This window comes from Bacillus cereus group sp. BfR-BA-01430 (assembly GCF_022663115.1).
GTDB lineage: Bacteria > Bacillota > Bacilli > Bacillales > Bacillaceae_G > Bacillus_A > Bacillus_A cereus_BD.
Map to the genome: position 1 here is coordinate 1 of NZ_JAKUEW010000023.1, position 41269 is coordinate 41269.

Here is a 41269-nt window from a genome sequence, read left to right on the forward strand (position 1 = left end):
TTGTAGAAATTAGTGAAGCGACAGCGTTACCAGAGACAGCAGCAACAAGTGGATCAATGGCAAGTAATGGCTGCTCAACGTGCGGTTCAAGTTCATGTTGTTCATCATAAGAAGATAAATGTAAAGCATAGATACAGTACAGAAATTTTGATGGGTCTTAGAGAGGGCAGTGTTATAAAAAGTTCTTAGCTTCAAGCTGTCCTCTTTATTATTGAAATATGTAATTTAAGTTAGGTATTATTAAATGTTTTTGTTTATAAATTTACTATCAAATTGTTGGAATTTGTGTCATTCACTAAATAAACTTACGAGTTGTATTGTTTTTAGGGCAAAGGAGGTCTCTGTAGTTGATAGAAAAAACATTATTGTTAGGTGAACCTCTTACAATAATTGGATTTGAAATATTAGATATGATACAAAAAGCAAATAGACAGACAAGCTCTGTTTTGGAAGCATTTAATGAACTGAATGAACATGAATATGAAAATAAAACTTTAGTAATGAATGATGTCAATTTAAATTTGGTGTTTATCCATAATAATAACCTTTTTGTAAAAGTTTATAATAAAAAGGAAGTAAAAGTCTTTAAGAATTTAATGTTTAATGACTTAAATGAAGATAAACAATATATTATGTTCATAGATAATATGAACAATGATTATCTAGCATTAATTAAGAAAATATCGAGAAGTTTACAGTTGAAATTTAAACAGAATAATATTAAAGTTAATAGAATTCAATCGCTAGAAGATCAGATTATAGGTGATTCTCTAAAAACTAGTTTAGTAATAGAGGGAGAATTTGGTTATGGGAGAACTAGATAAGAGAAGCATAAACTAAGAATAAAAGGGCATAATATGCTATTTTTATTCTTAGTTTTTTTATTTGTATGTATATAAAATGAATATAAAACGATTTTGATAAAAAAAACAACGATTATGAATCAGAATAGAAAGTATTAAAACGATTCTGATGAAAAAAATCAATTTTATGATTTGATTTACAGAAAATTCAATTCTTAATGTATTATAGGGATCAAGAGGTGATTACAAATGGAAAATGAATTACATAAAACGATTTCAATAACTGAAAAAGTATCACATAGAGTTCTGCATATATTAATAAAAAATGAAGATATTAGTAGAGTTGAATATCTAAAATGCAAGTTAGCGATTGAAGTTTTCTTTCTTAATGTTTCTAAAATCTCACTGATTTATCTCATAGCATTATGTTTAAAAATTTTAGTTCCTGTTATTATTTTTCATATTTCTTTTATGCTAATTAGAACATATGCATATGGTGCTCATGCTAAGACTAGCTTTCAATGCACATTATTAAGTTGTTTTCAATTAGTTGGAATTCCATACTTAATAGTAGAGGGAGGGCAAATGACAAAATTAACATTAATCACCTTAGTAATTTTAAATTTTTTAATTCTGTATAAATATGGTCCTACAGGTACAAAAAAGAATCCGATTACAAACATGGATAAAATCAGAAATTTGAAAATGAAAGCATTAAAGATGAATTTGTTCATACTAGTTGTTGTAGTATTATCATCATCTTTATTAATTGCTAATTTAATTGCGATAGGAAGCTTTACGGCATGTGTCATGTTATTGCCAACGACATATAAATTATTAACTGGAGATTACGTATAATTATATAAAATGGAGGGGTAGTATGTTAAGGGACTATCTAATTAAATTATGTTTAAAATTTGGAGGTTTAAATATTAATCAATGTTGTATAGGGATTGGATATGAACCAAAATTACCAAAAGAGTTAATAGATTAAAAAAATGTAGTGAAATGGCGGGAGGAATATTTAGAATGAAAAGAATGTTATTTAGAATATGTTTAAAGTTTGGAGGTTTAAATATTAATCAATGTTGTATAGGGATTGGGTATGAACCAGAATTACCAAAAGAATTTTTATAGAGTTAAAGAAATTTAAATGTTATAATATGGTTATTCTACAATTTAAGGGGAATAGCTATGGTAACAATGCTAGTTGTGTTTTTACAATATACTTGTGTGATTATGAATTCGAAGATAATTACAGAAATATATTGTATGTCTATGAAAGAATTATTTTTTACTATTACTTGTGGTTTGTTAGTTGGAATATCTTATCTAGTTTTAAATATATATGCGTCAATTTTAATGGTCATTTCCGTATTTTTAATTCAATACTATTTTAAAAGAAATATAGTTGAAACTGCTATAGTTGCTTCATATGCAATAATAATTTTTATTCTAAGTGATCATTTAGCTACGACAATAGAAAGTTTTTACACCATTATTAATTTTGATATTAGTCAATATACAATTCTTATACATATAGCTATGACATATGTGATTGCGATACTAATATGTAAATTAGTGCTATATATTAAAAAATACTTTAAACAGAAAAATCCGAATGATTCAAAGATAGGGATTTTTGTTGGAATAATGGGAGTACTGACTGTATTTGCTTATTATACTTGTATATATTTAGGTAATCATTTAGGTAATAGTATAGAACTAATTAAATTAAACTTTGTATTCTTTATTTTGTATTTATTGATATCGCTGACTATTTTTTACGTATATTCTGAATCGTTGAAGAAAACATATGATGCGCAACAAAAAGTAATGGAATATGAAAATATGCAACATTATACGAATGAAATAGAAAAGCAATATACAGAGATGCGAAAATTCAGGCATGATTATCAAAATATTTTATCTTCTTTAGATGGTTTCATTGATGAAGATGATTACGATGGACTTAAAACTTATTATATAGAAAAGATAAGAACCGCTTCAGAACATATAAATAGTAATAATTTTAAATTGGAAAATTTAAGAAGGATTAAAGTGAAAGAAATAAAAAGTGTTCTTTCAGCAAAACTAATTAAGGCTCAAGAATTAAATATTGATGCAACATTCGAAGCAAATGAGGATATTGATCATATACCGGTAGATTCAGTAATTCTAGTTAGAGCAATAGGTATATTAATGGATAATGCAATTGATGAACTTAAATATTTAGGTTATGGAAATTTATGGGTTGGCATGGTAAAGGACAAAAGTTCATTAATGGTGATTATACAAAATACTTGTAGAGAAGATGTTCCGAGAGTTCACAAGCTTAAAGAACAAGGTTTTTCAACTAAAGGGGAAAATAGAGGACTTGGGTTAAGTAATTTAACAGAGTTGATTCAAAAGTGTCCAAATGTAGTTTCAGAGACAATTATTAAGAATAGGAATTTTGTACAAAAGTTAGTTATTACCTTGGAGGGATAAAAATATGTTATCAGTGTTTATATGTGAAGATGATATAGCACAACGTGAAAGAATTGAAACGTATATAAAAAATTATATTATAATAGAAGATTTAGATATGGAATTAGTACTTTCGACTCAAGATCCATTTGAGATACTTGAGTACTTAAAGAGTCATCCTAAAACAACTGGTTTGTACTTTTTAGATGTTGATTTACAAGCTAAAATTTCAGGATTGGAATTAGCTGCTGAAATTAGAGATTTAGATGATCTTGGCAAGATCGTCTTTGTAACAACACACGGTGAGCTATCTTTTTTAACATTCACTTATAAAATTGAAGCTATGGATTATATTATTAAAGATAGGCCAGAAGAGATACAGAGAAAAGTCCAGGATTGCGTAAAAATAGCTCATAAAAGATATTTGAGTGATAAAAATCCTAAAAAAGAAATTTTTAAGGTGAAAATTGGTGATAAAGTTCGATCTATTTATTACTCAGATATTATGTTTTTTGAATCTTCTGCTGTTCCACACAAAATAATTCTACATTTAGAAAATTCTCAGTTAGAGTTTTATGGCTCAATGAAAGAAGTTGAAAAAATAAGTGATTGTTTTTATAGATGTCACAAGTCTTATGTAATAAATAAGAATAATATTCAGTTAGTTGATAAAAAAAAGAGAGAGGTAAAAATGGTAAATGAAGAAACTTGTCTAGTCTCAGTGAGGGCATTGAAGGGATTAGATTGAAGTGGAGAATATGAGTTAGGATGAGAAAAAGAAATCTTTGAAACTTTCAAGGCTCAAGTCACTCACGAATGTTAGTTGGAGTATTGGATCAAATATTAATCAAAGCGGCAAAAAAATTTTGTGTGAGCAATGTCATGAGTAGAAAGGAATTGGAAGTAGTATTGGGGATAATCGATAATAATTAAAATTATAACATTCACTATATTTTATATAAAAATATAGTGAATGTTATTTTTTATATAATAATAAAAATAATTAAAATTATGGTAAAATAATACTATTGCATAAAGAGGGGGAAACATTGTATGAAAAAAGAGTGGCTTGCTAACATAGATTTAACGAAAAAAATTGATTCAAAATCGAAGTACAATAAGAAACTTGAAAAATATCAAAGGCATTTATTGGCATTACAGCAGATTTTAAAAGAAGAAAAAGTAGCTGTTATTATGGTTATGGAAGGCTGGGATGCGGCTGGTAAGGGCGGAGCAATTAAGCGAGTGACCGAACATCTTGATCCGCGTGGATTTCAAGTGAAACCTATTGCTGCACCTGCTCCTCATGAAAAACGATATCATTATTTGCAACGATTTTGGCGGAAAATTCCTCAGTATGGACAAATTGCAATTTTTGATCGTTCTTGGTACGGTCGTGTTTTAGTTGAGCGTGTGGAAGGGTTTGCCACACAGGAAGAGTGGGCAAGAGCATATGATGAAATCAATGACTTTGAGAAGTTATTAACGGATGATCATTACATTGTTGGAAAGTTCTTTTATCATATTAGTAAAGATGAACAGTTAAAGCGATTTAAGGAGAGAGAGAACAATCCTCTTAAAAGATGGAAAATTACAGATGAAGATTGGCGTAATCGTGAAAAGTGGGAGGAGTATGTGGAAGCAACGGAAGAAATGTTTGAAAAAACAAATCAACCAAATGCGGAGTGGCATATTATCGCTAGTAACAATAAATTATATGCACGTGTGAAAACATTAAAAGTAATGATTTCATTAATTGAGGATTATTTTTTAGAACATGGTATAGAACTGCCTTCTTATTACTATGAAATAAAAGAGGAAAAGCAAGAGGAATTTGAAGTTGTGAAAGATATAAGTGTGAAATAGGACGGAAGAATTTTGTCATGATAAAAGATGCGCGTGAAACACAAAAATGTTTTTTACGCCAATATAGAGATAATTCTTGTGGAAACGATAGAATTATGCTAAAATTTATGTAAATTTAAATGAACGGAGGGGTCTCCTTTGATTTTTATCAGATTACGTCTCAATACTTTGTGCCGATAATTGAATAGCGCTCAAAGGCTCTGTCTGTGTACGGAGTGAACGGGATTGGTCTGCCTATTTTAAAGGAACCCTTTATGAAACGCATATGTGAAAAAGAGGGAGGGACGAATACGCCCTCTTTTTGTTTTACCTTTATAAATAGAATGATTGGGTATATGTATACATATTGGATACGTATATCATTTGGGGATTTTTGCGCATGGAATTTAGAAGAAGCACGATGTTCTTCTATTTGTCGTGTATCCTTGTCCGTTTATGAAAACGCAGGCAGTGGCCTGTGTTTTTTAGTTTGCGTAATCGAAATGGAGGAACATGTATGGAAGAATTTGTACAAAGAGCAATATTAGTTGGTGTAAATTTAGGGAACGAAAGCGATTTTCAATATTCAATGGAGGAATTAGCAAACCTCGCAGAAGCATGTGATGTGGAAGTTGTCGGGCAAGTTACACAAAATTTACAACGTGTAAATCCTTCCCATTATATTGGAACAGGAAAGATTGAAGAAGTAGCAGCCTATGTGAAGGAAATGGATGCGAATATTGTTATTTTCAATGATGAGCTATCCCCTTCGCAAATTCGAAATTTAGAAGAAGATTTAGACTGTAAAGTTATCGATCGTACGATTTTAATTTTAGATATTTTTGCACAGCGTGCGAAAACGAAAGAAGCACAGTTACAAGTAGAGGTAGCCCATCTTCAATATATGATGCCCCGTTTAATCGGCCTTCGCGAATCGCTAGGAAGACAAAGCGGCGGTGTTGGTACGAAAAATAAAGGTGTCGGTGAGAAAAAGTTGGAATTAGATCGCCGAAAAATTGAGGAGCAAATTTCAGCGTTAAATAAAGAATTAGAAGCACTTGTTGCACAGCGTAAAACGCAGCGAAAACAACGAAAGAAAAATGAAATTCCCGTTGTAGCGTTAGTAGGATATACAAACGCAGGGAAATCTACGATGATGAATGCAATGCTTGAAATCTTTAATGGAACTGTAGAGAAGCAAGTATTTGAAAAGGATATGTTATTTGCGACATTAGAAACATCTGTCCGAAATATTGAGCTTCCGGATAATAAATCATTTTTGTTAACAGATACAGTTGGATTTGTAAGTAAGTTACCACACCATCTTGTAAAGGCATTTCGTTCAACGTTAGAAGAAGTAGCAGAAGCAGACTTACTCATTCATGTTGTCGATTATTCGAATCCAAATTATGAGCAATTAATTGAAATTACGAATCACACATTAAAACAAATTGGAGTTGAAAACATCCCGACAATTTATGCATATAATAAATCAGACATGATGGATGTGGAAATTCCAAAAACGAAGGAAGATCGTGTTTATTTATCTGCGAAGAAACAAATTGGCATGGAAGAATTAGTCGAAATGATTCGTTCACACATTTATACAGAATATACAAAGTGCGAAATGTTAATCCCGTATGATCAAGGACAAATTGTTTCTTATTTCAATGAGTATGCACATGTTATATGTACGAGTTATGAAAATGAAGGTACGAAACTTTCGCTGGAATGCAAGATTAGTGATTTTGAGAAATATAAGCGTTTTGTCATTTGAAATAAAACATATTGAATATATTTCAAATATTCACTTATACTAAAAGTAGTGTGAATAAAATGGAAAGAACGGAAGGGTGACCCAATTACATGAAGTACTAATCCTATTTACGAAAGCAAACAATTGAAGGCTATTTTTAAAAGACCATTACGCGGTTATTTGTGATGCCTTCAATTTGCGTTTTTCAGAATAGGATGGACTTCTATAGTTGGACCAAAGAGAATATGGTTTTCTCTTTTTGTGTACACCTATATATGATTTATGCCTCCTATTCTGAATGGATATAGGGGGCATTTTTTGTCTCCTAAATGAGATAAGAGGAGATGGTAGTATGTTTTTATTAGAAGTCAATCATATAAAGTACTATATACAAGATCGCTTGTTACTTGATATAGATCAGTTGCAAATTCATCAAAATGCTCGAATTGGGTTAGTTGGTAGAAATGGAAGCGGAAAAACGACGTTATTTCAAATATTAGCTAGAGAAATTGCTCCGGAAGAAGGGAGTGTTGTTCAGCGTGCGAGGTGCGAACTTTTACCGCAGCTGAAACAAACAGATACAACAAAAAGCGGTGGTGAAGTGACGCAAGAATATATTCAGAAAGCTCTTCTGAAAGATCCGGAGCTTTTACTTGCCGATGAACCAACGACAAATCTTGATACAGAGCATATCGAATGGCTAGAGAAGAAGCTTGGAAATTGGCAAGGGGCATTTATTATCATTTCACATGATCGTGCGTTTTTAGATGCTCTTTGCACAACGATATGGGAATTGGATGAAGGGAAAATAAAAGAATATACAGGTAACTATAGCGAATATGTAAAACAAAAAGAAATAGAGCGCCAACAAGAACAATTAGCATATGAAAAATATGAAAAAAAGAAAAAGCAGTTGGAAGAAGCAGTAAAGCTGAAAGAGAAAAAGGCGGAACGAGCAACAAAGACTCCAAAGAAAGAAGGAAAGTTAGAACCGAAAGTTACAAAGCCGTACTTTGCAAAAAAACAAAAGAAGTTACAAAAAACAGCAGCCGCTATGAAAACAAGGTTAGAAAAACTTGAAAAGGTAGAAAAAGTAAAAGAGCTTCCACCGCTTAAGATGGATTTACCGAATGCGGAAACGTTTAAAAATCGGATTATTTTGCAAGTGAATGATGGAATAGGTAAAGTTGGGAAACGTGTGCTATGGAAAACAGCAAGCTTTCATATTCGAGGTGGTGATAAATTAGCAATTATCGGTGCAAATGGGAGCGGGAAAACAACACTTGTAAAACGAATTATAAATCAAGAGTATGGGATTAGACTTTCTCCTGCTGTAAAAGTTGGCTATTTTAGTCAAAATTTAAACATATTAGATCCGAAAAAATCGATTATCGAAAATGTTCAGTCTTCTTCCGAACAGAATGAAACGCTGATTCGAACAGTTCTTGCAAGAATGCATTTCTTTAGAGAGGATGTTTATAAGCTTGTAGAGGTTTTAAGTGGTGGAGAACGAGTAAAAGTGGCATTAACAAAGCTATTTTTAAGTGATATAAATACTTTAATTTTGGATGAACCGACAAATTTTCTTGATATGACAGCTGTTGAGGCATTGGAATCTCTTCTAAAAGAATACGAAGGGAGTGTAATCTTTGTTTCACATGATCGCCGCTTTATTGCAAATATCGCGACACGAATTTTAGCCATTCATAATCAAGAGATCGAACTGTTTGAAGGAACTTATCAACAATATAAACGAACTCAAGTACAACAAGCTCAAGACCGTAAAAAAGATACACGTCTTTTATTGGAAACGAAATTATCAGAAGTGCTAAGTCGGTTAAGCATTGAACCGTCCGAAGAATTAGAAAGGGAATTTGAAAAACTGTTACAAGAAAAACGAAAGTTGGATGCGGCTGAATAAGTGAAACATATATTCAAACATAAAAGTACATCATGATTCAGGAGTGATGTACTTTTTATAAGTAAAAGGATAGAGGAAAAGTTATATATGCCAGAATCTCTTTTTACTCTGTCATATACGTCTATTTATAAGAATATATACGTGCAAATGGACGAACGACAACACATTTTACGCTTGGACGTTCCAAGTAAATAAGCCCTGCTTGGAAGATTGGAGCAATTGCTGCATCATCTTCAACTAGAATTTTCTCAGCATCTTGGAACGCTTTCCAACGTGCTGGTAAATCAGTTGCTAAAGAAGAAATAGCTTTTTCCATTAATTCGTCATATTATTTGTTTGAATAGTTCATTTTGTTGAAAGGGCCATCTGTTACGAACATATTTAAAAATGTTGTCGGGTCAGGGTAATCTGGTCCCAAAGTAGAAAGTGAAATTTCAAAGTCTCCATATCCTTCACGTTTTAAAAATGTTTTTACTGGAAGTGGATTTAGTGTGATTTTTAAACTAGGTAGATTTTCTCTAATTCGCCTTTTAAGTATTCACTTATTTTTTTATCGTTTGATTCATTAGTTGATATGATGGAAAGAGAAACATTTTGCAGGTTTGTTTCTTTTTTTGCCGTCGCCCTTTGTTTTTTATTCATTGCTTTCATCCTTATTTTTATCTTTGATTTAGTATAAAAGAAGATAAAGAAAATTTCTATAATTAAAACCAATAAAGTTTATGTGAAAAATGTATTTTGTGGAAAGTTGTATTGTTGGAAAAAGAGCTAAAACCAGTATAAAATAGAAATGTTTTAAAAGTCAGAAGTGATGATACCTGCATGAAAAATATATTTTGTAAGGAGGGAGAAATTCAAATATGCAGGCAATTTCAAAAGAAAATACAGTGACGACGCCAACGATATATCGCATTTTATTTGCAATTAGTTTCGGTCACTTTTTGAATGATTCTATGCAAGCTGTTGTGCCGGCATTGTTTCCTATTTTAGAAAAAACGATGAATTTATCTTATATGCAAGTAGGGTGGATTGCGTTTGCGCTAAATATGACGTCATCTATTATGCAACCGGTGTTTGGGATGTATTCGGATAAGAAACCATCACCATTTTTACTACCGCTTGGTATGTTTGCAAGCATGCTTGGGATGATTGGACTTGCATTTGCACCAAACTTTATTATTGTTATTATTTCTGTTTTATTTATCGGATTAGGTTCAGCAGTCTTTCATCCAGAAGGAGCCCGCGTTGCGTATATGGCATCTGGTGCGAAGCGTGGGTTAGCACAAGCGATTTATCAAGTAGGAGGAAATACTGGGAATTCACTTGCCCCCATTTTTACAGCGTTAATTTTCGTTCCTCTTGGTCAAAAAGGTTCGCTTGGGTTTACGGCTTTTGCAGCAGTAGGGATTCTATTATTAATGTATGTGTCAAAGTGGTATAAAAATGAGTTGGTGAACGGTGCTGTAAAAAGAAAGAAACGGGCTGCACTTGAGGCTGAAAATGCAATTGTAAGTACGCATATTAAATTTGTTATCGTTCTCCTTGTCTTTTTAACATTTGTTCGTTCGTGGTATGGAGCTGGTATTGGTAACTTCTATCAATTTTATTTGATTGAGCATTATGGTTTATCGATAAAGAATGCGCAATATTTTGTATTTGCCTTTATGATTGCCGGTGTACTTGGAACATTTTTTGGAGGACCACTCGCAGATCGATTTGGTAAGAAAAATATTATCGTATTTTCCATGCTAGGTTCTGCGCCGCTTGCACTTTTATTACCGCATGTTTCTCTTTTATGGGTTGTGCCATTATTTTTATGTATTGGTTTCATTAGTTCCAGTAGCTTTAGTGTAATTGTTGTATATGCACAAGAACTTGTGCCAGGGAAAGTAGGGATGGTATCAGGACTAATTGTCGGTCTTGCATTTGGACTTGGAGCGCTAGGTGCTGTCGTTCTTGGGAAATTAGCTGATATATATAGTCTACAGTTCATTATGGTATTGTGTAGTTGTTTACCATTAATGGGACTTACTTCCTGGTTACTGCCGAGTGATAAAAAATCTGTATAGAATAGGGGATGCGCTATGAAACTATGCAAAAATGTTACAGAATTAATAGGGGATACACCTGTCGTACGATTATCTAAATTTGTTCCGAAAGATGCGGCGGATGTATATGTAAAGTTAGAGATGTTTAATCCATCTCGCAGTGTGAAAGATCGTGCAGCTTATCATTTAATTCATGTTGCAGAGGAGCAAGGTTTTATTCAGCCGGGAGATACGATTATTGAACCGACAAGTGGGAATACGGGAATTGGTTTAGCGATGAATGCAGCGGCGAAAGGATATAAAGTGATTTTAATTATGCCGGATAATATGTCAAAAGAACGAATTAATCTGTTAAAAGCATATGGTGCAGAAGTTGTTTTGACACCGGCAGAACAAAGAATGCCAGGTGCAATTGCAAAAGCGATAGAACTACAAAAACAAATACCGAATAGCTTTATCCCACAGCAATTTGAAAATCCAGCAAACCCAAATATTCATCGCTATACAACAGCACTTGAAATTTATGAACAAATGGATGGGAAGTTAGATGCTTTTGTAGCGACTGCTGGAACAGGTGGAACAATGACAGGGACTGGGGAAACGTTGAAAGAGAAACTAGCTAATTTATATATTGCAGTAGTTGAACCGAAAGGATCGCCTGTTTTATCTGGTGGTGTACCAGGTCCTCATAAACTAGTTGGAACAAGTCCGGGATTTATTCCAAAAAACTTAAATACAGAAATATATAACGAAATTATTCAAATTGCAGATGAAGAAGCGCTAAGTACGATGAGAAATTTAGCAAAACAAGAAGGATTATTAGTAGGGCCATCTTCAGGGGCTTCCGTGTATGCTGCAATTATGATTGCGAAGCGATTAGGTGTGGGTAAGAAGGTATTGTGTATTGCACCTGATACAGGTGAACGGTATTTAAGTATGGGATTGTTTGAATAACATATTGTGAGAGCACGCAAAGTAGAAAAATAAGAGATGTAACAATTTATACAGTTACATCTCTTATTTTTATTTTATAAATTTTCCTAGTAGCGGTAATCGTTGAATACGATTACCGAGAATGCGCGAAGCAAGTCCGCTTGTTAATACAAATAAAAGATAGACGAATCCGCCGGCTACGCCGCATATGATTACGATAAGTAATGATTCAATGTAAGGTTGTCCAGGTATGAACCATCCGATCATCGCTTTTAATGCTATGACAATAGCGGACATTGCACTAGAATAAATAAGAATAAGACATACTGTTTTTACAGTCTCTTTTATATCAATCTTTGTAAATTTAACGATACAGTATAACATAATGGCATCTGAAACGAGATACCCGAGAATGGTTCCAAGTACAGCGCCATGGCCGCCTAATACATATAGAAGAGGAGTGTTGATAATCAGTTTTACAAGAATGCCTACTGAGAAAGCAATCATTGTTTTTCGTTGATAATCAATTCCTTGTAAAATAGCTGCTGAAACGGTAAAAATCGCGCTTAGTACAGCTGATGGTGCATAGGAAATTAAGTATTGTGAACCGCCTACTGCGATATCGTGGCTCACGTAAACCATGCGGAATGCATCATAAGCAATACTAGCTAGGCCGAATGCCGCTGGAATGGTGAAAAATAATAATACTTGGAATATCTTTGTAATTTGTTCTTGTAATTCTTCTCGTTTTCCACTTGTAAATGATTTTGTTATAGCTGGAATAATTGTTAATGAAAATCCAGTTGCAAGGGAAGCTGGAATCATAATTAATTTTTGAGCATAGTTCGTTATATAAGCGAAAACAGCATTTGCTGTTTTTAATGGTTCGCCAAGGGCTCTTAAAGCGTCAGCAACTGTATATTGATCGACTAATGTATAAAGTGGAATAGCGATGCCGACAAATACGATGGGAATTGCATAACGAAGTAATTCCATATAGATATTTTTTAATGGAAGAGTAGATGCCCTTGATTTAAGCTCACCTTTAGGTGGTTTTAGGTGATTGTATTTTTTCCAATACATGATTAAAATCGAAACGCTAGCAATCGCTCCGACCGCAGCGCCGAATGTAGCGACTGCTACAGAAGAAGCGACAGAGCCACCTAGTAACTTTGTAACAACGAAACTACCAGCTAAAATGAAAACAACACGTGCAATTTGTTCTACAACTTGTGATACGGCGCTTGGTTTCATATGCTGGAAGCCTTGAAAATAACCGCGTGTAACACTCATTGCTGGTACAATAATAAGCGCAAAGCTGAGCGCCCGCATTGTAAGTGTTACGTCAGCAATAAACTTTGGATCGGGCGCTTTTGAACGGATGATAAATTGTGATATGTAAGGCGCACCGATAAATAAAATGAAAAAACCAGCAAATCCCATCAATAGCATCAATTTTACACTGGAGTTATAGAGTTTTTTACTTGTACTATAATCACCTAGTGCATTATATTTTGCAACAAATTTTGATACGGCAATTGGAATGCCGGCTGTTGAAAAACTAAGTAAGATACCGTACCAAGAATATGCATATCCATATAAAGCAACCCCTTGTGTACCAACTAATAATTGAAAGGGGAAGAAATAGATAAATCCTAAAATACGTGAAATCATTGTGGCCCCGCTTAATAAAGCAGTTCCTTTTAACACTTTTGAAGTAGACAAAACATTTTCCTCCCACTTTTGCTCTCATGCAACCATCTATATTACTATAAACCCGTCACAGTATTTAATAAAGTATAAATCTCACTGTTGGAATATGATTCATAGAAAATTCATATTTTGAATTTTCACAACAAAAAGTAGATAGATTATACATAAAAATTCAGAAAAAATTAGTTGACACTATTTTGAATATATGATAAAAATGATATTAATCAATTCGGAAACATCATATTTGGGCAATGAAAGGTTATAGTAGTGAAAATCTTCCTATTTCAGAGAGCTGATGGTTGGTGTGAATCAGTATATAGATTATTCATGAAGTTCGTCCTGGAGCATCTTTCATAAATCTCACATTGTGAGGAAATGAAAGACGGTAGTGAATACCGTTATTAAATAAAGTGGTGAAGAGTTTTTTCACAACTAGGGTGGTACCGCGATATATATCGTCCCTACGTATTTACGTAGGGGCGTTTTTTATTTAAGGTCTACTGTCGTTGTGTCTTCATAACTAGGGTGGTACCGCGATATTTTAATCGTCCCTACGCAAATGCGTAGGGATGTTTTTTATTTAAAGAGGAGGAGATTCTACTAGAAATAGCTAATGTTAGAACGCAATGAATAAAGAGAAACAGAGAGGAGATTACAATATGAATTCACAGCAATGGACATCGAAATTAGGTTTCGTATTAGCTGCTGCAGGTTCAGCAATTGGCCTTGGGGCAATTTGGAAGTTCCCTTATATGGCCGGAATTGGAGGCGGCGGAGCATTTTTTCTTATTTTTATCGGTTTTACATTATTAATTGGTTTACCACTCTTATTAGCTGAATTTGTAATTGGGAGGAGTACACAAAAAGAAGCCGTTGATGCATATAGACAAATTGCTCCTAAAACATTATGGCCATGGTTAGGTAAATTAGGTGTTGTAACATGTTTCATATTACTTTCATTCTATAGTGTAGTAGGTGGTTGGATTTTATTATATTTATGGAATGCAGTTACAGGAAGGTTATGGGAAGGAAATGGCGCATATGAAGCAACATTTGGTGAAATCATTTCCAATCCTTATTTAGCAGTTGGATCACAGTTATTATTTATTCTTATGACCATTTTCATTGTAAGCAAAGGTGTACAAAACGGTGTGGAAAAAGTAAATAAATATTTTATGCCTGCGCTCTTTGTTTTATTCTTTATATTAATTATTCGTGCTCTTACATTAGAGGGAGCTGGAGAAGGAGTTCGTTTCTTCCTGCAACCAGATTTCTCAAATGTGACATCGGAAGTTATTTTATATGCAATGGGCCAATCGTTCTTTTCATTATCTGTTGGCGTAGCAGTAATGGTAACGTATAGTTCATACTTACCGAAGGAAGAAAGTCTACCGCGTTCGGCATTTTCAATTGTAGGATTAACACTTATTATTACATTGCTTGCAGGACTTGCTATTTTCCCAGTTGTATTCGCATTTGGAATGGAACCGTCACAAGGACCAGGATTATTATTTATCGTATTACCTGCTATTTTCAGTAAAATGGCGTTCGGAAAAGTATTCTTCGTTATTTTCTTATTACTATTCTTCTTTGCAACAGTTACGTCAGCCATTTCTATGTTAGAAATTAGCGTTGCATCTTTAACAGCAAAAGGAAATGGAAGACGCGAAAAGTTTGCAATCATTGTAGGATTATTGATTTTTGTAGTAGGTATTCCATCGGCATTATCATACGGTGTATTAAGTGATGTTAAAGTTTTTGGAAAGACAGTTTTCGATTTAGCAGACTTTGCAGTAAGTAATGTACTCATGCCGCTTGGTGTATTGTTAGTTTCTATATTCGTTCCATTAAAAATGAAGAAAGATGTATTAATGAGAGAGCTTGGTGTAAGTAAACATAAAGGATATACATTATTCATAATATGGTTATTCTTACTTCGTTATATTGCACCAATTGCTATTATTATTGTATTTTTAAATGTAATTGGAGTGATTTAAAAAAGGTCCTAGCGGAATATTCTGCTAGGGCTTTTTCGTCATCAAATCATTTTGTTTGTAATTTGTTTATTGTGATTGCTATGTTAACAGGCTAAACAATTGGTATGTTCGTGAGTTCATAAGCTTATAAGTTCCAAATCATAAGAGGCAAATATATAAAGATGCAAGAAGGAAAAAAATATCATATAATGAGACCATAAATGGTATATTGGAGGTGTTTTTATGGTGATTATGATACAATTGCCGGACACTGCAGCGTCTCATGCAAAGCCAAGTATGGAAATGGCGATACTTTGCGTGAGGTAGACAATGTATATACAATCGCCAAATTGAGCTCGTATATTTTTGTATTTGGCTTTGCCCTTATTGAAATGAATCATACGAAATAAGGGGCGAGCAAACATGGGATACGTAAAAGCGACAGCTGTTTTACCAGAAAGTTTAATTGCAGAAATTCAAAAATATGTACAGGGTGAAACAATTTACATTCCAAAACAAGAAACTGAACATTATAAATGGGGGACACGATCTGGGGGAAGAAAACAAATCGATATGCGAAATCGAAAGATAAAAGAAGCTTTTGAAAACGGAATTTCTATCTATCAATTAGCAGAAGAATATTTTCTTTCTGTAGAAACAATAAAAAAAATTGTGTATTCCAAATCATAGTAAAAAGCACTGATTATTCTTTTGAAATAATCAGTGCTTTTTTATGTATAGTTTGTTTATGAATTATTTTTGGTATTTTATAAAAGAAAGGTATTATATACAATAAAAACAGATTGATAATTTGTATGGAGTGATAATGATGGAAGCATTTATTAGAAGTGATCAATATAATTTTATAAAATCACAAACTCATATTCTTGTGCATGGACACGCAACAGCAAACGATAGAGGGGTCATTACGGCTTTGAAATCCCTTGCAATTGAAAAAGTATTACACGCCTTTGAAAATTTAAATAGTGAACAGAAAGAATTAGTTGAAACAATTTTGACAGTTGAAAATAGAGAAGATGCGGAAGCATTTTTGCTTAAATTGAATCCGTATGTTATACCATTTCAAGAAGTTACCCCACAAGCATTAAAAAAATTATTTCCTAAAGTGAAAAAATTAAAGCTTCCTGAAATGGAAGAAGTAAACATGAAAGAAATGTCATATTTAGGTTGGACTGATAAGGGAACGGGAAAAAGGTTTATTATAGCAAAAAAGAATAATAAATTAGTTGGCGTTCATGGGACGTTTCAAAGTACAAATAAAAAAGGGATTTGTGCACTATGTCATGGGCATGAAGAGGTAGGTATGTTTTTAGTTGAAATAAAAGGAGATGTACCAGGAACGTTTGTTAAAAAGGGAAATTATATTTGTCAAGATAGTATAGCGTGTAATCAAAATATGACTTCTTTAGATAAATTACATGATTTTATCGAGAGACTTAAGAAATAAAGGACGATTTTTTTCGTCCTTTTATTATTTCTTCTGCCAATTTGCTTTTATAAAATCTTCACGTCCAGACTCTTTTCGCTCCTGAGCATATTTTTCTGGATTTTTCTTGTAGAAATGCTGATGGTATTCTTCTGCTTCATAAAAAGGTGCAGCTGGGCGAATTTCTGTTACGATTGGAACGTTAAATATACCGCTAGTAGCAAGCGATTGTTTTGACTTCTCAGCGAGTTCTTTTTGGATTTCATTGTGATAGAAAATTGCTGTGCGATAAGATGGACCGCGATCAAAAAATTGTCCGCCATCATCAGTTGGATCAATTTGCGACCAATATAAGTCTAGTAATTTTTGATAAGGAAAAATAGAAGAATCGAATGTAATTTGAACAACCTCTAAATGCCCGGATGTACCAGATTTTACTTGTTCATATGTTGGATTTGGAATATGTCCACCAGTATAGCCTGAAACAACTTTTTGAATACCCGGAAGTTCATCAAATGGTTTTACCATACACCAAAAGCAGCCACCGGCGAAGGTTGCGAGTTCGAATGCTTTCTTTGACATGTTTATAATACCCCCTAAATAGATGTGTTTATTAAGTATTATATAAAATATTTTGTTATGCAATAAAAAAGACTAAGAAATATCTAATAAAATACATTCTGATTCTATTTTTAAAAATAAATTTTTGGAAAATATATTGACAATGAAAAAGAGAAAGTTCTATAATACGTGTAATAACTCGAAAGTGAATTCTAAATTTTCTAACTTTATTATATTTTATATGCGAAGAAGAGGAAAGTAGATGATGATGAGTGTTTCAGAGAGCTGCCCCGTGGCTGTGAGGGCGGTAACAAGCAAATCATTGAAAATCACCTTGGAGCATTGCTTGCGAAAGGGAAACTGAGTAGAGAGCGACGGGCTCGTCTCCGATAAATGGACGAAGGTCTGATAGGACCTATTGAGCTTATATTTCGTGAGGAGTATAAGGAAGCTGAGTGGTACCGCGAAACTCTCGCCTCAGCAATCAAATCTACTAGTGAGTAGAGATTGATTGCTGAGGCGAGAGTTTTTATTTAAAAAAATACAGGAATGTGAAGAAGAGGAAAGTAGATGATACGATTTGTTTCAGAGAGCTACCCCGTGGCTGTAAGGGTGGTACAAATCTATTGATTGAAAATCACCTCAGAGCACTACTCACGAAAGGAAACGAGTAGAGAGTAGCGGAGTTGTTTCCGATAGCAGAACAAAAGTCTATATTTGGACTTATTGAGCTTATATTTCGCAAGGAGTATAAGGAAGCTGAGTGGTACCGCGATTCCCTCGTCTCAGCAATGGGTTGCTACAAGTTGTAAAAAATCGATTGCTGAGACGAGTATATTTTTATGAGTAATATACAGAATATTTCGTCTTTATGTATTCTTCTCAGCAATCGATTTAAAGATAGATTGCATAAAGAGATCAAAAAGAGGAGCGATGTAAGATGAAAAAGCAGTATATCTATATGAATGGGGAATTAGTAGAGAAGGAAAAGGCTGTTGTTTCGGTATATGATCATGGATTTTTATATGGAGACGGTGTATTTGAAGGAATTCGTAGTTACGGTGGAAATGTCTTTTGTTTAAAAGAGCATGTAAAGCGGTTATATGAATCTGCAAAATCTATTTTGCTCACGATTCCAATGACAGCGGAAGAAATGGAAAAAGCTGTTTTACAGACGTTACAAAAAAATGGATACGCCGATGCATATATTCGACTAATTGTTTCAAGAGGAAAGGGGGATTTAGGGCTGGATCCAAGAAGCTGCGAAAAGCCAAGCGTTATCATTATTGCAGAACAATTGAAATTATTTCCCCAAGAATTTTATGATAATGGTCTGAGCGTCGTATCGGTTGCATCTCGCCGGAATATGCCAGATGCATTAGATCCACGTATTAAGTCAATGAATTATTTAAATAACGTACTAGTGAAAATTGAAGCAGCACAATCGGGTGCACTAGAAGCGCTTATGTTAAATCAACAAGGATATGTTTGTGAAGGGTCAGGAGACAATGTTTTTGTAGTGAAAGATGGAAAAGTAGTAACACCGCCTTCTTACTTAGGGGCATTGGAAGGAGTTACTCGCAATAGCGTGATTGAACTTTGTGACAAATTGGGACTTCCATGTGAAGAAAGACCGTTTACCCGCCACGATGTATATGTAGCTGATGAAGTATTTTTAACAGGAACTGCGGCTGAATTAATTCCAGTTGTAAAAGTTGATGCAAGAGAAATTGGAGATGGAAAGCCTGGAGAGGTAACGAAACAATTAACCGAAGCGTTTAAACGATTAACGAGAGAACGAGGAGTACGTGTTCCAGGACTAGCGGAGAGTTTGGCATAGAAGATAGGGAAGGAGTTAAGAAAATGTAAGCCCGGCATATAGTTTGTAAGACAGAGGAGTTGGAAGAAGGGAAAGTGAACGGTGCAAGTCATGTTATTCAATGCTTGAAAAAATTAGGTGTAACAACTGTATTTGGTTATCCGGGAGGAGCTATTTTACCAGTGTATGATGCGCTTTATGGAAGCGGCTTAAAACATATTTTAACGCGTCCTGAACAGGCGGCGATTCACGGAGCAGAAGGATATGCAAGAGCTTCTGGAGAGGTGGCGGTAGTATTTGCTACCTCTGGCCCAGGAGCACCAAACTTAGTAACCGGTTTAGCTGACGCTTATATGGATTCGATTCCACTTGTTGTGATTACTGGACAAGTAGCTAAGTCTCTCCTAGGGAAAGACGGATTTCAAGAGGTGGGAAGAATGAATTATACTTTTTCAATGGTTGTAAATAATGATCCAGGGGTTTTATTACGCGTCAGTGGTATATTTGCTCGGCGTGGTTACAATATTTCTTCTTTAGATTTAAAGGAAAGTGCTCCAAGAAATATTTCTCATATGAAAGTAACAGCTATTTGTACTGAAAATGAAGCACCTGTATTAGTGGGTCAATTAAAAAAGTTAATAGATGTTTTGCAAGTAAATACATGATAAAGAGAGTATGTCGATTTCATGTATGCAGGCGGATTGACAAACATGCGTCATTCTATTTCAAACATAGCAGAATTTGGCGATTATGTAACAGGATTACGAATTGTAACGGATGAAATGAAGAAAGAAATGAAATGTGTTCTTGCCGAAATTCAGCAAGGAGAATTTAGGAGAAAAGGGTTGTTAGAAAATCAAACTGGACGTAAGGCGTATCATACGATGAAAAAGGAAGAGCAAAATCATCAGCTAGAAAAGATAAGAGCAGAACTTCGTGAAAGGATGTCTTGGATTCAGCCGCTAGAAACAAAAAATTAGTAAAAAATAAACAGCAGAGCAAAAATGTACGTGGAAAGGACTTGAAAATATGAGAAGTGACATGATTAAAAAAGGTTTTGATAAAGCGCCGCATCGCAGTTTATTAAAAGCAACCGGGCTCAAAGATGAAGACTTTCATAAACCGTTTATAGCGATTTGTAATTCTTTTATTGAAATTATTCCTGGGCATAAACATTTAAATGAATTTGGTCGTCTTGTAAAGGAAGCTGTACGTGCGGCAGGAATGGTTCCATTTGAATTTAATACAATTGGAGTCGATGACGGGATCGCAATGGGACATATCGGCATGCGCTATTCACTTCCAAGCCGTGAGATTATTGCTGATTCAGTGGAAACAGTAGTCAATGCACATTGGTTTGATGGCATGATTTGTATTCCGAACTGTGACAAAATTACACCTGGCATGATGATGGCTGCGATGCGGATTAATATTCCAACGGTTTTTGTTTCAGGAGGACCAATGGCAGCAGGAAAGACATCAAAAGGAGAGGTTGTTGACTTAAGTTCTGTTTTTGAAGGCGTAGGCGCTTATCAATCTGGAAAAATTTCAGAGGAAGAATTAAAAGATATTGAAGATCACGGCTGTCCATCTTGTGGTTCTTGTTCGGGTATGTTTACAGCGAATTCGATGAACTGTCTATGTGAAGTATTAGGATTAGCCCTCCCGGGAAATGGAAGCATCTTAGCGATAGACTCGCGCCGAGAACAGTTAATTCAGCAAGCAGCGGAGAGTTTAAAAATTTTAATTGAGCGTGATATTAAACCGAGAGATATCATCACAGAAGAAGCCATTGATGACGCGTTTGCACTTGACATGGCAATGGGAGGATCCACAAATACAGTATTACATACGTTAGCAATTGCTCAAGAGGCAGGATTAGACTATGACATGAACCGGATTGATGCAGTTTCAAGGAAAGTTCCTCATTTATGTAAAGTAAGCCCAGCCTCAAATTGGCATATGGAAGATATCGATCGTGCGGGTGGTATGAGTGCCATTTTAAAAGAATTAAGTAGAAAAGAAGGAGTACTGCACTTAGATCGTATAACAGTTACAGGGAAAACGTTAAGAGAAAATATTGCTGATGCTGAAATTCAGGACAAAGAAGTCATTCATTCTCTTGAAAACCCTCATAGCAAAGAGGGGGGGTTACGTATATTAAAAGGAAACCTCGCAAAAGATGGCGCTGTTATTAAAAGTGGTGCGACAGAAGTAAAACGCTTTGAAGGCCCGTGTGTTATTTTTAATTCACAAGATGAAGCACTTGCGGGGATTATGCTTGGTAAAGTAAAAAAAGGAGATGTTGTAGTTATTCGTTATGAAGGGCCAAGAGGGGGGCCTGGTATGCCAGAAATGTTAGCTCCAACATCAGCAATTGCTGGTATGGGACTAGGAGCTGACGTAGCGCTTTTAACAGATGGCCGTTTTTCAGGGGCATCACGAGGTATTTCTGTCGGGCATATTTCTCCAGAAGCTGCTGCGGGCGGGGAAATTGCACTTCTTCAGCAAGGAGATATCGTTTGTATTGATGTAGAAGAGCGTTTACTAGAAGTGAAAGTGAGCGATGAGGAATTAGCGAAACGCCGAAAAGAATGGAAAAGACCAAAGCCGAAAGTAAAAACAGGATGGCTTGGCCGTTATGCCCAGATGGTTACATCAGCAAATACTGGGGCAGTACTGAAAATAAAAAACTTTGATTAAATGATAGAAAAAAGAGATAAGGAATGATAGGAAATGGTGCATAAGGTAAAGGAGAGAGTAAAAATTGAAGATATCCTGATGGCTCATAATTGTTTAAAGGATATTATCAATAAAACACCGCTTCAACGAGATTCAGTGTTATCTGAGAAATATGAATGTGAAGTATATGTGAAAAGAGAAGATTTACAAGTGATCCGCTCCTTTAAAATTCGCGGTGCTTACAATTTAATTCAGAGCTTATCAAAAGAGGAGTTGCAAAACGGAGTTGTGTGCGCAAGTGCTGGCAATCATGCACAAGGCGTTGCGTATACGTGTAATTTATTGAAGATTCCGTCAAAAGTTTTTATGCCAACGACAACGCCGAAGCAGAAAGTATCGCAAGTCAAATTTTTCGGTGGTGATGTGGCAGACATTATGTTAGTTGGTGATACATTTGATAGTTCCTTTCAAGAAGCGCAGCGCTATTGTGAAGAAAATGGCATGACATTTGTACATCCTTTCGATGATCCACACGTAATTGCCGGTCAAGGAACAGTGGCAGTCGAGATTTTACATGATACGGAAAAAACGATTGATTATGTATTTACAGCAATTGGCGGTGGGGGTCTCGCTTCTGGCATCGGTACATATGTAAAGGGAGTGAGTCCAAATACAAAAGTAATCGGTGTGGAACCTAAAGGAGCAGCGTCGATGAAAGAAGCTTTTTTACAAAATGAAAATGTAACGCTAGAAATGATTGATAGTTTTGTAGATGGTGCAGCGGTAAAGAAAGTAGGAAAGCTAACCTTTGAGACTTGTAAAGATGTGTTAGATGATATTGTCCTAGTTCCTGAAGGGAAAATTTGTACAACGATTTTAGAATTGTATAAGAAGAATGCAATTGTTGCAGAACCTGCCGGAGCTCTCTCGATTGCAGCGCTTGATTTTTATAAAGATGAAATAAAAGGAAAAACAGTCGTTTGTGTGTTAAGCGGTGGGAATAATGATATTGATCGAATGCAAGAAATGAAAGAACGCTCTCTTATTTACGAAGGGGTAAAACATTATTTTATTATTGAATTTCCGCAGCGATCAGGGGCGTTGCGAGAGTTCCTTGATAAAGGATTAGGACCAGAGGATGATATTACTCGTTTTGAGTATATTAAGAAGCATAATAAAGAAAATGGTCCTGCACTTGTCGGTGTAGAGTTAAAACATAAAGAAGATTATGAGCCACTTATTGCCCGTTTTAAGGAAAATCATATTCAATTTCTGGAACTGAACAAAAATCCTGTTTTGTTTGATTTGTTAACTTAATAAATAAAGAGAAAGAGGGCGAAAATGGTAAGCTCTCTTTCTTATTTTTTACCTTTGTTATTTATGCTAGTTGAATTGTTTAATGAAAATTCGTAATATTAAATCGTTACGTAAGTAATAGGGAATACAAATTGAAAGCTTTTGGTCATGATTGTGAGTGTTTTATCGCTTCATATTAGAAGACTTCACCTGAAAGATTAAAAAATAAAGTCTTAGAGAGAGGAAGAAAGAATGGTTATATTGGGAGCAATTGTAAATGGAATATGTATTATAATCGGCACATTATTAGGGAAAGTATTAAGTAATATTCCTGAAAGTATGAAAGGAACCGTCATGCATGCGATTGGTTTAGCAGTTACTGTACTAGGATTACAAATGGGAATGAAAAGCGAAAACTTTCTCATTGTTATTTTAAGCCTTGTAATAGGGGCGGTAGTTGGGGAGTGGCTTTGCTTAGAAGAGAAGCTACAAGAGTTAGGGAATTGGTTAGAAAAGAAAGTTGGTTCCAAAGGAGAAGGAAGTATATCTGTAGGTTTTGTTACAGCTACGCTAATCTTTGCCATTGGGGCAATGGGGGTACTAGGCGCATTAGATAGCGGAATTCGCGGAAACCATAATGTCCTCTATACAAAAGCGATTATAGATGGGTTTATTTCCCTTATTTTAACAACAACACTTGGAATTGGTGTATTATTTTCGGCTGTGCCAGTTATTTTATATGAAGGTGGAATCGCTCTATTTGCAACGCAAATTGATCGTTTTGTACCCGATCAATTAATGAATCAATTTATTCTAGAAATGACAGCAACGGGTGGGGCTATGATCTTTGCAATTGGATTGAATTTACTCGGATTCATTAAAATAAAAGTTGCAAATTTATTACCTGGAATATTGGTCGTTGGAATGATTGTTTCTATTATATATGGATATAATTTATTTCTATTAAAATAGAGCCTGTGATACAAAGGGGGTAAAAAATGGCCTTTTGTCACAGGCTTTTCCTTTTTGTTTGTTATAGCATACACCCACAACATGAAATGCTGACCAAGAAAATTGGCGATCTAGTAGCTGCTACAAAATTAATATGAATGTTTTATAAAGTGCACGAAGCCACCTATAAATAAAAGTGCAAAACTTCCCATTACAACAAAAATGAGTGTTTCCATAGAAATGTATAGTAGTTGGGAATCTTCTTTCGGTAGCATCGCAAGAAATGGTTGGGCCCATGGGTAGAAAGGCCCAAACCGTGCAGAATTTGCAATCATAAGAGCAGGGATAGTAGCTATAACATTTAAAGCAATTGGCGCTGCAAAGCTAGACCAAATGGTTGATACCCATAGCTGTAAGGAAATTAAAGGTAAAGTAGCAATACAGCCACCTACAACGCTTTTTATTACTAGAGTTAGCGGGAATGGACCAGATAGATGTAACAGATGTCCAGCAGTAACAAAACTCATAATAAAAAGGACTTGCACGATACTTATAAATGTGAAGGTAAAGAAAAACTTTATGATATATGTATGATATTTTGTTACAGGTTGTATGAGAAGTTGTTTCCAGCCCCCGTTTGCATGTTCATATCGGCAAATAAATGCCGTGAAAATACCTGTTAACAGTGGTAAAAGTAGCATGCTATGTACTGTTATCATGATATTATAAATTAACTCCCAATGTTGATATTCAGGGTAGCGTGAACCGCTTGCATAGGCGACTCCTCCTGCTAAAATAGGGCTTAAAAATAATAATATCCATATTTTTGTCTTTTTAATTTTATAAAATTCAGCCCGCATTGTATTTAGCAAAATCATTATTTGTACACATCCCGTCTATTAAAAATTTCTGTTTCAATCACTAACATACAAAGTGTAACTATGACTCCTAGTACCACGCATAAAAGCGGTGGTCCCCAGTCAAGACGTAAGCTTGGCCATCTCCATAGAACCCAATTAGGAAGTGAGACGGAAAACATAGTGAAAACGCTGCCTAATAAACCAATTGTGCATGTCACGCTTTGATTTTGGAATAGAATGGCAAGCCATAATTGTAAAGCGACAATGGGTAGTGCTGACCAATATGGGTAAAAACTCATTTGAAATATAGAAAACCATGGTATAGCAGCATCGAATTGTAAGGTAAGCCCTAAGGCAACTATACCAGCGAATAATAAAGCGCAAGATATAGTAAGTAAAAAAACGATTAATATAAATTTTACGAGAAAAACATGTCTCCTATTGATAGGTAAAGATAGGAGATGTTTCCATGAACTAGAATGATGTTCTATATGTGCAATGAGAGATGTAATAATGGTAATTCCTAATATAAGAGTTGTGCGAGCAAGTGATTGTGTTTCAGAAATAAGCCCACCCCACAAGTCTTGTACGTACTTATCTATTAAAAAATCATAACGAAGAAAAAAGTTACACGCTTGAAGGGAAATAACACCTATTGGTCCTAAAAAAATTAAAAACCAAATCCATTTTCCTTTTATCTTTAAAAGCTCAGATTGAAAGAGACGTTTGTACATATGACTCTTCCTCCTTTATAAGCTGCAAAAATATTTCTTCAAGTGATTTTTTGTTTTCTTCAATTCTAAATATGGAAATATTTTCAGTTACAAGTGTTTTTACAGTTTCTGCAACAGTTTTATTTGATACATTTGAGAGAATGATATGATTCTCTTCTAGTATAGACGGAATGCCTTTACTTAAAATGATTTTCCAAGCGATTTCAGTTTTATCTGTTACAAGTGAAATAGAGTGCTGAGCATGGCGGCGTAATGTTTCTATTTTGTCCTGAAAAATGAGTTTTCCTTTTGAGATAATTCCCACATAGGTTGCCATTTGATCTATTTCACTTAATAAGTGGCTAGATATAAGAATAGTAATCCCTCTTTCTTGTGCGAGTTTCTTAATTAGTGTACGAATTTCATGAATCCCTTCAGGGTCAAGACCATTTGTTGGTTCATCTAAAATTAATAGCTGTGGGTCGCCAAGTAAAGCGATGGCAATTCCGAGACGTTGTTTCATTCCTAATGAATATTCTTTTACTTTTTGTGTTGCAGCGTGCTCTAATCCTACGATTTGGAGTACTTCTGCTACTTTGTTTTTCGGAACATTTCTTAAAATGCGGTAAACTTCTAAATTTTCAATAGCATTTAAGTGAGCGTAATATGAGGGGGTTTCCACAAGAGCTCCAATTTTCGATAAGATAGAAAGGCGCTCTTTTGCTAAATCTTGTTGAAATATTGTAACGGTTCCCTTCGTTGGTTTTATAAGACCTAAGAGCATCCGAATGCTAGTTGTTTTTCCAGCTCCATTTGGGCCGAGAAAACCGTATATTTCCCCTTTTGGAATTTGTAAATCTACATGATCTACAGCATAGCTATTGCGATATCTTTTTGTTAATCCTTTCGTTTCTACAATATAACTCATTCTTGATCACCTCAAATCAAGTATAGAAAAGAAAGGTTAATGATTATGTTAAGGGAGTTTAAGATTTGTTTAAAATTATACAGAATCGTGTAATTTAGGAGTATGCTAGTTTTCAAATGCTGCTAGATTCCTTATCATGGAAGAGAAAGGTTAAATTTATATATGAAGGTGAGAAAATGACATACGTTTTATATATTGAAGATGATTTGGAAATTGGAGAGTGGGTGAAAAATGAATTAGAAAAGCAAGCATATAACGTTGTGTGGTTTACTTCAGAAGAAGGTACAAATGAAAAGTGTAAGCAGGCGGATATTATTGTTTTAGATGTTATGTTGCCGGGACTTGATGGGTTTACACTAGGGCAACGTTTTAAAAAGGAGTATCCAGATACCCCGATTATGATGTTAACAGCAAGAACGACATTAGAAGACAAAATATACGGACTAACATTTGCTGATGATTATATAACAAAACCATTTCATCCAAAAGAGTTAATAGCCCGCATTGAAGTTTTATTAAGACGATACAATAAAAGTGGAGCAGAAGTGCAACATGTGAAACATTTACAAGTATATATGAAAGAGTTTCGAATTATGAATACAGACACAGGTGAAGAAATCGTTCTTTCAGGGAAACAGCATCAAATCTTTTTCTACTTAATGAAGAATTTGAATCGTACATTAACAAAGGAACAGATTTTTGAAGCGGTATGGAATGAGACTTATATAGAAGGCGATAAATCGCTAATGGTTCATATTCGACATTTACGCGAAAAAATAGAGAGAAATCCAAGCATTCCTCAAATTATAGAAACAATACGCGGGATTGGTTATCGGTGTAAAGCATGATAAAACGTACATCACTATTACGAAAGTATTTACTGATTATATTTATCGCAATTATATTGTTACCTTTAGTTCTTCCGGTCAGTTCATTTCTTTTTTTGAAAACAATTGAGTGGACAGCCGGAGAGTTTTCTACTTCGTATTCTAGTGAGCGAATAGAAAAAGAATGGAGAAATGAATCGGAAACTTTAGATGAGGACAACCCTGAAGAAATTGTAAAAGCTTTTCAGAGGTTTAAAGAGAAATATCCAGAAGGAACAATGTTTTGGGTAGATCGTCATGGAAAAACAACTTTTCAAATACCTGATCATCAAAACATTCCTAAAGTATGGAGTGCAAGCGATGCAATCGTATTTATGAAAAAAAGTTTTGCTGGAGACCCATTTACAATTGTTTCTTATATAGGAAAAGGGAAGAAAGAAGCGTTTATGGTATTTCAAGTTCCAAGGAAATATACGCAGGCCCCCATTGTTCAAATACGTGAAAGATATGAATTTGTTTTTGAAACGATTATTATTGTAAGTTTTACGATATTTGTTATCATTTCGGTTATCTTTTTTCTTAAAATTAGAAAGAGATTGTTAAAATTACAAAACGCGATGGAACTTCCAAAAGATAAGACACTTCCATCTAAAATTTCAATAACAAAACAAGATGAGATTGGTTTGTTAGAAGAGTCGTTTAATTATATGATTGAGGCATTACAACAAAGTAGAGTAAAGGAGAAACAAGAGGAAGAGTTTCGCCGAAAATTAATAGCGGATCTCTCGCATGATTTGCGCACACCATTAACGACAATGCGAGCTCAAATCGATTCATTAAAGGGAGAAGTATTTTCGATAAAGGGACAGGAAACGATGGTATTAATGGATGAGAAGATCAATTATATAGCGGAGTTAATAGAGAATTTACTATCGTATTCGCTCATTACAGCTAAAAAATATCCATATCACCCAAAGCATACGGATATGACACGTTTAATACGAAAAATTATTGCAGCGTGGTACGATAGTTTAGAGGAAGAAGGTTTTGAAGTAGATATTCAAATTCCTGAAAAACAATTATTTTGGAATATTGATGAAAATTGGTTTCAAAGAATGATAGATAACGTCATCCAAAATGTTGTTCGGCATGCAAGCATCGGAAAGTTTATCGGAATATGTATAGATTATGAAGAGGAAATGATCACAATAATAGACCGTGGTTCGGGGTTTCAAAATACGCCTTCTAAAAATAAAGGGGCTGGGATTGGCTTGTCTATCATTGCCGTCATGGCGAAAGAGATGCGAATCGAGTGGAGTATAGAATCTGATGATTCAGGGGCTACATTTCGATTTAAGAAGCAATAATAAAAGGAGAGGGCTCATAATCAGTGGGGGGGAAGACCCCCCACTGATTAAAGTTTAAATTTATACGATGAAAATGCTGTTCATGGAGGAGAATCTTCATGGGCAGCTTTTTATTTTTGCAGTAAATTCTTCATATATAAATAAAATTCATGAAAATGTTTGGAAATATTATATTTCCTTAATAAAATATTTTACTTGATAAAATAAAAAGTGTATTGTTTTCGGTAGATTACGAGTGGGAAATAAAAAAAGGAAAGTGAAAAATATCCAGTAATAGAAAATGTTTATCAACATCTGAAAATTCTGAATACAAGAAAAAGAATTGAAATGTTGTGGGATTAATTGCTAATATACCCTTGTATTACCAATTAATTGAAAAGGGGGATTTTTAAATGAAACTAAAAATGAAAGTGAAAAAGGCTACGCAACAAGATAATCAATGTGTATGTTTATTATTATGCTAGTCTGAAAAAAGAAGGTGTGCAAGCACCTTCTTTTTCAATGGAATGGGGAGAAAAAGATGAGATTAAAAACAAGTTTGAATTTTAGAGGGTATCCAAATAGAAATGAAATTGTTTATTACGATGGCGAAGAACGAGTGATTGAAGTGAATGAATTTGAAAAACTATGGTCCTTACTAAAAATTTTAGAAAGCCCGAAAGAAGATGTTCATACAAAAATACAGGAATGGAAAAATAAAAACGACATAGAGGATGAGGAGTTACATCATATTCTCCAATTTATAAATGAGAATGGAATGTTATATGAAAAGCGTTGCGAAAAAATGGATGAGGAACAATTATATAATATAAGAAACTTTCATTATTTCAGTACACACGATTCTACTATACATGCAGATGCGATTGTTCAAAAGATAAACAAGATAAAAGCAGTTGTAATCGGGGCTGGAACGATTGGTGCAACATTATGTATGACGTTATCTAAACTTGGTGTTGGAGAGATTATTGTTATCGATTTTGATACGGTACAACTAAAAAATATTAGAGCGCAGACAATATTTCAAACAGAAGATATAAACAAGAAAAAAATACATGTTATTCAAGAAAAACTAAAGAAAATGGATCCATATGTTAAGGTTCAAGTGTATGATATGAAAATCGAAACAATCAACGATTTGTTACAAGTAAACTTACATGATGTACATTATATTTTTGGATGTTTTGATGAATCTTCACTTCAATTGCAAAAAGATATAATGAATTATTGTGATAAGGAAAAGATTCAATATTATTTGATGGGATATCATAATGATTTTGTCAAAGTGTTTCATGTAAGCAAACGGAATGATGGAGAGAGACTGCTTGAAGAGAGTTTTCAAAACTATCATACAGAATATGTTATTCGAGAAAATAGGGGGACGATCATTCAAAGCCTAGCTGTTTCGCTTATAATTAGTCGGATTTTATTCGAGGATATAACAAATAGCAGTTGTACGGTGCCAAGTGGGTATCATTTTGACTTTATTACATTTCAAACTTCTCATAACCGTCAATCTATCCCGAGAGAACCATTCGTTCAATCATTACAAAGAATTATGCCTTTTGATCAAGAACAACTAAGTCGGAAGATAGAATTCATTTTAAATATTGTTGATAAAAAAGAGAAAGTGACGATTCTTCCGAAAGTAATAGAAATGGATATTTTATCTATGCACCAAGTATTTGATATTTTATTCTATATGGATCAAATTGCTAGCTTACAGTTAGAAGATCACTACAATAAATTTATAAAGATGATGAATGAAATAGAAGAAACGGAAGATCCAGAAGACAATGAAGATGAATACGAGCAATATCTCCAATTCATTCGTAGTATGAAAATAAATTATGAAGATGGGGTATACACTATATTTGAAATTTTTGAAATGATTCGTAACACAAAGGATTATGAAGAAAAGAAAAAAATGCAAAGTGGAATCTATGAAGTATTGAAACAGAATGGTGATACACTGCTTTCATTTTTTGTAAACAGTAAGAAGAAGTATTTATCTTTAGAAATCCCAAATTACTACATGGAAGTCTTTGGCGTTAAAGAGGAAACGTTACATATACTCGAAAATGAATTACAAAAGAAGTTCCATACATTACTCACGAAAAGTTTATCTATGATGTTTTCAAATTCATTTCATGAAATTGGCGTAGATTTTTTATCATATAATGAAGAAGAACGCAGTATGATTACACTGGATGAGGCAAAACATTTCATCGTTACAAGTTTAGAGAAATCTGGGAAACATCATTTTGTTCGTTATATAGAGCGAATGTTCGAGGAGAATTTTATACAAGTATATAATAATGTTGAAGTGAATAAAACATACTATTTTCCAAGTATGAAAGAGAGTAGAATTTTATTTAACTATCATAATGATATGGATAGTTTATTTGTACTATGTCATGAATTGGGACATGCTTATTTTAACCAAAGTTATGGACATACATTTTTTGACGATAGTACACAATTAGTTAACGAAATGATGGCATACTATTTTGAAATCATTTGTATTCAATCCATGTTAGGAAATGAAGAGATACAGATTGAAATGAAACAAGAAATAGCACGACAATATATAAAAAGAATACATCAAACGGTCTTATCCACATACGGAGTTCACTTGTTAGAAAAAAGATTAGTTAAGCATATAGAGGAGCGCGGAACCATTTCGTTACTCGACTTTTTGAAAATTCGTGATGAATATAATCAACATTCTTTTTTTAAAGGGATCAAATTTAAAAATGAAAAGTATTTTTATTTAAATCCACTTTTGAAATCTTCATTTATGCTTGAATTTGGAGAGCATCTTTTACCCCCGATGGCATATTTACTTGCGGTTAGTTTATACAATGACCGAAGTGAAACAAGTATTCCAAAAGATATTCAAATGCAAGAGGCTATATGTAATGGGGTATATTGTACAGAAGAGTTTTTATCTTATGTAGCAAAGGATGTTCCTTATGATGAACGTATGAAACAAGCGATTCATGTGCTTTTAGAACTGTTTTGTAAACTGGAATCATTTATGATGAAGGATGAAGTATATTCCAATTAAAAATAAAAAAGTTATGAATAGAGACAGGTCTCCATTCATAACTTTTTTATTTTATTTCGAAATTTAGCGAGAAAAGAAGACTTATGTAAGAGGAGTCATATTGCTAAACTTTTCAAGGAAAAGGGTGTAGAATGGTTATCTAAGAAAGAAGGTGTGAAAATGGCCAGCTGGAAAAGAAATTTAATGATTTGTTGGCTTGGTTGTTTTACCACTGCAGCCGGTATGAGTTTAGTAATTCCTTTCCTATCCTTCTATATTGAGAAACTTGGCGTGACTGGAACTTCTAATATCGCACAGTGGTCAGGGATTGCATTCGGGGTAACATTTTTAATGGGTGCCATTGTATCGCCTTTATGGGGGAAACTTGGTGATACACATGGACGGAAATTGATGCTTATTCGTGCTAGTCTCGGTATGGCGATTATTATGACGCTTATGGGATTTGTGACAAATGTGTATCAATTAGTTGCCCTTCGCTTTTTAATGGGAGCGGTATCTGGTTTTCTTTCTACAGCAATGACATTTATTGCTGCAGAAACACCGAAAGAACATTCTGGTTGGGCGATTTCTACAATCTCAACAGGAGGGGTTAGTGGTTCCTTACTTGGACCAATGCTCGGTGGGTATTTATCAGAGTTAATTGGTATGCGACATGTATTTTTAGTAACAGGAGCTTTTTTATTTCTATCCTTTATCATCGTCTTTTTCTTTTTAAAGGAAGAAAATCGTTCTGTTCAAACGAAAAAAGCGCAACCGAAAAAAGTATGGACGATGATTCCAGCAAAACATTTTATTATGAGTTTATTTGTGGCTACATTTATAATTCAACTTGCAAATATGTCGATACAACCTATTATTACATTATATGTAAAGCATTTAGCGGGGGCGCACACAGCGCATATTGAAACCATCGCGGGGGCAGTCATGTCCGCAACAGGATTGGCTGTAATTTTAGCAGCTCCTCGATTAGGACGTTTATCCGATCATATCGGTCCGCAAAAAACATTAATTGTAGCTTTATTTGTTGCAGGGATTGTTTTTATTCCACAAGCTTTTGTGACCTCTGCTTGGCAATTGTTAATTTTACGATTTCTTTTAGGAATTGCACAAGCTGGATTATTACCTTCTGTACAAACGCTACTAAAAAAACACACACCGAATCACATAACTGGACGTATTTTTGGATATAATCAATCCTTTCAATTTTTAGGAAATATGATTGGTCCCGTACTTGGAGGGCAGATAGCCGCACATGCTGGTTTTCAATATGTATTCTTTTCAACTGCCGCGCTGTTATTTATAGCTTGTATTTGGGTATATTTCCATAATAGAAATGCAGAAGTGACAGAAAAAGAGGGATTGAAAGTTAGTTAACAAGGTGAAAAAATATGAAGTGAAACATAGTTTATATAGTTTACGTTTATAAGAATCGAATTTTAGGACATTAGAAAAAGCACATCTCCATAAATATGTGATGTGCTTTTTCTGTATCGAACTCCGTTAACAGAACTGTTATCGTTCGTTCTGTTAACGGGAATATATAACTCAAACAAAGATGGTAATAAAGCGATAATTCATTTAAGAGAATGTAAAATTATCATAAAGCTAACCAAGTTGTTGTTTAGGAGGATTTTTATTTACCATGGTTTACTCAGAACACAAAGTATCATCATGATAAGTTGATATTTGGAAGGAACTTATGTTTAAATCTATCTGACTTGAAAGATTTTGTCGGCAATAGATTTTTTTAATACCTTTAACTTTCTAGTTATGAATTTTTTTATATGGAATGTTACTAACATGTCTACATTTCCATAACAAAGAATGTAAAAATAGCATTACCATCTATTGTTTGACAATTGCATTTTAAGCAAACTCTAGTGAAAAAATCAATAGTTTAAAATAAAACTTTCGACGAAATTTTCAAGAGCATTCTTCCTCAAGTATGTGAAAGGTATAATCCACTTTCGTCGCAGAACGGAGAAGATTTTGCTTTCAGTATTGCTAATCCGCGAGTAGTGCACTTTCTCTAATATAAAGTGAATCTTTAATCAGTGAGGGGGTTCTTCCCCCTACTGATTATGAGCCCTTATGAATCAGGCTGTTACTGCCTTAAAATAACGGGATAAATTAAAACTGAAAGCAAAGATAGCTTAATGTTCCAAGTTCATAGCTACGATGAATGACTTTTCCTTTCATATCTCCGCTACCCATAGCGATGAAAAGAGGGACAAAATGTTCCGGTCTTGGAACGGCTAAGTGTGCATGAGGAGCATTCGTTTCCCAATGGAATAAAGAATTGGTATCATTTTTTTCTACATGATGAATGATCCAATCATCGAACTCTATTGCCCACTTTTCAGCTTCTGTTTGACCCCATTTCAGTGCTCGTAAGTTATGAACTGTAACACCGCTACCAATTACTAAAATATCTTCTTGACCAAGTCCTTGGATAGCTTGACCAATCTCAAATTGCTCTTTTGCTGGAAGGAATGGATGCACGGAAATTTGAATAACAGGTATATTTGCTTTTGGATACATACGGTGAAGTAGCGTCCATGAACCGTGATCTAATCCGCGAGTCATATCTTTTCGCACAGGAATCCCTTTATTTTTAAATTTTGCTTCTAATAATGATGCGATGGTAGAAGAACCTTTTGCTTTATATTTGATTTCGTATAATTCGGGAGGGAATCCTCCAAAATCGTAAATCGTTTCATATTCATCATCAGAGGATGAAATTGTTAATATTTCACTTTCCCAATGAGCTGTAAATATAACAATTGCTTTCGGTGTATATGTTTCGCCAAGTGTTTTTAGAAAACGTGTATAATCTGTATCTTGAATCGCAAGCATGGGTGAACCATGAGCTAAAAATAATGATGGCATCATAAATGAACCTCCTAAAATTATATAGTTACTTTATGTTAGTAACTATATAATTTTAATATCTATACGTCAATACATTTATCAATTCATTTGCTAGAAGAATCATAGTAAGAGATATTCATATCGAAAAGTACATCAAACAGGAAGTGTTTGTCAGGGTAGAGAGAATTACATATAATACATAATAAGAATTATGAATACTCATTCATTTTATGATGTATATGGAATAGATTTAGGGGGCGATCACAATGAAATTACAAGAAAGCTTCGTTACGGTATCAGATGGATCTGAAATTTATTTATACAAGTGGCTACCAGAAAACGAGCCTCGAGGCATTATACAAATTGCCCACGGCATGACAGAACATGCAGGGGTTTATACAGAATGTGTTGAGGCATTTATACAAGCTGGATATGGTGTTTATGCTCATGATCATAAAGGCCATGGAAAGACAGTAAAGAGAGAAGACGATTATGGGCACTTTGCACCAAATGTAGGTTGGGATCAAGCTGTTTCTGATATTATCTTTGTATCGGAGTTCATTCGAAAGGAACAAACATGTCCGCTTTTTTTATTAGGACATAGTATGGGCTCCTTTTTGTCTAGACGCGCTGTACAACTTCGGGGCGAATTATATGATGGTTTTCTTATTTCTGGGACAGGTGGAAACCCAGGGATGTTAGGGAAAATAGGTCATAAAATAGCAACGATTGAAATGAAGCTTCGCGGTACAAAAATGAAAAGCCCGATGTTAAACTTTTTATCGTTTGGAAATTTTAACTCGCATTTTAAACCAAATCGAACAAAGTTTGATTGGTTATCTTCTGATACAAGTCAAGTTGATAAATATATAGAAGATCCATTGTGCGGATTTATTTGTTCAACAAGTTTTTACCGTGAATTATTTAAAGGTGTACTTGAAGTGAACAAATTAAAGGAATATGAGAAAACGCCTAAAGATCTGCCTATTCATATTTTTTCTGGAGATCGTGATCCAGTAGGGAATATGGGGAAAGGTGTAAAAGAAGTATATGATGCATATAAAAAATGTGGTATAAAAGATGTAACACTTCGCTTATATGAAAACGGGAGACACGAAATGTTTCATGAAGTAAATCGAGAAGAAGTTTTTCAAGATGTAATCTCCTGGCTAAATGAACATACTGCGTAAGAAAAGCTCTCACTGAAGTATAAATGGGAGCTTATTATTTAAATATATATTTTTTGTGATATACAGAATGATTATAGATTAGTAGTTTACATGAAAGGAGAACGATTGATGATAATTCGAGAAGCAATATTAGAAGAAGCAAATGAACTAAGTAAACTCGCGCTTCGTTCAAAGGCAACGTGGGACTATAGTGTACAATTTCTAGCAGCTTGTAAGGAAGACTTAACAATTACGGAAGCATATATAAAAATCAATTATGTTTATGTTTTAGAAAATGAGGGAGAAAAAATTGGTTTTTTCTCATTTATACGTAAAGATAGAGATGTTCTTGATTTTCTCTATTTACATCCGCATTACAAGGGGAAAGGGTATGGAAAAATGTTATGGAAAGCTGTTGTAGAAAAAGCAATTGAATTAGGGATCACATGCTTTATCATTGAGAGCGATCCAAATGCAAAAGGATATTATATGAAAATGGGAGCAAAGTTAATTGGAGAAACGCCTTCAACAGTATTGAAAGGTCGGAGTTTACCTCTTTTACAGTATGATGTATAAAGCGGTTCATATATGGGGGATGATGAAATGGAAGAGTTAACATGGGAGGAAATATGTAAAGTGCTCATGAAATCGTGGTCACTTGAAACGAGATCAAAATGGTCAGAAAGAAATCCAGCGAAAGGACAATGCGGTGTAACAGCACTTGTAGTAAACGATTTCTTTGATGGGGAAATAAAGAAGACGAGAGTCGGTGAAGATTGGCATTTTTATAATGTGATAGATGGCAGGAGATATGATTTTACAGCAGCACAATTTAAGGAGGAAATCATTTAAGAGGATACGATTTCAAGTAGAGAAGAAGCGTTTGCGGATACAAATAGAACACAATATAATGCGTTAAAACAAAATGTATGTAGGGAATACAAGAAACTTTTGACTCTTTAAATTAAGTGAGTTACTATAATGGTGGTAACTTATTGAAGTGGAATGATATTTTAAAGAATCGAGAGGGGAAATATTTTTGAAAACAGCTTATGTAAGCGCTACAATTTTGACGCTCAATGAACAAAATGAAGTATTTGAAAATGGATATATCATTGTAGAAGATCATACAATTATAGAAGTGCAACATGGAGACTTTTCTAAACACGATCAAGTGGATGAGGTCATTGATTTAAAAGGAAAATGGTTATTGCCAGGTCTTGTGAATACACATACTCATGTTGTAATGAGTCTTTTGCGCGGCATCGGGGATGATATGTTATTACAACCGTGGCTTGAAACGAGAATTTGGCCTCTTGAACGTCAATTCACTCCAGAACTTGCCGTTGCGAGTACAGAACTTGGTTTGTTAGAAATGGTGAAAAGTGGGACAACGACCTTTTCTGATATGTTTAACCCAATTGGTATCGATCAAGATGCGATTATGGAAACGGTTCGTAATAGTGGAATGCGTGCAGCAGTTTCAAGAACGTTATTTAGTTTTGGTACAAAAGAAGATGAGAAAAAAGCAATTCAAGAAGCAGAGAAATATGTGAAACGATATCATCGTGAACATGATATGTTAACAACGATGGTTGCACCTCATAGTCCATATACATGTTCTACAGAAATGTTAGAAGAGTGTGCAAGAATTGCAACGGAAAACAATACAATGGTTCATATTCATCTTTCAGAAACAGAGCGCGAAGTACAGGATACTGAAAAGCAGTATGGGAAACGCCCTGTAGAATATATAGCGAGCTGCGGTTTATTTAAAAGGCCAACAGTCATTGCGCATGGTGTTGTGCTAAATGAAAAGGAGCGCGCTTTCTTAGCAGAACATGATGTGCGTGTAGCGCATAATCCGAATAGTAATTTAAAGCTTGGGTCTGGAATTGCAAATGTGAAAGCAATGCTAGAAGCGGGTATTAAAGTAGGGATTGCAACTGATAGCGTGGCATCTAACAATAATTTAGATATGTTTGAAGAAATGCGTATTGCAACTTTATTACAAAAAGGAATTCATCAAGATGCAACTGCATTACCAGTTGAAACGGCTCTTTCACTCGCAACAAAAGGAGCAGCAGAAGTAATTGGGATGAAACATACAGGTTCTATTGAAAGAGGAAAGTGTGCTGATTTTATTACGATTGATCCAGCAAACAAGCCTCACTTGCAACCGGCTGAAGAGGTATTATCCCACCTTGTTTATGCAGCAAGTGGAAAAGATGTGTCTGATGTTGTCATCAATGGAAAACAAATTATGTGGAACGGCGAGTGCAAAACATTAGATGAAGAGAAAATCATTTTTGAGGCTAGACGTTATAAGCACGGTTTGAAAATGTAATTCGTATAAGAATGTTCATACAGAATGCTATTTTTTCGTGAAATCGAAAAAATAGCATTTTTAAATTGATAAAAGGACAAATATTCATGGAGGTGTAACACTTTTTCAGTAAACTTTCTGCTATAATAAAGAGCGTTTTATAATAATGATTGAATGTAAGGAGAATAATTCATGAAGCAAGAAAAGAGTCGCTTACTTATGCTTACCATTATGACATTTTTTATTTTAGCAGCTTGTAATAAAAGCGAGGATAAAATACATAAAGAAGCTCAAAAACAAGTGTTAAACGTAACGATAGCCGAAGAAATTCCATCTCTTGATGTAGCGAAAGCAATGGATGGCACATCGGCACATGTAATGCAAAATATATTTGAAGGATTATATGTATTAGATCGTGATGATAAACCGATTCCTGGTGTTGCCGAGTCATTTGAGAAAAGCGAAGATGGTAAGAAATATACATTTCATTTGCGCAAAAATGCAAAATGGTCCAATGGTGAATCGGTAACTGCACATGATTTCATTTTTTCTTGGAAGCGAACATTAGCCTCTGACACAGCCTCACCCTATGCTTACATGTTATTTGACATGAAAAATGCAAAAGAAATAAATAAAGGTGAATTACATGTAGATCAACTGGGAGCGAAAGCGTTAGATGATTACACATTAGAGGTACAATTAAATAGGCCTATTCCTTATTTTCTACAATTGTTAACATTGCCGATTTATTTACCGCAGCATGAATCATTTGTGAAAGAACAAGGGGAACGTTATGGGTTAGAACCTAACCATCTTATTTATAATGGAGCATTTGTACTAGAGGAATGGAAGCATGAGCAAGAGTTTCAGTTGAAGAGAAACGACACATATTGGGATAAAGAAAAAGTGAAATTAGACGAAATAAATTTTCACATTGTAAAAGATACAGCGACAGCTGTCAATTTGTATGAATCTGGCGTACTTGATCGAGCACCTATTAATTCTACCTTTGTAGATCGTTATAAAAATAACCAAGAGTTGCACATGTCAAGTGAATCAGCGATCGCTATGCTTCGCTTTCATGAAGGACATGTATTACTAGTAAACAAAAAAGTTCGCCAGGCCATTTCATTTGCCATAAATAAAGAAGAAATGGTAAATCATTTTATCAATAATGGTGCGGTTCCTGCCTATGGTTTAATTCCTAGCGGATATGAAAATGAAGTAACTAAAAAAGATTTTCGGAAGGAAAATGGAGATATCGCAGGTTATGATGTTGAAAAAGCAAAGGAACTTTGGAGTGAAGCGAAAAAAGAGCTTGGTACTGAAAAGGTTACGATAGAATTTCTGACATTTGAGCAGGATAATGCAAAACGTATAGCGGAGTATATAAAAGGAGAGTTAGAAAAACATTTAAGCGGTTTAACATTACAAATTAAACAGCAACCATTCAAACAAAAATTACAATTAGAGCAAACTGGACAATACGATATTTCAATGGTCGTATGGGGGCCTGATTATAAGGATCCAATTAATTATTTGGAATTATTTACGACAGATAGTCCGAATAATCGGATGCAATATTCTAATCTCGATTATGACAACCTAATTAAGCAGGCTAAATATGATATTGTATTAGATGCAAAGAAAAGATGGGAAGCCTTGCAACTAGCGGAACGAATCGTATTGGAAGATGCAGCTGTGGCACCTCTTTATTATAAAGGTTCTGCATATATGCAAAAAGAATATGTAAAAGGCATTGAAGAACATCAATTCGGTGGCATATATACGTATAAATTCGCCTATGTAAATAAAAAATAATAGAGATTTGCTACAAGAAAGAGTAGAGTGCTGGAGTTAAAAGTGCTTTACTCTTTTTTATTGCTCTCATTTTCTCGAATGTAAAGGAACTTACTTTTTGATAACTAGAATTTTTTGAGTTCAAGATATTTGGTAACAACTCTGCCACGTTTGTGAGTTTTCTGATGGAAGATATGTTTGTTTTCACTCTCTAAAATATGGAATGAAAATGTAAAGAGACTTAAAAAACTTATGGAAAAGAAAAGATGTTAAAATAGTTTTTGTGGAATATATTTCTAAAAAGATTAAAGAGGCTGGAATATGAGACAACAATTTATTTTAATTGTAGATGATGATGCGGATATTGTTCAATTCATTGAGGTGCATTTGGAACAAGAAGGATTTCAAGTTTTAACGGCTTATAATGGAATAGAGGCATTAAAGATAATCGATACACATGATGTTCAATTAGTGATTTTAGACATTATGATGCCTTCTATGGATGGAATAGAAGTTTGCCGAAGAATAAGAGAGCGACAAAATATACCTGTTATGTTCTTAAGTGCGAAATCAACAGATATAGATAAGGTTATTGGATTAAGTACAGGAGCGGATGATTCTAATTCTATGGTTGGGAATCACATATATATACGTTTAGATGAAACAGGAACATATTTAGTACTAGCCCATTTGAAGAAAGGATCCGTACGAGTGAAGAAAGGCCAACATATAAAAGAAGGTACAGTCATTGCGAATGTTGGGAATTCTGGAAATTCTAGTGAACCCCATTTACATATACATCATCAGCGGCAAGATCCATCGAAAACAAGTATATTTCTAACGGAAGGACTTCCTTTATATTTTCGAGGGATTCAAGGTCCTGCAGCGCCAAAAGGTGGCGTTCGAATAGAGCATGGAAAAGATGTTCCAGTAGGGGACATTATTACTCCGCTATCTCTCTAATTTTGGTGAAAAGAGAGCGGGAAAGAAGAAAAAAGATCTCATCTATATGAACTGTACCCCGAATCGTGGACACTTAAAAAAAGTCCATAATTCGGGGTTTTTGTGTATTTTTATAAGCAAACCTCGTTATAATGGATACAACGATATAAGTGAGGTAC

The 41269-nt window shown here is 34.3% G+C and carries 36 protein-coding genes, 3 pseudogenes and 3 other annotated features; of the genes and pseudogenes, 32 read left to right on the plus strand and 7 right to left on the minus strand.

Going from position 1 to position 41269, the window contains the following annotated elements; genetic code table 11:
• The first annotated feature begins 8 nt into the window (after positions 1 to 8).
• The 10 genes from MR058_RS21485 to MR058_RS21520 all read left to right on the plus strand — a co-directional run bounded on the left by MR058_RS21485 (position 9) and on the right by MR058_RS21520 (position 8794).
• Positions 9 to 110, plus strand: a complete 102-nt coding sequence (locus MR058_RS21485; protein WP_242136746.1) for a thiopeptide-type bacteriocin — start codon at positions 9 to 11, stop codon at positions 108 to 110.
• A 237-nt stretch (positions 111 to 347) separates the two neighbouring features.
• Entirely contained in the window at positions 348 to 824 is a 477-nt protein-coding gene (locus tag MR058_RS21490; protein WP_242145767.1) for a hypothetical protein, read from the plus strand.
• A gap of 228 nt (positions 825 to 1052) precedes the next feature.
• The gene (locus MR058_RS21495) at positions 1053 to 1661 is read left to right on the plus strand and encodes an accessory gene regulator B family protein (RefSeq protein WP_242145768.1); all 609 of its coding nucleotides are present in this window, start codon (positions 1053 to 1055) and stop codon (positions 1659 to 1661) included.
• A 22-nt stretch (positions 1662 to 1683) separates the two neighbouring features.
• Positions 1684 to 1797 (plus strand): cyclic lactone autoinducer peptide, encoded by a 114-nt coding sequence (locus tag MR058_RS23765; protein ID WP_396021462.1) that lies wholly within the window; start codon positions 1684 to 1686, stop codon positions 1795 to 1797.
• 44 nt (positions 1798 to 1841) lie between these two features.
• A complete protein-coding gene (locus MR058_RS23770; RefSeq protein WP_396021463.1) occupies positions 1842 to 1940 on the plus strand; it encodes a cyclic lactone autoinducer peptide in 99 nt (32 codons plus the stop codon).
• Positions 1941 to 1997: 57 nt separating this feature from the next.
• Positions 1998 to 3293 (plus strand): sensor histidine kinase, encoded by a 1296-nt coding sequence (locus MR058_RS21500; RefSeq protein WP_242145769.1) that lies wholly within the window; start codon positions 1998 to 2000, stop codon positions 3291 to 3293.
• A 4-nt stretch (positions 3294 to 3297) separates the two neighbouring features.
• Complete coding sequence (locus tag MR058_RS21505; protein WP_242145770.1) at positions 3298 to 4020, plus strand: LytR/AlgR family response regulator transcription factor; 723 nt, start codon at positions 3298 to 3300, stop codon at positions 4018 to 4020.
• 305 nt (positions 4021 to 4325) lie between these two features.
• The gene (locus tag MR058_RS21510; protein ID WP_242145771.1) at positions 4326 to 5138 is read left to right on the plus strand and encodes a polyphosphate kinase 2 family protein; all 813 of its coding nucleotides are present in this window, start codon (positions 4326 to 4328) and stop codon (positions 5136 to 5138) included.
• A 496-nt stretch (positions 5139 to 5634) separates the two neighbouring features.
• Positions 5635 to 6894, plus strand: coding sequence for a GTPase HflX (gene hflX, locus MR058_RS21515; protein ID WP_242145772.1), 1260 nt, complete (start codon positions 5635 to 5637; stop codon positions 6892 to 6894).
• Positions 6895 to 7225: 331 nt separating this feature from the next.
• Positions 7226 to 8794 (plus strand): Vga family ABC-F type ribosomal protection protein, encoded by a 1569-nt coding sequence (locus tag MR058_RS21520; protein WP_242145773.1) that lies wholly within the window; start codon positions 7226 to 7228, stop codon positions 8792 to 8794.
• 121 nt (positions 8795 to 8915) lie between these two features.
• Here MR058_RS21520 and MR058_RS23495 read toward each other — a convergent pair.
• Positions 8916 to 9418: pseudogene (locus tag MR058_RS23495) on the minus strand (peptide ABC transporter substrate-binding protein); the annotation flags it as partial.
• 236 nt (positions 9419 to 9654) lie between these two features.
• On the opposite strand from MR058_RS23495, the gene MR058_RS21535 reads away from it, so the two are divergent.
• The gene (locus MR058_RS21535; RefSeq protein WP_242145776.1) at positions 9655 to 10863 is read left to right on the plus strand and encodes an MFS transporter; all 1209 of its coding nucleotides are present in this window, start codon (positions 9655 to 9657) and stop codon (positions 10861 to 10863) included.
• 15 nt (positions 10864 to 10878) lie between these two features.
• Positions 10879 to 11796, plus strand: coding sequence for a cysteine synthase A (gene cysK / locus MR058_RS21540; protein WP_242145777.1), 918 nt, complete (start codon positions 10879 to 10881; stop codon positions 11794 to 11796).
• 69 nt (positions 11797 to 11865) lie between these two features.
• On the opposite strand, the gene MR058_RS21545 is transcribed toward cysK, so the two are convergent.
• Positions 11866 to 13500, minus strand: coding sequence for a putative polysaccharide biosynthesis protein (locus tag MR058_RS21545; RefSeq protein ID WP_242145778.1), 1635 nt, complete (start codon positions 13498 to 13500; stop codon positions 11866 to 11868).
• A gap of 230 nt (positions 13501 to 13730) precedes the next feature.
• Positions 13731 to 13954: a binding site (T-box leader), on the plus strand.
• A 193-nt stretch (positions 13955 to 14147) separates the two neighbouring features.
• On the opposite strand from MR058_RS21545, the gene MR058_RS21550 reads away from it, so the two are divergent.
• The 4 genes from MR058_RS21550 to MR058_RS21565 all read left to right on the plus strand — a co-directional run bounded on the left by MR058_RS21550 (position 14148) and on the right by MR058_RS21565 (position 16932).
• The gene (locus tag MR058_RS21550) at positions 14148 to 15485 is read left to right on the plus strand and encodes a sodium-dependent transporter (RefSeq protein WP_242145779.1); all 1338 of its coding nucleotides are present in this window, start codon (positions 14148 to 14150) and stop codon (positions 15483 to 15485) included.
• Between the two features lie 200 nt (positions 15486 to 15685).
• Positions 15686 to 15874 carry a hypothetical protein gene (locus MR058_RS21555; RefSeq protein WP_242145780.1) on the plus strand — a complete coding sequence of 63 codons (189 nt, stop codon included), beginning with the start codon at positions 15686 to 15688 and terminating at the stop codon, positions 15872 to 15874.
• Between the two features lie 13 nt (positions 15875 to 15887).
• The gene (locus MR058_RS21560; protein ID WP_242145781.1) at positions 15888 to 16154 is read left to right on the plus strand and encodes a CD3324 family protein; all 267 of its coding nucleotides are present in this window, start codon (positions 15888 to 15890) and stop codon (positions 16152 to 16154) included.
• Between the two features lie 139 nt (positions 16155 to 16293).
• Positions 16294 to 16932: a FusB/FusC family EF-G-binding protein gene (locus tag MR058_RS21565; RefSeq protein ID WP_242145782.1), complete on the plus strand. Its 639-nt coding sequence runs from the start codon at positions 16294 to 16296 to the stop codon at positions 16930 to 16932.
• Between the two features lie 24 nt (positions 16933 to 16956).
• Here MR058_RS21565 and msrA read toward each other — a convergent pair whose 3' ends face one another.
• Entirely contained in the window at positions 16957 to 17493 is a 537-nt protein-coding gene (gene msrA / locus MR058_RS21570) for a peptide-methionine (S)-S-oxide reductase MsrA (protein ID WP_242145783.1), read from the minus strand.
• Positions 17494 to 17709: 216 nt separating this feature from the next.
• Positions 17710 to 17955, plus strand: a binding site (T-box leader).
• Positions 17956 to 18017: 62 nt separating this feature from the next.
• Positions 18018 to 18263, plus strand: a binding site (T-box leader).
• A 149-nt stretch (positions 18264 to 18412) separates the two neighbouring features.
• Here msrA and ilvE point away from each other — a divergent pair.
• The 6 genes and pseudogenes from ilvE (at position 18413) to MR058_RS21605 (ending at position 24241) form a co-directional block, all read left to right on the plus strand.
• On the plus strand, positions 18413 to 19312 hold the full coding sequence (gene ilvE, locus MR058_RS21575) for a branched-chain-amino-acid transaminase (protein WP_242145784.1): 900 nt from the start codon (positions 18413 to 18415) through the stop codon (positions 19310 to 19312).
• Positions 19313 to 19350: 38 nt separating this feature from the next.
• Positions 19351 to 19956, plus strand: coding sequence for an ACT domain-containing protein (locus MR058_RS23775; protein WP_396021464.1), 606 nt, complete (start codon positions 19351 to 19353; stop codon positions 19954 to 19956).
• 12 nt (positions 19957 to 19968) lie between these two features.
• Positions 19969 to 20324, plus strand: a pseudogene (locus tag MR058_RS21590) (hypothetical protein); the annotation flags it as partial.
• Positions 20321 to 21994, plus strand: coding sequence for a dihydroxy-acid dehydratase (gene ilvD / locus MR058_RS21595; RefSeq protein WP_242145785.1), 1674 nt, complete (start codon positions 20321 to 20323; stop codon positions 21992 to 21994). The pseudogene MR058_RS21590 and the gene ilvD, both read left to right, overlap by 4 nt.
• Positions 21995 to 22027: 33 nt before the next feature.
• Entirely contained in the window at positions 22028 to 23290 is a 1263-nt protein-coding gene (gene ilvA / locus MR058_RS21600; protein WP_242145786.1) for a threonine ammonia-lyase IlvA, read from the plus strand.
• Positions 23291 to 23521: 231 nt separating this feature from the next.
• Entirely contained in the window at positions 23522 to 24241 is a 720-nt protein-coding gene (locus MR058_RS21605) for a DUF554 domain-containing protein (protein ID WP_242145787.1), read from the plus strand.
• A gap of 128 nt (positions 24242 to 24369) precedes the next feature.
• Here the strand turns inward: MR058_RS21605 and MR058_RS21610 are convergent, their stop codons facing one another.
• From MR058_RS21610 to MR058_RS21620, 3 genes are read right to left on the minus strand one after another with little or no spacing between them, the layout of a single operon-like run.
• Complete coding sequence (locus tag MR058_RS21610; RefSeq protein ID WP_242145788.1) at positions 24370 to 25098, minus strand: ABC transporter permease; 729 nt, start codon at positions 25096 to 25098, stop codon at positions 24370 to 24372.
• Positions 25098 to 25814 (minus strand): ABC transporter permease, encoded by a 717-nt coding sequence (locus MR058_RS21615; RefSeq protein ID WP_242145789.1) that lies wholly within the window; start codon positions 25812 to 25814, stop codon positions 25098 to 25100. Before MR058_RS21615 ends, MR058_RS21610 begins: the two co-directional genes overlap by 1 nt.
• Complete coding sequence (locus MR058_RS21620; protein ID WP_242145790.1) at positions 25789 to 26721, minus strand: ABC transporter ATP-binding protein; 933 nt, start codon at positions 26719 to 26721, stop codon at positions 25789 to 25791. The genes MR058_RS21615 and MR058_RS21620 overlap by 26 nt, the downstream gene beginning before the upstream one ends.
• Before the next feature lie 176 nt (positions 26722 to 26897).
• On the opposite strand from MR058_RS21620, the gene MR058_RS21625 reads away from it, so the two are divergent.
• The 4 genes from MR058_RS21625 to MR058_RS21640 all read left to right on the plus strand — a co-directional run bounded on the left by MR058_RS21625 (position 26898) and on the right by MR058_RS21640 (position 33356).
• Positions 26898 to 27569: a response regulator transcription factor gene (locus MR058_RS21625; RefSeq protein ID WP_242145791.1), complete on the plus strand. Its 672-nt coding sequence runs from the start codon at positions 26898 to 26900 to the stop codon at positions 27567 to 27569.
• Entirely contained in the window at positions 27566 to 28915 is a 1350-nt protein-coding gene (locus tag MR058_RS21630) for a sensor histidine kinase (protein WP_242145792.1), read from the plus strand. Before MR058_RS21625 ends, MR058_RS21630 begins: the two co-directional genes overlap by 4 nt.
• 520 nt (positions 28916 to 29435) lie before the next feature.
• The gene (locus MR058_RS21635; protein ID WP_242145793.1) at positions 29436 to 31982 is read left to right on the plus strand and encodes a ThiF family adenylyltransferase; all 2547 of its coding nucleotides are present in this window, start codon (positions 29436 to 29438) and stop codon (positions 31980 to 31982) included.
• A 159-nt stretch (positions 31983 to 32141) separates the two neighbouring features.
• A complete protein-coding gene (locus tag MR058_RS21640) occupies positions 32142 to 33356 on the plus strand; it encodes a multidrug efflux MFS transporter (protein WP_242145794.1) in 1215 nt (404 codons plus the stop codon).
• Between the two features lie 756 nt (positions 33357 to 34112).
• On the opposite strand, the gene MR058_RS21645 is transcribed toward MR058_RS21640, so the two are convergent.
• Entirely contained in the window at positions 34113 to 34874 is a 762-nt protein-coding gene (locus tag MR058_RS21645) for a DODA-type extradiol aromatic ring-opening family dioxygenase (protein ID WP_242145795.1), read from the minus strand.
• Between the two features lie 245 nt (positions 34875 to 35119).
• On the opposite strand from MR058_RS21645, the gene MR058_RS21650 reads away from it, so the two are divergent.
• The 6 genes and pseudogenes from MR058_RS21650 (at position 35120) to MR058_RS21675 (ending at position 41111) form a co-directional block, all read left to right on the plus strand.
• Entirely contained in the window at positions 35120 to 36043 is a 924-nt protein-coding gene (locus tag MR058_RS21650) for an alpha/beta fold hydrolase (protein WP_242145796.1), read from the plus strand.
• 108 nt (positions 36044 to 36151) lie between these two features.
• On the plus strand, positions 36152 to 36598 hold the full coding sequence (locus tag MR058_RS21655) for a GNAT family N-acetyltransferase (RefSeq protein WP_242145797.1): 447 nt from the start codon (positions 36152 to 36154) through the stop codon (positions 36596 to 36598).
• 27 nt (positions 36599 to 36625) lie between these two features.
• Positions 36626 to 36985, plus strand: a pseudogene (locus MR058_RS21660) (YunG family protein).
• A 76-nt stretch (positions 36986 to 37061) separates the two neighbouring features.
• On the plus strand, positions 37062 to 38369 hold the full coding sequence (locus MR058_RS21665; protein WP_242145798.1) for a bifunctional S-methyl-5'-thioadenosine deaminase/S-adenosylhomocysteine deaminase: 1308 nt from the start codon (positions 37062 to 37064) through the stop codon (positions 38367 to 38369).
• A 171-nt stretch (positions 38370 to 38540) separates the two neighbouring features.
• On the plus strand, positions 38541 to 40169 hold the full coding sequence (locus MR058_RS21670; RefSeq protein WP_242145799.1) for a peptide ABC transporter substrate-binding protein: 1629 nt from the start codon (positions 38541 to 38543) through the stop codon (positions 40167 to 40169).
• 300 nt (positions 40170 to 40469) lie between these two features.
• Complete coding sequence (locus MR058_RS21675) at positions 40470 to 41111, plus strand: response regulator (RefSeq protein WP_242145800.1); 642 nt, start codon at positions 40470 to 40472, stop codon at positions 41109 to 41111.
• The last annotated feature ends 158 nt before the right edge of the window (positions 41112 to 41269 follow it).

What these genes read in the sequence shown, in the direction of transcription:
- MR058_RS21630 (WP_242145792.1), top strand. Translation starts at nt 27,566, where the DNA reads ATGATAAAACGTACATCACTATTACGAAAGTATTTACTGATTATATTT.
- MR058_RS21670 (WP_242145799.1), top strand. Translation starts at nt 38,541, where the DNA reads ATGAAGCAAGAAAAGAGTCGCTTACTTATGCTTACCATTATGACATTT.
- MR058_RS21535 (WP_242145776.1), top strand. Translation starts at nt 9,655, where the DNA reads ATGCAGGCAATTTCAAAAGAAAATACAGTGACGACGCCAACGATATAT.
- ilvD (WP_242145785.1), top strand. Translation starts at nt 20,321, where the DNA reads ATGAGAAGTGACATGATTAAAAAAGGTTTTGATAAAGCGCCGCATCGC.
- MR058_RS21495 (WP_242145768.1), top strand. Translation starts at nt 1,053, where the DNA reads ATGGAAAATGAATTACATAAAACGATTTCAATAACTGAAAAAGTATCA.
- msrA (WP_242145783.1), bottom strand. Translation starts at nt 17,493, where the DNA reads ATGTCAAAGAAAGCATTCGAACTCGCAACCTTCGCCGGTGGCTGCTTT.
- MR058_RS21605 (WP_242145787.1), top strand. Translation starts at nt 23,522, where the DNA reads ATGGTTATATTGGGAGCAATTGTAAATGGAATATGTATTATAATCGGC.
- MR058_RS21555 (WP_242145780.1), top strand. Translation starts at nt 15,686, where the DNA reads ATGGTATATTGGAGGTGTTTTTATGGTGATTATGATACAATTGCCGGA.
- ilvA (WP_242145786.1), top strand. Translation starts at nt 22,028, where the DNA reads ATGGTGCATAAGGTAAAGGAGAGAGTAAAAATTGAAGATATCCTGATG.
- MR058_RS23770 (WP_396021463.1), top strand. Translation starts at nt 1,842, where the DNA reads ATGTTATTTAGAATATGTTTAAAGTTTGGAGGTTTAAATATTAATCAA.
- MR058_RS21520 (WP_242145773.1), top strand. Translation starts at nt 7,226, where the DNA reads ATGTTTTTATTAGAAGTCAATCATATAAAGTACTATATACAAGATCGC.
- MR058_RS21505 (WP_242145770.1), top strand. Translation starts at nt 3,298, where the DNA reads ATGTTATCAGTGTTTATATGTGAAGATGATATAGCACAACGTGAAAGA.
- MR058_RS21675 (WP_242145800.1), top strand. Translation starts at nt 40,470, where the DNA reads ATGAGACAACAATTTATTTTAATTGTAGATGATGATGCGGATATTGTT.
- MR058_RS21625 (WP_242145791.1), top strand. Translation starts at nt 26,898, where the DNA reads ATGACATACGTTTTATATATTGAAGATGATTTGGAAATTGGAGAGTGG.
- ilvE (WP_242145784.1), top strand. Translation starts at nt 18,413, where the DNA reads ATGAAAAAGCAGTATATCTATATGAATGGGGAATTAGTAGAGAAGGAA.
- MR058_RS21635 (WP_242145793.1), top strand. Translation starts at nt 29,436, where the DNA reads ATGAGATTAAAAACAAGTTTGAATTTTAGAGGGTATCCAAATAGAAAT.
- MR058_RS23765 (WP_396021462.1), top strand. Translation starts at nt 1,684, where the DNA reads ATGTTAAGGGACTATCTAATTAAATTATGTTTAAAATTTGGAGGTTTA.
- MR058_RS21560 (WP_242145781.1), top strand. Translation starts at nt 15,888, where the DNA reads ATGGGATACGTAAAAGCGACAGCTGTTTTACCAGAAAGTTTAATTGCA.
- cysK (WP_242145777.1), top strand. Translation starts at nt 10,879, where the DNA reads ATGAAACTATGCAAAAATGTTACAGAATTAATAGGGGATACACCTGTC.
- MR058_RS21650 (WP_242145796.1), top strand. Translation starts at nt 35,120, where the DNA reads ATGAAATTACAAGAAAGCTTCGTTACGGTATCAGATGGATCTGAAATT.
- MR058_RS21510 (WP_242145771.1), top strand. Translation starts at nt 4,326, where the DNA reads ATGAAAAAAGAGTGGCTTGCTAACATAGATTTAACGAAAAAAATTGAT.
- MR058_RS21640 (WP_242145794.1), top strand. Translation starts at nt 32,142, where the DNA reads ATGGCCAGCTGGAAAAGAAATTTAATGATTTGTTGGCTTGGTTGTTTT.
- MR058_RS21615 (WP_242145789.1), bottom strand. Translation starts at nt 25,814, where the DNA reads ATGTACAAACGTCTCTTTCAATCTGAGCTTTTAAAGATAAAAGGAAAA.
- MR058_RS21655 (WP_242145797.1), top strand. Translation starts at nt 36,152, where the DNA reads ATGATAATTCGAGAAGCAATATTAGAAGAAGCAAATGAACTAAGTAAA.
- MR058_RS21610 (WP_242145788.1), bottom strand. Translation starts at nt 25,098, where the DNA reads ATGATTTTGCTAAATACAATGCGGGCTGAATTTTATAAAATTAAAAAG.
- MR058_RS21620 (WP_242145790.1), bottom strand. Translation starts at nt 26,721, where the DNA reads ATGAGTTATATTGTAGAAACGAAAGGATTAACAAAAAGATATCGCAAT.
- MR058_RS21645 (WP_242145795.1), bottom strand. Translation starts at nt 34,874, where the DNA reads ATGATGCCATCATTATTTTTAGCTCATGGTTCACCCATGCTTGCGATT.
- MR058_RS21565 (WP_242145782.1), top strand. Translation starts at nt 16,294, where the DNA reads ATGGAAGCATTTATTAGAAGTGATCAATATAATTTTATAAAATCACAA.
- MR058_RS21500 (WP_242145769.1), top strand. Translation starts at nt 1,998, where the DNA reads ATGGTAACAATGCTAGTTGTGTTTTTACAATATACTTGTGTGATTATG.
- MR058_RS21550 (WP_242145779.1), top strand. Translation starts at nt 14,148, where the DNA reads ATGAATTCACAGCAATGGACATCGAAATTAGGTTTCGTATTAGCTGCT.
- hflX (WP_242145772.1), top strand. Translation starts at nt 5,635, where the DNA reads ATGGAAGAATTTGTACAAAGAGCAATATTAGTTGGTGTAAATTTAGGG.